The following is a 53,646-nucleotide window of genomic DNA, read 5'->3' on the forward strand; positions in this document are numbered from 1 at the left end:
ACCCCGCCCCCCGAGCCCATCCCCCATGCTGAGGGGGTGAGCAACGACGAGTTCCGCGCAGCACTCGCGCGGCTGGCCGCCGGAGTGGTGCTGGTCACCGCCCAGGAGCCGCCGCTCGACGAGGAGGGCCGCGGCGAGGACGTCGGGATGACGGCCACCGCCTTCATGTCCGTGTCCCTGGACCCGCCCCTGGTGATGGTGAGCCTGCGCAACGGCTCCCGGATGGACGACCTGCTCGACGAGCAGCCCCTGTGGGCCGTCTCCGTGCTGGCGGCGAGCCAGCGGCAGATCGCGGGGCGGTTCGCCATGAAGGGCCGGATCAGCGACCGGCTGCTCTTCCAGGACCTGGCGTACACGCGGGGCGAGGTGACGCACGCGCCGCTGATCGACGGGGCGCTGGCGACACTGGAGTGCCGTACGGAACAGCGCGTGGTGGCCGGAGACCACACCCTGGTGATCGGGCGCGTGCTGACGGCGGAACTGCCGAGCCCGGACGGGGACCCGCTGACGTACTTCAAGGGGCGCTACCGGCAGCTGGGCTGAACGGACCCCGAGGGTGCTACCGGCCGCTGGGGTGACGGGGCGTGGAGCCCGCCGTCACCAGTCCCGGCCCGAGCGGCCGCGCTTGGTGTCGCCGCGCTGCTTCTTCTCGCGCAGCCTGCGCTCGTTGATCCCGCGCGGGATCTTGCGCTTGATGCGCGGCTTGGGCGGCGGCGCCGTGGCCTCGGCCAGGAGCGCGGCGAGCCGGACGGCGGCCGTCTCGCGGTTGCGCCACTGGGAGCGGTGCTCGGAAGCCCGTACGGAGATCACCCCGCCCACCAGCCTGCCCGCCAGCCGCTCCAGCGCCCGCGCCTTCCACACCTCGGGGAACGCGTCGGTCGCCGCGAGGTCGAAGCGCAGCTCCACCTGGGAGTCGCTGGTGTTGACGTGCTGGCCTCCGGGCCCGGAGGAGCGCGAGAAACGCCACATGAGCTCGGCCTCCGGGAGGGAGACCGAGCCGCGGATGACATAGGGCCCGGACATGACACCCATGTTCCCCGTCCCGCACCCGGTTCGTCACCTTCTTTTGCGCCTGAGGCCGCTTCAGAAGGGCTCGGAGGAGGTCTCTTCAGGAGGAAGTTCGGCAAAGAAAGTAAAGAGAACAGGAACCTCATGGTCTGCTGACTGCGTTAGGACGGGTGACGGTAGCTTTCGTGATGGCACGAATGCCCGCACACGACGAGGAAAGGGACTTCCCATGGCTGTAAGCCTGTCCAAGGGCGGCAACGTCTCGCTCACCAAGGAGGCCCCGGGCCTGACCGCCGTCACGGTCGGCCTCGGCTGGGACGTCCGCACCACCACCGGCACCGACTTCGACCTCGACGCCTCGGCGATCGCGGTCAACGCGGCCGGCAAGGTCGTCTCCGACGGTCACTTCGTCTTCTTCAACAACAAGTCGACGCCGGACCAGACCATCGTGCACACCGGTGACAACGTCACCGGTGAGGGCGAGGGCGACGACGAGCAGATCAACGTCAACCTGGCGGGCCTGCCGGCCGACGTGGACAAGATCGTCTTCCCGGTCTCGATCTACGACGCCGAGACCCGCAGCCAGAACTTCGGCCAGGTCCGCAACGCGTACATCCGCATCCTCAACCAGGCAGGCGGCGCCGAGATCGCCCGCTACGACCTGAGCGAGGACGCCGCCACCGAGACCGCCATGGTCTTCGGCGAGCTCTACCGCAACGGTGCCGAGTGGAAGTTCCGCGCGGTCGGTCAGGGTTACGCCTCCGGCCTCAGCGGCATCGCCCGCGACTTCGGCGTCAACCTCTGACCCGAACGCTCGACATCTCCACGGGAGCCCCCGGCCGCGTCTGCGGCCGGGGGCTCCCGTGCGTGCGGGCGCGTGACCTGCCGTCAACTCACGTGGACGGCACCGTGTAGAGCACAGCGACGTCACGCCACTCCACCGACTACCGGGCACCCGGGGGCCCCGGTCGGACAAGGGCTGGTCAAAAACTTGTGAGGTCATCGTCGGCACGCCGTCAACTGCGCTCATTCGGTGGCACGCTCTTTGCCGTAGTCCCCCACAGGACGACCTGGAGCGGGGTCAACGTCACGTAGCCATCACCGCTGGGTACGGGAAGCCGGTCGGTCCTCCACGGGCGGCCGGCTGTCCCCGTGCAGCCAGGCGTCCCACAGCTCGGTGAGGTCCTGGCCCGTCTCCTTCTCCACGTACGCGGTGAAGTCACCGGTCGAGGCGTTCTGGTGCCGGTGCGCCTTCGTCCATCCCCTGACCAGGGCGAAGAACGCCGCGTCGTCGATCGCGAGCCGGATCCGGTGGACGACCATCGCGCCCCGCCCGTAAACCGGCGGATCGAACAGATCGGCGGCGCCCGGTGGATCGGCGGGCGGGAACGCCCAGTTGGCGTCGTCCGCGTACGCCGTCTCGAAGCTCTCCTGGACCGGTACGTCGTCGTGGTCGGCGGCCCAGAGCCACTCCGCGTAGGTGGCGAAGCCCTCGTTGAGCCACAGGTCCCGCCAGGTCGCGGGGGTGACGGAGTTCCCGAACCACTGGTGGGCCAGCTCGTGGACGAGGAGCCCGGTGTCGGGCGGGCCGGGGAAGACAGGCCGGTTCTGGGTCTCCAGCGCGTATGTGGAGTCGCCCTTCCGCTCGACGATCGCCCCCGCGGAGGTGAAGGGATAGGGGCCGAACTTCTCCGCCGACCACTTCAGTAGGGCCGGGATCTCCTCCAGTACGTCCTTGCTCGCGACGGCCGACTCCGGGTCGACGGCGGTGAACAGCCGGATGCCCTCGGGCGTGACCGACTCCCGGGTGGTGAACCGGCCCACCGCGACGGTCGCCAGATAGCTCGCCATCGGTTCGGTGGTGCGCCACCGGTAGGCGGTACGGCCGCCGGCGATGCTCCGGGACACCAGCTCCCCGTTGGAGACGGCCGCGAGTCCTTCCGGAACGGTGACCTCGATGTCGTACGCGGCCTTGTCGCTCGGGTGGTGGTTGCCGGGGAACCAGGCCATGGAACCGGACGGCTCACCGAGGGCGACCGCGCCGTCCGCCGTCCGCAGCCAGCCCTCCTTGCCGCCGTCCGCGTCGGTGAGAGCCTGCGGGGAGCCGGAGTAGCGCACGACGGTGGTGAACGTGCGCCCCTTGCGCAGCCGGTCCTCCACCGCGGCGCCCGGACGGATCGTCAGCTCCTTGCCCGCCCGGTTCACGGACGCCCGGCGCCCCTCAACGGTGACGCCCGCGACATCGAGCCCGGCCAGGTCGAGGTGGAAGGCGCTCAGGTCCTGGGTGGCGCGCGCGGTGATCGTGGCCGTGCCGCGCAGCCTGTTGGCGGCCGGGTCGACGTCGAGCTCCAGGCCGTAGTGGGTGACGTCGTAGCCGCCGTTGCCGAGCCCCGGGAAGTACGGATCGCGCAGCCCGACCGCGCCCGGGGAGCCCTCGACCCCGCCGGAGCAGCCCGCGCCGGGGAGGGCGAGGGCGAGGAGGAGGGCGACGGCGGGGGCGGTGCGTCGGCGGGGGGCCGGGGGGCGGTGGTTCACCGGTCGATCCTAGGTGGCGGGTCCGGTGCGGTGCCGTGGCAGTGGACCCTGGACCGTGGGAGGAGCCGCCCGCCCCGGGGGACGGGCGGACGGCTCCCGCCTCAGAGGACGGCGATACCGAGGGGTCGGTTGCCTGCTTCCAGCCGGACCGGCTTGTTCTTCTCGTCGTTCAGGTCGACGACGGTGATCCCGTTCCAGTGGCCGTCGCGGGTGAACCCGCCGGTGACGTAGGCGGTTCGGCCGTCCGCCGACACCGCCACGTCTTCGTGCGGCCCGTCCAGCGGGACGACCCGCTCCTTGCCGCCGGGGGTGCGGACGGTGAGCGAGGGCTCCTCGTCGTCCGCACCGATCGGGCCGGTGCCGACGACGAGGAGGGCGCCGTCGGGGGCGAGTGCCGCGCCGTGCTGGTGGGTGTTCGCGGTCATGCGTTCGACGGTCGCCTCGCCGGTGCGCGGGTCGAGGACCGCGAGCCGCTCCCCCTCGAACGGCAGCAGCAGCTTGCCGTCCTGAGGGCGTACGACGGCGTAGTGCGGCTTCAGCCAGGAGCCGAGCCCGCCCTCGGTGCCGTAGGGGGCGACCTCCATGCGCCGGGCCCGCAAGGTGTCCGCGTCCACCACCGTCACGTCGAAGGAGTCGTGTCCGGTGGCGTACACCTCGCGGCCGTCCGGTGAGACGTCCACGTCGAAGGGGCGGCGGCCGACCGGAACGGTCCCGGTGACCTCGCGGGTCGCGGTGTCGATGACCTCCACCGTGCCGTTGCCACCGGGCACGTTGACCCCGACGTAGACGTGCCGGCCGTCGGGGGCCAGGGCGATGCCCATGCCCCCGCCGCGGTACTCGCCGGTGGTGACCGGCCCGGTCTCCGTCCCGTACGGGATGAGCGCGAGCCGGGTCCGCCGCTGCGTGTCCACGACGGCGACGCCTTCGGCGGTGGCGACCCAGGCGCGCCCGTCCTCGCCGACGACGAGCCCGTAGGGGGCGGTGCCGACCTCGACGGAGGCGATGGGGGCGCCGCCCTCCCCGGACCCGTCCCGTCCTCGGTCGACGAAGGTCACGGTGTCGCTCCCGAAGTCGGCGACGAGGAGGGTGCCTTGCGGGGTGGGGCCGGCGGGGGCGCGGGAGGGGTCCGGGGCGGCGGTCGCGGCCGTTCCGGTCGTTGCGGGCGCGGTCGTTGCGGGCGCGGTCGTTCCCGTCGCGTCCGGGGAGGCCTCCGTCGTGCCGGTCGCACACCCGGCGAGGACGGCGGCCGCGGCGAGCACCAGCGTGAGGCCGCGCGCTGGGAAGGCGTTCATGGACCTCTCCGTTCCGTGCGTACGAACGCACGTGCCTGGGTGCCGCGCGCGCCTGCGCGCCTGGGTGCCTGCGTGCCTACCGGGCGAGGGCCGCGACGCCCGCCTGGGCGAACTTCTCGTCGAGGTCGCCGCTGGGCGCGCCCGCCACGCCGATGCCCGCCACGGGGGCGCCCTTGACCTGCACCGGGGCACCGCCCGCGAGGAACAGGGTGCCGGGGATGTCCTTCAGGTTCGGGGCCTGCTCCAGGCGTCCCGCCAGCTCGGAGGTGGGGGCGTTCCAGGAGACGGCGGTGTACCCCTTCTTCACGGCCGACTCGGGGGACTGGGGGCCCGCGCCGTCCCCCCGCAGCGTGACGATGGTGTTGCCGTTGCGGTCGACGACGGCGACCGAGACGCGCTGGTTCTCCTTCTTCGCCGCGTCCAGCGTGGCCTGCGCGGCCTTGGTGGCTGCGGCCACGGTGAGGTGGGTGCTCTGCTGGAGGTTGCGGTTGTGCGTGTCGGCATTGACCGCGGCGGCGGGGGCGGCGGCCGGGGCGGAGGCGCTCGCGGAGACGGCGCCGAAGGTCCCGGCCCCGAGGGCGGCGACGGCGACGGTACCGGTGAGGACGCGGGCACGCAGCGACAGCTTCTTCATGGTGGCTCCGTAGGTGTTGGGCGGCCCGGGAGGGCCGGGTGTTTCGCTCTCTGCCATCGATCCTCCCTGCGGACCCGGCCCCGTACGGTCGACGTACCGGCTGCAACGGGCGCGCGGGACGGCTGACGCCCCTGTCAGCCGATCGGTTGATGCGGGGGTGGCCGGGCCGGGCCACGATGGAGTGATCTGAGCAGGTCGACGCAGGACAACCGGGTCCGGCGACACGGAACGCGAGGTAAGTGGTGGACGGCAGCGATCCGCGGGACGCGGAAAGGGACGGGCCCACCGGCCCCGACCCCGACGCCCGCTGGCTCGCGCTCCTCATGCACGCCGCGTTCTTCCTGCTCCTGGGCGCCTCGCTGGCCCGGTTCCTGATGCGCCACCCCGGCGAGGCCCGCACGCCGTGGATCATCGCGCTGTCGGTCGCCCTGGCGGTGCTCTACCTCCTGGGGCCCGTCCTCGGCTCGCGCCCCACCCCTCGCCGGCTCACCTGGCTCGGGGTCCTCGTCCTCGTCTGGATGGTGCTGGTCGTCCTCGCGCCGAGCTTCGCGTGGTGCGCGGTGCCGCTCTTCTACACCGGACTGCGCATCCTGCCGCCGCGCGCGGCCCTCGCGCTGGTCGCCCTGCTGACCGGCTTCGTGGTGGCCGCCCAACTGCGCCTGGCCACCGGATTCGACCCGAACCTGGTGCTGGCCCCGCCCGCCGTGGCGGCCGTCGCGACGGCCGTCTTCGTCCATATGCAGCGGCAGGCCGTACGCCAACGGGAACTGGCGGCCCGCCGGCGCGAGCTGATCGACGACCTGCTGCGCACCCGGCGCGAACTGGCCGCCACCGAGCGGCGTGCGGGGACCCTCGCCGAGCGCCAGCGGCTCTCCATGGAGATCCACGACACCCTCGCGCAGGGTCTGTCCAGCCAGCAGATGCTGCTCCAGGCGGCCGACCGCACCTGGACCACCGACCCGGACGCCGCCCGCCGCCACGTCCGTACGGCCACCGGCATCGCGGAACGCAACCTCGCCGAGGCCCGCCGCTTCGTCCACGACCTGGCGCCGGCCGACCTGGCGGAGGGCGGCGGCCTGGAGGCGGCCCTGCACGCACTTGCGGCCCGCGAGACGGCCCAGGGGCAGGGAACACCCACCGTCCGCTGCCATGTGGAGGGCACCCCGCACGCCCCGCTGCCGGACCGGGTGCAGTCCGCCCTGCTGCGCATCGCCCAGGGGGCCCTCGCCAACGTACGGGAGCACTCCGGGGCCACCGGCGCGGGGCTGACGCTGACCCACCTGGACGACCGGGTGGTCCTGGACGTCGGTGACAACGGCCGCGGCTTCACGGTGGGCCAGGCCGGCCCACGTGACGAACATGCCGTACGAGGTCATGGGCTCCCAGCGATGCGGGCCCGCGTGCACCAGCTCGGCGGAACGCTGAGGATCGAGTCGGCACCGGGCGAGGGCACGGTGCTCTCGGCCGAGATCCCGCTCGCGCCCACCGCCCTCACCACCCCGGAGGACCCCACGTGAGCGGCAAAGCAACCCCGCCCCCCGCGCCCGTACGCATCCTCCTCTGCGACGACCACGCGGTCGTCCGCGCCGGCCTCCTGGCCCTCCTCGGCAGCGAACCGGACATCGAGGTCGTCGGCGAGGCGGGCAGCGGCGAGGAGGCCGTGGCGCTCGCCGCCCGCCTCACCCCGGACGTCGTCCTCATGGACCTCCAGCTCGGTGCGGGCATCGACGGCGTCGAGGCGACCCGCCGCATCGCCGCCGACGGCACGGTCCACGTCCTGGTGCTGACCACGTACGACACCGACGCCGACATCACCCGCGCCATCGAGGCCGGCGCCACCGGCTACCTGCTGAAGGCGGAACGCCCGGAGGAACTCTTCGCCGCCATCCGCTCGGCCGCCCAGGGCCGCACCACGCTCTCGGCCCCCGTCGCCAGCCGGGTCATGGCCCGGATGCGCAGCCCCCGCCCCACCCTCACCGACCGGGAGCGCGACATCCTGGCCCAGCTCTCCCAGGGCCTCGGCAACCGCGACATCGCACGCGCCCTGTTCATCAGCGAGGCCACGGTCAAGACCCACCTGGGCCGCATCTACGACAAGCTCGGCGTCGACACCCGCGCGGGAGCGGTGTCGGTGGCGAAGGAGCAACGGCTGCTGCCGTAGACGCCGGCGGGACGGGCCCACGGACCGAAGGAACATTCGTCCAGGACGGACGCGCCGAAGTCCGCGAGGTAGAAGCATGCGCAGGCAGCGGAGGGGACCCGTCCCCCTGGGCCGGGATGCCGAGAACGGCTGGGAGGTCTGCCATCTCGACGCTTTCCTCACGAGGCGGGCTGCAGGAGCCCCGCCGATGTCTCCATCTACCCGAGCGACCTCAACATGCTGGTCGACGTGGGCGGCAGGGAGCGCACCCGCGAGGACTTCGCGGAGGTGTGCCGCCGCGGCGGCCTGACCCTCACGGCGATCACCCCACTCACGGCGGCCACACCGTTCCACCTCATCGCAGCGGTGTCCGACTGACGACGCCGTGCGACTCTCCCGCCTCCGGGATCAGCGCTCGCCGAACACCGCGTCGGCGGTGGGCGCGGTGATGGCCCGCTCGAACCACACATCGAGTACCGCGAGGTCCGTGCAGGCGGTGACGCGCTGCCGTGCCTCGTCCGGGACGGACACACCGCGCACCGTGAGAATCCGCAGAATGTCCCCGGCCCGTCCTTCGACGCGGCCTTCGACGCGGCCTTCATCGCGGAAGCTCTCGGCGACGATGCCGCGGAAGTGACTGAGACCAGTGCCCATCAGGTTCCTCCAGATCTCACGGGCCCGGGTGGCTCCCAGACCCGCCTCGGTGAATTCGGCGAAGACCGCTGCGGCATCGGCGTCCATGGCCAGGAGCGCCTTGGCGAGAGCCTCCAGTATGGCAGCGATGTCGCGATCGTTACTATGAGTGATCGCGGAGAGAACGGCCATCGGGATGTCGTCCGCCGCCCTGGTGGCGTCCGTGACCATGGGCACGTTGTGCGGCCCGAGCACAAGGGGGTAGGCGACCAGGCTCGGGCGGCTCTCCAGGCCGATGCGGATGGGCTCGGCCGCCCACTCCGCCGTCCCCTTGTCCCGGCAGACGACCAGCAGCACGCACGGGTAGCGGAACTTCGCGTAGAGGTGGGCGAGGTAGTAGGCCCAGCTGCTCCGCTAGTCCGGGTCCTTCTTGCCCTGGGCCTCGATCGCCAGCAGGAGGCAGTCGCCACCGGCCAGCTCGATGCGCAGCAGGGTGTCCACGTGCCGTTCGAGCGGTCTGATCTCCGTGAGATCCGTGTCCATGAGCGACACCGCGACGGGCTCCGGGAAGGGGATGCCCAAGGTGCGGAAGGCACTCGCGAACAAGCCCGGATTCTCCTGGAAGATCCGGTGATGAGCCTCGTGAGGCGAACTGACCATATGTCGGAGGCTAGATACTGTCGGCATATGCCATATCCATATCCGGCTCGCTTCATCCGATCGTGTCAGCCCCACCCCCGGGCATGACACCATCGATCCGTGCTCGACATCGGCTACTCCCTCTCCCGCCGCTTCCCCGACCCCCCGCAGACCGACTACCGCCGCGCGGACGTCCGCGCGCTGCGGCACGATCTGTTCTCCGGCGACGTCTACCTCGCGGACACCAAGGCGGACCGCGAGGTGTCCACAGCCTGGGGATGGGTTCCGGTGCTCGACTTCGCGTGGGCGCTGTGCGACATCGTCGAGCAGATCGACCAGGACCCCCGCGGCAACCGCTCGCACCGGCGGCAGTACGCGGAGCTGGACTTCACCGAGTCCTCGGACGTCATGATCTTCGAGCGGCGCTTCGGCTGGGTCGACGTCGAGGCGGACTGGATGCCCGGCGACGAGCCCCCGCTCACCTTCAGCCACTCCCTGCTGCGCCGCGAGGCCCGTGACTTCCTGCACGACCTGATCGCCGACCTGGCCGACCTGCACGACGGCCTCGCCGACAACCCCGTGATCTGGGACCTCCAGGCCCGCTTCCCCCGTATGTGACCGCCTCCCGCGGCCCCCTCAGCCCTCCACCCGCACCCCGATCTGCGCCGCGAACGCCGGGGCCAGCTCCATCAGCTGCGCCGGGCTGATCACCGCACCCGCCAGCCGCTCCACACCCCGCGCGATGTCCAGCTCGGCCACCGTCCGCAGGTCCACGGACTCCATCCGCACCGCGCTGAAGTCGGCCCGCTTCAGCACGCAGTCCCGGAACTCCACCCGCACCAGGTGCGCCTCACCGAAGTCGGGCTCGGAAAGCACACACCCCTCGAAGACCACGTCCTTCAGCCGGGCCTTGCGCAGATTCAGGTAGTCGATCTTCCCGCCGCGCACCACCACCCGCTCCAGCACCGCCCCGTGCAGCTGCACCCCGCCCAGCCGCGCGTCCACCACCTCCACGTCCCGCAGCGACGCCCCCGCGAGATCGGTGCCCACGCCCCGTACGCCCGTCAGCATCGAGTCCATGAAACGGGCCCGCGCCAGCCCCGTACGGTCCAGGGCGCAGCCGTCCAGCGCGCAGTCCATGAACCGCGCGCCCGCCCCCGACGCGTCCGCGAGATCGACCCCGTCGAACCGCACCCCGTCGTAGTCGCCGTCCGGCTCCAGGCCCTCGCCGGCGAACGGAAGAAGCGGCGGGAGCCGCACGTCCGGGCGGCGAGCCGCCGCGACGGTGTCTTTCTTGGTCCCGGCCGACCTGGTCGTCCTGCCCGCGCTCGATGCCATGCCCCCATCGTGACGTACCCCACTGACAACGCCCCACGACCTCCGGTCACGCGGACCGATGTCAGACGGCCGGATGTCACGCGCCACCCCCTCCGATCCGTCGCGTCATCGAAAGGCGAAGGAGTTCCAGCCATGGAGCGCATTTACAGCAACACCGGCACCCGTACGCCCGGCGAACTGGCCCGTAGCGGACCGGTCGTACACCCTGGAGACCCACGCCCTCACCGAGGCGGCCGCCGGCCGGCTGCGCCCCGCCGTCCAGCGCTACCCACTCGCCGATGCGGCCGCCGCCCACCGCGCCCTGGAGACGCGAGGCACGATCGGCAAGGTGGTGCTGGAGCCGTAACGCCGTACGCCGCCGGACCTCAGGCCCCCAGACGATCGCCCGCCGTCCCCAGCCGCGCCAGCGCCCCGTCCGTCAGCCGGTACACCGTCCACTCGTCCTGCGGCCGCGCGCCCAGGGACTCGTAGAACGCGATGGACGGAGCGTTCCAGTTCAGCACCGACCACTCCAGCCGCTCGTACCCGCGCTCCACACAGATCCGCGCCAGCTCCGCAAGCAGCGCCTTGCCATGCCCGCCGCCGCGCCGGTCCGGGCGGACGTACAGGTCCTCCAGGTAGATGCCGTGCACCCCGCGCCAGGTGGAGAAGTTCAGGAACCACAGGGCGAAGCCGACCACCTCGCCGCCGCCGTCGGCCGTCGCCACATGTGCGTAGGCGGCGGGCCGCTCGCCGAACAGCGCCTCCCTCAGCTGCTCCTCGGAGGCGACCACCTCGTCGAGAGCCTTCTCGTACGCGGCGAGTTCACGCACCAGGGCGTGCAGGACAGGGACGTCGTCAGGCGTAGCGGTACGGATCATGGGGTCAGCGTAGACAGTCCTCCCCGGCGCACCCCTCACCGCATCCGCAGCAACCGCCGCGCGATCTCCGCATGGTCCGGCGCCAGTTCACGCTCCCCGTCCCCGACCGCCCACACCGCGTTCTGGAGCACCCGCCCCAGCGTCCAGGCCCGCGCCCGCCCCCGGTCCCGGTCCATGCCCAGCGCCTCCGTCAACGCGTCGAACCGCCACACCACCTCCCCGGCGTCGAACAGGTTGTCCAGCGCAGGGAACAGCTCGAACCCCGGGTCCCCCACCAGCGGCTTGGGGTCGAGCGCCACCCACTCCCCCGCACGCCCCGCGTCCGCACGCCCCGCCAGGATGTTGTCGTAGTGCAGGTCCCAGTGGAGCAACCGGTCCCCCGGCTCGCCCGCCACCTCCCGCACCGCCGCCGCGCAGTCCGCGAGCAGCCGCCGCTCCGAGGCGTCGGCCAGCCGCCCCACCGCATCCGGAGCCGCCGCCAGCATCCGCTCCACCGCACGGCCCAGCGTGCGCAGCCCCTCCGGCGCGGGCACCGCCGCCAGCCGGGCCAGCACCCCACCGAGCACCGTCACCGCGCGCCGGGCATCGGCCACCCCACCCACGAGGCGGCTCCCAGCGGGAACCCCGCCGCCCCCGGCCACCCACGACAACGGCCGCCCCTCGTCCAGCCGTTCCAGCAGCAGCGCCCCCGTCCCCGGGTCGTGGCCGAGCACCCCCACGGCCCCGGCCCCCGCCGCACCCCACGCCCGCAGCGCGACCGGCTCGCCCACCGTCTCCTCGTCCACCAACTGGAGCTTCAGCGCGGCCGGCACCCCGTCCGCCTCCCGCACCACCGGCAGGACCAGCGCGCACATGCCGTACATCGCGGACCCGTCCCGCCGCAGCCCCCACTCCTCCAGGAACCGGCCGGCGAGGCCCGGCAGCGCGGCGACGAAGGCCCGCCCGGCCGCCCCGTTGTATGCGTACTGAGTGGCGATCAGTTCGTCCGGGATGTCCATCACGCCTGGATCCTAGAGGCGTAGCGTCAGTCGGACCACGCCCCGGAAACAGCCGGGCCCCACCGCCGTACGCCACCGGGTCACCACCGCCCCCGGCACGTACACCTGGCTGACGGTCCTCTTCGTCACCGCCGTCGTCCTGCACCGGATGTCGCCCGCCGAACACCGGCTCGGCACCCTGCGCCGGCGCGCCGTCGCCGCCGCCGCGCACGTCGAGGCCGCCCTGGTCGGTGAGGAGGTCCTCGCCTGGGCCATCCGGCAGGACCAGGCCCCTCAGTCGGCCGCCAACACCCGCCGCGCAGTAACGTCACGCCACACATACGCTCGGCATCACACCGGGCACCGGACACCGGCACACCGGACAGGGACACCAGGGGCATCATGAGCACCGTCAGTACCGTCAACGGCGGCATATCGTTCTGGTACGCGCAGGAGGGCACACCGGCCCCCCGCGAACCCCTCCCCGGCGACGCGAGCGCCGACGTCTGCATCGTCGGCGGCGGCTACACGGGGCTCTGGACCGCGTACTACCTGAAGAAGGCCGTCCCCTTCCTCAACATCACCGTGCTGGAGGCCAAGTTCTGCGGTTACGGGGCCTCCGGCCGCAACGGCGGCTGGCTGTACAACGGCATCGCGGGCCGCGAGCGGTACGCCGAGCTGCACGGCCACGACGCCGCCGTACGGCTCCAGAAGGCGATGAACGAGACGGTCGGCGAGGTCGTCCGGGTGGCCGCCGAGGAGAAGATCGACGCCGACATCCACCAGGGCGGCGTCCTGGAGATCGCCCACACCCCGGCGCAGCTCGCCCGCCTCAAGGACTTCCACAGCGTCGAGATCGCCTTCGGAGAGAGTGACCGGGTCCTGCGCGGCGCCCGCGAGACCGCCGAGCGCGTCCACGTCACCGGGGCCGTCGGCTCCACCTGGACCCCGCACGGCGCCCGCCTCCACCCCGCCAAGCTGGTCAAGGGCCTCGCGGACGCCGTCGAGGCGCTCGGCGTCACCATCCACGAGTCGACACCGGTCACCGAGATCAAGCCCAAGCACGCCGTCACCCCGTACGGCACGGTCCGCGCCCCCTACATCCTGCGCTGCACCGAGGGCTTCACGGCGGGCCTCAAGGGGCTCAAGCGGACCTGGCTACCGATGAACTCCTCCATGATCGCCACCGAACCCCTCCCCGCCCGCATCTGGGACACCATCGGCTGGGAGGGCCGCGAGACCCTCGGCGACATGGCCCACGCCTACCTCTACGCCCAGCGCACCGCCGACGACCGCATCGCGATCGGCGGCCGCGGCTACCCCTACCGCTACGGCTCCGCCACCGACAACGACGGCCGCACCCAGCCCGCCACCATCACCGCCCTGCGCGACCTGCTGGTCCGCCTCTTCCCCACCACGGCGGGCGTCCGCATCGACCATGCCTGGTCCGGCGTCCTCGGCGTCCCCCGCGACTGGTGCGCCACCGTCACCCTGGACCGCTCCACGGGGCTCGGCTGGGCGGGCGGGTACGTCGGCTCCGGCGTCGCCACCGCCAACCTCGCCGCCCGCACCCTGCGCGACCTGATCCAGCAGGACTCCGGCCAGGCGGGCCCCACCGACCTGACGGCCCTCCCCTGGGTCAACCACAAGGTCCGCCGCTGGGAGCCCGAACCCTTCCGCTGGCTCGGCGTCCACGGACTGTACGCCGCCTACCGCGCCGCCGACCGCCGCGAGACGACCTCACCGCGCCCCGGCACCGACCCGATCGCGAAGGCGGCGGACCGCATCTCGGGCCGTCACTGACCTGCTAGGACTTCTCCTCCGCGACCAGCACGCCCACCTTGTCGATCCGGTGCTCGGGGTTGCCGAGGCCGTCACGCCAGAAGTTCCCGGCCGCGGTCCGGGATCTGTTCGGGAGGGGCGTGCCGGTGGGGGTAGCGGCCTGCGCGGCGGTACAGGACCTCTGCCGCCTCGCCGACGAACCGCCCGACCGCTGCCTTCCCCGTGGGAGATCGCGGAATTCACGGAGAGCGGCCGCACGACACGGGCGAAAGCCGGCCCCAGCTGATCGCCACCCCGTAGGCAGGCAGAACCAGGCAAGGCCACCCCACCCATCGCCGGAGCCCCCCATGGAACCGAACGACGCCACCTCATTCCTGGCGACCTGCAGCCACACCCACCTCTTCCCAGGAGCCCGCTGCCGCCTCCAGGGCCTGCCCGACCCCGCCGCCTCTGCAGCGACCCCGCACCCGGTCGACGTCTACCTGCGCTTCCCCGACGGAGCGGCCACGGACGCGGAACTGCGCACGGAGACCCCGGCGGGCCCGGTCCTCAAGGTCCCGGCGTACACGACCGGCGCGGGCACGGGCTGTCGACGCCCACACATGGACCGTCCGCGCATGCGCGGGAGCGGGTGAAGAGGCAGAGCTGACGATCGGCGCAAAGAGCGCGGCCCAGGCTCCTGGATCACCGCGACGAACCAACAAAAAGCCCAGGCCAGAACGGACCTGACCTGGGCTTCACGCTGGGCCCCCTGTCGGATTCGAACCGACGACCTACGCATTACAAGTGCGTTGCTCTGGCCAGCTGAGCTAAGGAGGCGTGCCGGAGCAGTGTAACCAACCGCGCACCCGCCCGTTCCCGTTTTTCCTGTGCCCCGGACTACTGACAGATCGGGAAAGGCCAGGTAGCGTCACGGCAGGTTCACTCAAGTGGACCAGACCACTCCCTACTCGGATCGTCCGGCACGTTCCTGCCGGTGGAGGAGAAGATTCAGCATGGCCAGTGTCACGTTCGACAAGGCGTCCCGCGTCTACCCCGGCTCCACGAAGCCGGCTGTGGACCAGCTCGAGATCGACATCGCGGACGGTGAGTTCCTCGTCCTCGTCGGTCCTTCCGGTTGTGGCAAGTCGACCTCCCTGCGCATGCTCGCGGGTCTCGAGGACGTCAACGGTGGTGCCATCCGCATCGGTGACCGAGACGTCACGCACCTGCCGCCGAAGGACCGGGACATCGCCATGGTGTTCCAGAACTACGCGCTCTACCCGCACATGTCCGTCGCGGACAACATGGGCTTCGCGCTGAAGATCGCCGGTGTGAACAAGACCGACATCCGGGCGAAGGTCGAAGAGGCCGCCAAGATGCTGGACCTCACCGACTACCTGGACCGCAAGCCGAAGGCGCTCTCCGGTGGTCAGCGTCAGCGTGTGGCGATGGGCCGGGCCATCGTGCGGGAGCCGCAGGTCTTCCTCATGGACGAGCCGCTGTCGAACCTCGACGCCAAGCTCCGCGTCTCCACGCGTACGCAGATCGCCTCGCTGCAGCGCCGCCTCGGCATCACCACCGTGTACGTCACCCACGACCAGGTCGAGGCCCTCACCATGGGCGACCGGGTCGCGGTGCTGAAGGACGGGCTGCTGCAGCAGGTCGACTCGCCGCGCAACATGTACGACCGCCCGGCGAACCTCTTCGTCGCCGGCTTCATCGGCTCCCCCGCGATGAACCTCGTCGAGGTCCCGATCACCGACGGTGGCGTCAAGTTCGGCAACAGCGTCGTCCCGGTCTCGCGTGAGGCGCTGTCCGCCGCGGCGGACCGCGGTGACACGACCGTCACGGTCGGCATCCGCCCCGAGCACTTCGACATCGTCGAGCACGGTGGCGCCGCCGCGAAGGCCCTGACCAAGGACTCCTCGGACCGGCCGGCCGGTCTCGCCGTCTCCGTGAACGTCGTCGAGGAGCTCGGCGCCGACGGGTTCGTCTACGGTGCCGCGCAGGTCGCCGGCGAGCACCAGGACCTGGTCGTCCGTGTCGGTGGCCGTGCCGTGCCGGAGAAGGGCACGGAGCTGCACGTCGTGCCGCGCCCGGACGAGCTGCACGTCTTCGCGACGTCGACCGGTGAGCGCCTCACCAACTGACGCCCTCACATCGCTCGGCCCCGCGTTCCCCTTCAAGGAGGGCGCGGGGCCGTTTGCGTGGCGCGGGGCGTGTTTGGGTTTCGGTGCGAGGCGGCGTCAAATACCCCGGCAGACAGGGCATTTCCCCCTGGTTCGTCAACCCGGCATTCGAAAGGACGCGTCGAACCATCCCCCGGGGGAGTGACGAAAGGTCACCAAGCCACCACCGACCGCTACGCTCGCTGCGTGACCCACACCGCTCGGCGCATCGGCCGATCCTTCGCCCTCGTCCTGCCCGTCGTCATGGTGCTCTCCGGGACCCTCGCGGTCACCAGCGTTCCGTGGGCGGCAACGGACAATGACTCCACGCTGCTGGCCGCCTCCTCGGAGACCGTGTCCAAGCCGGCGAAGCCCCGCGCAGCCCAGGACATCCTGCGCGACAAGCTGCTCGTCGAGCTCCAGGAGAAGGACCCGGGCACCGCGCTCACGGGCCTCCAGCGTGCCGTCGAGCAGCGCCCGTCGCTGGCCCGCCACTGCATGTCGATCGCGCGGGCGCTCGGCAAGGCCGCGGTCGAGCAGTACGGCCCGACGCGCGCGCAGCGCTTCTCCCGCCCCGTCTGCGACACCTCGTTCGCCTCGGGGGTCGCTCAGTTCAGCTGAGCCGAGCCGTTCGGAGCCGTGCGGAGCTGCCGTTGCCCTGCCACTGTCGGGCGGCGGCAGCCGCTGCTGCGTGCGGGCACCGCATATCGTGCGTGCCATGCATACGTATCCGACGCAGGCCGTGATCCTCGCCGGTGGCCAGGGGTCGCGGCTGCGGCCGTACACCGATGACCGCCCGAAGCCGATGGTCGAGATCCCGGGTACCGGGACTCCGATCATCGGCCATCAGCTTTCCTGGCTGGCTGCCGAGGGCGTGAGCGACGCCGTGGTCTCCTGCGGGCATCTCGCCGAGGTGCTCCAGGAGTGGCTGGAGTCCGCCGTGCTGCCGCTGCGGGTCACGACCGTGGTGGAGGAGGAGCCGTTGGGCCGTGGCGGCGGGCTGAAGTACGCGGCGCAGCGGCTGCCCGACCCGGAGCAGCCCTGGTATGCCACCAACGGGGACATCTGGACGCGATTCTCGTTGCGCGAGATGGCCGCGTTCCACGCGGAGCGTGACGCCACGGCCACGCTGGCTCTCGCCCGGCCCCGGATTCCGTGGGGTGCGGTGGAGACGGACGCGTTCGGCCACATCACGGACTTCATCGAGTCGCCGCCTTCGCCGTATCTGATCAATGCGGGCGTGTACGTGTTCTCCCCCGCCTTCACGGGGATGCTGCCGGATCAGGGCGACCATGAGCGGACGACGTTCCCGCGGCTGGCACGCGAGCGGCGGCTGGCGGGATATCCGCTGCCTCACGGGGCGTACTGGCGGGCGATCGACACGGCGAAGGACCTGACCGAGGCGGCGCGTGAGCTGGGGGCTCAGGGCGGCAGCTGACCCGTACGGCACGAGGGGCGGCCCCCACCCGAAGCCGGGTGGGGGCCGCCCCTCGCTGTTGCTTGGGGGTCAGCCGAGGAGGCCGCCGATGGGGTTGCGGCCGCCGCCGGTCGAGCCGCCGGATGTGGTGCCTTCGCCGCCGCCGCCGGTGGTGGTGGGCGGGGCTTCGGGTTCCGCGGCGCCGCCGGTGGAGCCGTCGCCGCCGGTGGAGCCGGAGGAGGTGGGGCCGGCGCTGGTGGCGGCGGGGGGCTGCTGGGGGGTGGTCTGCTGCGGGGGCTCCTGGCCGGCGCCCTGGGTCTGGCTGGGCTGGGCGCCGGTTCCGGTGGTCTGGCCGCCGCCGGAGTCGCGGGTGGCGCCGGGGGTGGTGGCCTGGCCGCCGGTGGCGGGCGTGGTGGCTTCGCCGGAGCGGGTGGGCTCGGGGCGGCGCTCCTGCTCCTGGGGGGTGCGGGAGGCCTGGCGTTCGCCGGTGGACTCCTGGGGGAGCGGCATGCCGGGGAGGCGGTTGGTGGGGTTGTCGTTGCGGCCGGGGACGGTGACGACCTCGGTGGAGCGGACGGCGCCGCCGAGGATGGAGCCGATGAGGAGGGTGAGGCCGACGACGACGCTGGCGACGACGGTTCCGCGGCGCAGGACGCGGCGGCGCAGGTCCCAGATCTCGGACCGGGGGCCTAGCCTGCGCCAGGCCTCTCCGGCGAGGCGTCCGTCGACGGAGTAGACGGGGGCGCCCGCGATGATCAGGGGACTCCAGGCGGCCAGGAGGATGATGTCGGGGGCGTCGTACACGGCGACGGTGCGCCAGCTGACGGTCACCAGAAGGGCGGCGGAGAGCAGGGCGCCGACTGAGGCGGCGACGCGCTGCCAGAGGCCGAGGACGGTGAGGACGCCGACGACGACCTGGAGGAAGGCGACGGTCAGGCCGGCGCCGACCGGGTGGGAGAGGGCGAAGTCGCGCAGCGGTTCGGCGAGTGCCCAGGGGTGCAGCGAGGTCAGCCACTTGACCATGGAGCCGCGTTCGCCGCCGTCGAAGTAGACGGGGTCGCAGAGCTTGCCCATGCCGGCGTAGATGGAGATGAAGCCGAGGAGGACCCGCATGGGCAGCAGGACGACGCCGAGGTTCATCCGGTGGCCGGGGTAGTAGGCGTGCCGGACGGGGTCGTTGCCGTGGCGTCGGGCGCGGGCCTCGGAGGTCTCCTCGTCGCCGTCGCCGTCGCCGGTACCGGGGGTGTCCGGTTCGTCGTCGACGGAGTCGTACGCGCCGACGGCCTGGCGCATGGGCGGCAGGAGGGGTCCGGTGCGGCCGGGCTGCTGCGGGGCGGTCAGTAGGGGGTTGGGCTGCGTCTCCTCCAGGAGCGGGATGACCTGGGTCGCGCCCGCCGCGTGGCTGTCCGCGGCCCCGGCGGTGAGCGCGGTGTCGAGGTGGCCTGCGGTGGAGTTGCGTACGGCCTGGAGGAGGCCGGTGGCGCCGGGGTCGCCCGGGGCCGATCTGCCGCTCCAGACGACCGGTGCCCGCCTGCGGCCGCCGCCGGCACCGCTCATGGCGGGAATGCGGGCCGTGTCCGCGAGACCGCGCAGCCGTGCGCGCTGGCCCGGGGCGAGCTGCACCCGGAAGCTGGCGTGGTTGACGATGACCTGCGCGGGGTCGCTGTCCACCTTGGTCATGCTCAGGGCGGGTTGCTCGTCGAACCGAGGCGTTCTGGTGTCCACACTCATCTAACCGAGTGATGGGTGCTTAGGACACTGCCTTGACAGGCCCGATGTGTCCGAGACCCGTCAACATCCGGCCAAACTCGGGCATCTTGGAACCCTGTTCGGCGTTCGCGCGTCAACTCGGCAGGAGGGCGAGCCCGTCGCCGAGGCTGTCACCGCGCGAACGCCGTACCTACGGCCGGTTCACCGGCGGCCGGTCCCGGAACGCCGTACCGGCGGCCGGTCCCGGAACGTCGTACCGGCGGCCGGTCCCGAGACGTCGTACCCGGCCGGTCCCGAGACGTCGTACCCGGCCGGTTCCGCTATGCGCGGCGGCGCGCCACCTCGTACAGGACGATGCCCGCCGCGACACCGGCGTTGAGCGATTCGGCGCCGCCCGGCATGGAGATCCGGACGCGGTAGTCGCAGGTCTCGCCGACGAGGCGGCCGAGTCCCTTGCCCTCGCTGCCGATGACGATGACGACCGGGCCGGCCAGCTGCTCCAGGTCCTCGACCGTGTGCTCGCCGTCGGCGGCGAGGCCGACGACGGTGAGGCCGGCCTTCTGGTAGCCCTCCAGGGCGCGGGTCAGGTTGGTGACCCGGGAGACCGGGGTGCGGGCCGCCGTACCGGCGGAGGACTTCCACGCTCCGGCGGTCATGCCGGCCGCGCGGCGCTCGGGGACGACCACGCCGTGGCCGCCGAACGCGGAGACCGAGCGGACGATCGCGCCGAGGTTGCGGGGGTCCGTGACGCCGTCGAGGGCGACGATCAGCGGGTCCTCGTTGTTGTCGTACGCGGCGGCGGTGAGGTCCTCCGGGTGCGCGTACTCGTACGGCGGGACCTGGAGGACGAGGCCCTGGTGGTTCAGGCCGTTCGTCATCCGGTCCAGCTCGGGGCGCGGGGCCTCCATCAGGTTGATGTTGCCGCGCTCGCCCGCGAGCTTGAGGGCGTCGCGGACGCGCTCGTCGTTGTCGATGTACTGCTGGACGTAGAGGGTGGTGGCGGGCACACCGTCGCGCAGGGCCTCGTAGACCGGGTTGCGGCCCACGACCATCTCGGAGGTGCCCTTGACGCCGCCGCGCCGGGGCGCGGGGCGGCGGGCTGCGGCCTGCTTGGCCTGGGCGCCGGCGATGCGGTTCTTCTTGTGTCCCTTGCGGGCGGAGGCGGGCGGCGTGGGTCCCTTGCCTTCGAGACCACGGCGTCGCTGACCACCGCTGCCGACCTGCATGCCCTTCTTGTTGGACGTGCGGCGGTTCCTGCGCTGGCTGTTCCCGGCCATGACCTACCTGTTTCGTTGCTTTCAGACGTGCATACGTATAAGTGCAGTGTGCCGCCCGGAGCGCCGGGCGGCACATTCGCGCCGGTCGGACCGGTGCCGAAAGGTGCTCAGCGGGCGCCGAGCGTCCACCGGGGACCGTTGGCGCTGTCCTCGATGACGAGTCCGGACTGGTTGAGCTGGTCGCGGATGGCGTCGGCGGCGGTCCAGTCCTTACGGGCCCGGGCAGACTGCCGCTGGTCGAGGACCAGGCGTACGAGGGTGTCGACGACGCCGTGGAGGTCCTCACCCCGGTCCCCCTCGCCCGCCCAGTGCTCGTCGAGCGGATCGAGTCCGAGGACGCCGAGCATGGCCCGGACCTCGGCGAGGCGGGCGACGGCGGCTTCCTTGTCGTCGGCGGCGAGCGCGCTGTTGCCCTGGCGGACGGTGGTGTGGACGATCGCGAGGGCCTGCGGCACGCCCAGGTCCTCGTCCATCGCCTCGGCGAAGGCGGGCGGCACCTCGGCGGCGGGGGCGACGACCTCCCCCGCCTTCTCGGTGACGCGCTGCACGAAGCCCTCGATCCGCGCGAACGCGGACTCGGCCTCGCGCAGGGCCTCCTCGCTGAACTCGATCATCGACCGGTAGTGCGGGGTGCCCAGGTAGTAGCGCAGGACGATGGGGCGCCAGTGCTTGACCATCTCGCTCACGAGGACGGAGTTGCCGAGCGACTTGGACATCTTCTCGCCGGCCATGGTGACCCAGGCGTTGTGCACCCAGTAGTTGGCGAAGGCGTCGCCGTACGCCTTGGCCTGGGCGATCTCGTTCTCGTGGTGCGGGAAGATCAGGTCCAGCCCGCCGCCGTGGATGTCGAAGGCGGAGCCCAGGTACTTGTGGGCCATCGCGGAGCACTCCAGGTGCCAGCCGGGCCGGCCGCGGCCCCAGGGGGTCTCCCAGCTGGGCTCGCCCGGCTTGGCCGCCTTCCACATGGCGAAGTCCCGCTGGTCGCGCTTGCCGGTCTCGCCCTCGCCGGAGGGCTGGCGCAGGTCGTCCAGCTCCTGGTTGGAAAGCTCCAGATAGCCGGGGAGGGACCGGACGTCGAAGTAGACGTTGCCGTCCGCCTCGTAGGCGTGGCCGCGCTCGATGAGGCCGCGCATCATCTCGATCATCTCGGTGATGTGACCGGTGGCACGGGGCTCGTAGGTGGGCGGCAGGCAGCCCAGCGCGTCGTAGCCGTCGTTGAACGCGCGCTCGTTCTCGTAACCGATCGACCACCAGGGGCGGTCCTGTTCGGCGGACTTCTTGATGATCTTGTCGTCGATGTCGGTGACGTTCCGGATGAACGTCACGTCGTAGCCGCGGTAGGTGAACCAGCGGCGCATGATGTCGAAGTTCAGCCCGGAACGGATGTGCCCGATGTGCGGTGCGGCCTGGACGGTAGCGCCACAGAGGTAGATCGAGACACAGCCCGCTGTGAGCGGGACGAAGTCACGGATCTGCCGGGCGCTGGTGTCGTGCAGGCGAATAGTCACGTCTCAAGGGTAGTAGGCCGACACCAGTGCCCCGCGACCCTTGGGCGATCGCGGGGGCAACTTTCTGATACCGGCCTGGTCCGAGGGGCCCCGACGGGGGCCGGGGCGGCTCTTTCGGGGCTCTTTGCGGCTCTTCGGGGCTCTTGCCGAGCCGTCGAACGGCGGTCGCGTCCTCTCAGATGCGGCCGACGACCTTGCGCGGGGTGATCCGGACCACGACCCGGGGGGCGTCCTGGGCGGAGTCCGGGTTGAACTCCGCGTACGGCTTGCCGGTGTACTTCAGCGACAGTTCGTCGATCAGCTCCTGGCCGCCCTCCGGGGTCAGCTCCGCCCGGCCGCGGATCTCGGCGTAGGCGTACGGGTTGTCGGCCGGCTGGACGACGACGGTGACGCGCGGGTCGCGGCGGAGGTTCGTCTCCTTGCGGCGGCCGACCGTGGTGGAGATCAGGACGTCGTCGCCGTCGCGCTTCACCCACACCGGGGAGACCTGCGGGCTGCCGTCCGGCTGGATGGTGGCGATGTTGACGAAGACCGGGGTGTCGAGAAGGTTCCTGAGCTCGGTGGAGAGTGCGGCGGTCATGGCGTACGTCCTCCTGGGTGGCAGGTTGGTCCGGTGTCGGTTGCCCTGTGCTCCTACCCCCAACCTCGCCCGCCCTCTGCTAGTTCCCGCGTCGCCCGTACTTCTCGCCATGTCCCGGAAGCGAGGGCATCCGGCCGAGGGTGAGCAAGGCCGCCGGGGCGCGCGTGGTGGCGGAGCAGGCGGGCGGCCGGCCGCGCCGAGGGCGACGTCGGCCACGGGGTCCGCCGCAACCCAGGCGCCGGGCCCGGTGAGGCGGGGCGGCGGTGTCGACGTGGAGGGGACGCGCAGGAGGCACATCGCTTCGGTGACAGCGCATGTGCAAGTGATGTGCAGCGAGGTGTACGAGAGGGGCCCCGCGGCCCCGCCCAGGTCAGCGCTCCGGCGTAAGCCGACGCACCCGACGCGCAGGTCAGCGTGCCCGGTAGACCAGCGCCGTCGCGATCCCCGCCAGGCCCTCGCCCCGCCCGGTGAAGCCGAGGCCGTCCGAGGTGGCGGCGGAGAGCGAGACCGGGGCGCCCACGGCGGCGGACAGCACCTTCTGCGCCTCTTCGCGCCGCTTGCCGATCTTAGGGCGTACGCCGACGACCTGGACGGCGACGTTCCCGATCTCGTACCCCTCGGCGCGCACGATCCGGGCGGCCTCGGTGAGCAGGGTCACGCCGGCGGCGCCGGACCACTCGGGGCGGCCGGTACCGAAGTGCCGGCCGAGGTCGCCTAGGCCGGCGGCGGAGAAGAGGGCGTTGCAGGCGGCGTGCGCGACGACGTCGGCGTCCGAGTGACCGGCCAGGCCGGGGCCCTCGCCCTCCCACCTCAGGCCCGCGCACCACAGCTCGCGTCCCTCCTCGAAGGCGTGGATGTCGGTGCCGATCCCGACCATTGGGATGACGGGGGCGCCGGGCGCTCCCGCGGCGTTCTCAGAAGCCATCGTGGGCCCTCCTGCGGGCGAGTACCGCTTCGGCCAGCGCCAGGTCGAGCGGCCGGGTCACCTTGAACGCCTCTTCGTGGCCGGGGACGACGACGACCGGCTCGCCGAGGCGTTCGACCATGCCCGCGTCGTCCGTGGAGCCTTCGCCGTCGAGTGCGACCTCGGCGTGGGCCCGCACCAGCGTGTCCCGGTCGAAGCCCTGCGGGGTCTGCACCGCGCGCAGTCGGGCCCGTACGGGGGTGGAGACCACCGGCTCCGGCTCCCCGGCCACCTCGGCGGGCTCGACCTCCTTGACGGTGTCGGCGAGCGGCAGGGCGGGAACGACGGCGGCCGCCCCGTTCCGTACGGCTTCGACGACCGCGTCCACCGTGTCGACCGGCACCAGCGGACGGGCGGCGTCGTGGACCAGGACGACGGCGACGTCCTCGGGCAGCGCGTCGAGGCCGAGGCCCACCGACTCCTGCCGGGTGTCGCCGCCGGGCACGACCAGGTAGTCGGTGCGCTCGGGCAGGGCGTGCTCGTCGAGGAGGTGCTTCACTTCGGGCGCGCCGTCGGGCGGGGCGACGACCACGACGAGGGAGACGGCCCGGGAGGCCGCCATGGCGCGTACCGCGTGGATGAGCATGGGCGTACCGCCGAGCGCCCGGAGGGCCTTGGGCGCGCCCGGTCCGAGCCGTATGCCCCGCCCGGCCGCGGGGATCACCGCAGCGGTACGCGGGTGGCGCGGCCGATCGGGCGGGGGTGGCGTCGAGGTCATCGATTGCACTCCGAAGGTCCGAGGGTTCGGCAGGTTTGTTTCCACGGGCGACGTGGGTAGGGGCCCAGCAAGCCGGGCGTGACGCCCTGACTTGGACCGGGCCCCTTCCGTGACCCCCGGTCGAGCGGAGTCGCATCGGCGATCAACGGTACGGCGGGGGCGGTGGATTCGACGCATCGCCGTCGCCGGGTATGGGAATGACCGGGAGTCGGGCTCGCGATCGGGATCCGGACATGCCGCAGCGCCCGACGACACACCGTACAAACGGCTGGTCAGCGGGCACCGCGGCATATTCCTACGACCGGTGCGATCCGGTTCAGGACGCGAGGACCTCGTCGAGAAGGGCCTCGGCCTTGTCCTCGTTCGTGTTCTCCGCGAGAGCGAGCTCGCTCACCAGGATCTGGCGGGCCTTGGCGAGCATGCGCTTCTCTCCGGCGGAGAGACCGCGCTCGCGCTCACGACGCCACAGGTCACGCACGACTTCAGCGACCTTGATGACATCGCCCGAGGCGAGCTTTTCCAGATTTGCCTTGTAACGCCGGGACCAGTTGGTCGGCTCTTCGGCATACGGTGCGCGAAGCACCTCGAAGACCCGGTCCAGTCCCTCCTGCCCGACCACGTCGCGCACACCGACGAACTCCGCATTGTCCGCCGGCACACGAACCGTCAAGTCGCCCTGGGCGACCTTGAGCACCAAGTAGGTCTTGTCCACGCCTTTGATCTGGCGAGTTTCGATAGCCTCGATCAGCGCGGCCCCGTGATGGGGATAGACCACGGTGTCGCCAACCTTGAACGTCATGTGACAGGTACCCCTTCCGTGGCTATCCAGAGTAACACGAGAATCGCCTCTCCTGAATGGTGTTTTCGCAGGTCAGGGCATATCTCAGGGCTTGACAACAGCGACACGCACGTGCTGCGGAAGGCTCTTGGAAGACGGTATTCGCAGGTCGGAGCGGCTGTACGACCGGAGGGAAACACTCACGTCACACGGCCTGGAAGCCTCACAGAAGAGGGCGAAAGTCCCGTTTTGTCGGGTTCTGGATGGTGAACTTTACGTACTCCGTTCGGTCATCGATCACCCGTACGGATGTAAGTGCACGTGTCCAATGAATTTGATCAAGGCCCGCACCTCGTGACGTCTCTCAGGGCGTCTCTCATCACGCCTCTCACGACGCCTTTCGCGGGGAATGCGCTGCGGCCGGAGGAATTGATCACCGCTGATTATGTGAACGGCACGCGACACGCCGGCCCCCCGGTGCGGCCATCGCGCCCGCCCCGTCTCACGCCGGGTCGTCAGGAAGCGCTCCCCGGGAAGAGCCGCGCCCCCTAGAGGCGGGTCGGGTGCGAGGCGGGAGTGGCGGCTCGGTAGCCTAAGGCCGCTGACACACCCTTAGGACGGCTTTACGTCACCCCTTCCCGTCCGTCCGCGGGGCGCTCAGCCCAACGCCCGACGTCCGAAGTCCGCAGTCCGATCGTTCAAGGAGTTGCCGCCGCCGTGAGCCGCAGCCTTCGACACGGCGCCCTCGCCGCCACTGCCATCGCGTTCTCGATCGTCTCCCTGTCCGCCTGCGCGGCGGGCAACAACGCCGAGACGCTCCAGGTCAGGCCGGACAACGCGGCCACCTCGGTGGGTTCCATCAAGGTCCAGAACGCGAACGTGATCACGCAGGCCGAGCCCGAGGCCGAGGGCCCCGCCGTGGTCGTCGCGACGCTGTTCAACGACGGCACAGAGACCGAGGTCCTGGAGGGAATCACACTTCCCGGCACCGACGTCCAGGTGAAGCTCCAAGCCGCGAAGGGCACGGGCCCCGTCGAGATCCCGGCCGGCGGCCGGGTCATCCTCGGGGGCAAGGGCAACGCCTCCGCCGTGATCGACGAAGGCCGTGAGGCCGCCCAGGACGGCAACGTCCAGCAGGTCGTCTTCAAGCTGAGCCGCACCGGCGACGTCGGCCTCGGCGCGAACGTCGTCCCGGCGGCCGGCTACTACAAGGGCTTCGGCCCCAGCGCGCTGCCCGAGGCCCCGGCAGCCACGCCGAACGGGACCCCGGAGGCGGGCGGCTCCGAGACGCCGGGCACGCCGTCCGGCGAGGCCCCGGAGTCCCCCGCCGGCACCCCGGAGGCCGGGACGCACGGCTGACGCCATCGGCCTACGTGCGCGTACGTACGAAAGACGCGTAGGCACGCGAAGGGGCGCTTCCCAGCTGGGAAGCGCCCCTTCGCGTGGTCACCGCCGTCTCGCGGGTCCCGCGGTCTACGGCTCGAACTTGTACCCGAGGCCCCGCACCGTGACGAGGTAGCGCGGCGCTCCGGGGTCGGGCTCGATCTTGGCGCGCAGGCGCTTGACGTGAACGTCGAGGGTCTTGGTGTCGCCGACGTAGTCCGCACCCCACACCCGGTCGATGAGCTGCATACGGGTCAGCACACGGCCCGCATTGCGCAGGAGCATCTCCAGGAGGTCGAACTCCTTGAGCGGGAGGTCGACCTTGCCGCCGGAGACCGTCACCACGTGCCGGTCCACGTCCATCCGGACCGGGCCCGCCTCCAGGGCGGCCGGGGTGACCTCCTCCGGCTCCCCCCGGCGGCGCAGGACGGCGCGGATGCGGGCGACGAGCTCACGCGAGGAGAACGGCTTGGTGACGTAGTCGTCGGCTCCTATTTCGAGACCGACGACCTTGTCGATCTCGCTGTCCTTGGCGGTGACCATGATCACCGGAACGTTGGACCGGCTGCGGAGCTGACGGCACACCTCGGTGCCAGGCAGGCCGGGCAGCATCAGGTCGAGCAGGACCAGGTCGGCGCCGTTGCGCTCGAACTCGTCCAGGCCGTCGGGGCCGGTCGCGGCGATCGCGACCTCGAAACCTTCCTTGCGCAGCATGTAGGACAGGGCGTCGCTGAAGGATTCCTCATCCTCGACGACAAGCACTCGGGTCACGGAAGAGCCTCCGGGGCAGGGAAGGGGTCATAGGAGTCGGTCTCGAACGGTGCTTCGTCGTCGTCGTTGACGCCGCTGACGATAAGCGGTCCGCTGGTGGTGCGCTCCCTCACGGCGCCCGATTCGGGCAGCCGGAGGGTGAAGGTGGAGCCCTGTCCCTCGGAGCTCCAGACGGTGACCTCCCCGCCGTGCGAGGCGGCCACGTGTTTGACGATGGCGAGGCCGAGACCGGTGCCACCGGTGGCCCGTGAGCGGGCCGGGTCGACGCGGTAGAACCGCTCGAAGACCCGCTCGCGGTCCGTCTCCGAGATGCCGATGCCCTGGTCGGTCACGGCGATCTCGATCAGGTCCCCGCCCGGTCCGGCGGTGCGGCGGGCCGCGATACCGACCCGGGTGCGGGCGGGACTGTAGTTGACGGCGTTCTCGACGAGGTTGCCGAGCGCTCCGACGAGCTGGCCCCGGTTGCCCCAGACGGTGAGGCCCTCGGTGCCGCCGGAGGCCATGGTGATCTGCTTGGAGCCGGCCTGCTGGCGGCAGCGGTCGATCGCCTCGGCGACGAGCACCTCCACCCTGACCGGCTCGGCGTCCTCCAGCGGGTCGTCGTTCTGCACCCGGGAGAGGTCGATGAGCTCCTGGACGAGGTTGGTCAGCCGGGTCGCCTCGATCTGCATGCGTCCGGCGAACCGCTCCACCGCCTCCGGGTCGTCGGAGGCGTCCATGACCGCTTCGGAGAGCAGGGAGAGCGCTCCCGTGGGGGTCTTGAGCTCATGGCTCACGTTGGCGACGAAGTCCCGCCGTACCGCTTCGATCCGGCGGGCCTCGGTGAGGTCCTCGACCAGCAGCAGCACCAGCCGCGAGCCCAGCGGGGCGACCCGGGCGGAGACCGCGAGGGCGTCCCCCCGGCCGGTGCCGCGCCGGGGGAGGTCCAGCTCGCCCTGGCGTATCTCGCCGTCGCGGCGGGTGTCGCGGGCCATGTTGAGCATCGGCTCGACGGCCAGGCGGCCGCCCCTGACCAGGCCCAGCGCATACGCGGCGGAGCTGGCCTTGACCACGCTGTCGCTCTCGTCGAGCACGACGGCGGAGGAGCTGAGCACGGAGAGGACGGTGTCCACTCCCGGCGGGAGGGCCGCGTTGCCGTCCGGCCGCAGGGACGTACGCGTGGGCCGTTTCAGGTCGCGCTCGCTCCAGCGGAACGCCAGCATGGCGATCACACCGGTACAGAGCCCGGCGATCGCTGCAGCTGCGGCGACCGCCGCGTTCACGTCCATGCCTCAAGGTTATGCGGGTGCGACGGCACTCTCCCAGCCGTCCGAGTGCCATCTCGAACACTCGTCGCCCAGAGTTCACCGAGGGGATGGAGCCGGTTCACTTAGGGGGCCGGATACGGACGCGTTGCGGCCGCACCGTGTAACCGTGGAGGTCGGTCCGAGACCCCGGCCTCAGTCTGGAACTGGAGAGGGACTTCCATGCGCGACGCTTACCACGAGGAACTCGACTCGATCGGAGAAGGCCTGGTCGAGATGGCCCGGCTGGTCGGATCAGCGATCGGACGGGCGACCACGTCCATGCTCGACGCCGACCTGAAGCTCGCGGAGAGCGTGATCGCCGGCGACCAGAAGGTCGACGACCTCCAGCACGACCTGGAGGCGCGCGCGATCGCCCTCCTCGCCCGTCAGCAGCCGGTGGCGACCGATCTGCGGATCGTGGTGACCTCGCTGCGGATGAGCGCCGACCTGGAGCGCTCCGGCGACCTCGCCCAGCATGTGGCGAAGCTGGCCCGGCTGCGTTTCCCGCAGTCGGCGGTCCCGCACGACCTGCACGCCACCATCCTGGAGATGGGCCAGCTCGCCCAGCGGCTGATGGCCAAGGCCGCCGAGGTCATCATCACCAAGGACGTCGATCTGGCGCTCCAGCTGGAGCAGGACGACGACGAGATGGACCTGCTGCACCGCGCGCTCTTCCAGCACCTGATGGACGACCGCTGGAAGCACGGCATCGAGACGGCCGTCGACGTGACGCTGCTGGGCCGCTACTACGAGCGTTTCGCGGACCACGCGGTGTCGGTGGCCAAGCGCGTCGTCTACCTGGTGACGGGCGAGCACGCGGACGAGCTCCAGGCGGCGACGCCGGTGGAGGGCTCGTAACGCCCTTCACGGGAAGCGTGCGGGGCGCCCGTACGCTCCCGGCGCACGCGGGTCGCACGTGTGTTCCTGCACGTATGCGCCGTTGATGCGCCGGGCGGGATGGGCATGCAATGGGGCGGGGACGGCGGCATGGCCGTACGCGGTACGTACGTCCATGCCGCCACGTCCCCGGCGGCGGCGCAGCGGCGTCCGCCGCCCAGCAGTACGCCCCTGAGGAGGGACCATGGCCGATTCCCCCACGACCGAACCCCAGCTGGAGACCCCGACCGAAGTGGTGCACCTGACCGTGCTCGGCGCCTGCGGCTGCGGCTCGGGCTGCGGGTGCGGCTGCCAGTCCGGTGCTCCGTGCCAGTGCGGCGGCTGCTCGGGCTGACGCGCCCCGCGCGTCTCGTACAGCGTCTCCGGACGGCGCCCGCCCGGAGAGTGGTCCGGGCGGGCGCCGTCGTCGTTCTCACAGGGCCGGGGTCAGACCGCGCGCTCGATCGCCGACGCCGGGTCGGGCTCGGCCTGGTCCGGCCGGGCCTGGGCGGGCACGGGGGCGGGCTCGGGGACCGCCTCCTCCGCGAAGATCTCCTCGCGGGGCAGGTTGCGCATCAGCAGCCAGTAGCCGAGGCCGGCGACCGTACCGATCACCGCGCAGGCGCCCCAGAGCCAGGCGGCGCCGTAGTGGTCGATCACGAAACCGGACATCAGGGGCGCGACGAGGGCCGCCACCGACCAGGACATCGTGTACATGCCCTGGTAGCGGCCCCGGCCCTGCGCCGGCGACAGCTGCACGACCAGACCCGTCTGGGTGGGCGCGTTGACGATCTCGGCGAGGGTCCAGACGCAGACCGTCATGGCGTACACGGCGACGGACCCGGCGAAGGCGGTCAGCCCGAAACCGTACCCGGCGAGCAGCGAGGAGATGATCAGCAGCCGGCGCGGGTCGCGGTGCTGGATGAAGCGGGTGACGGGGATCTGGAGGGCCACGATCAGGACGCCGTTGACGGCGATCGCGGTACCGAAGTCGGAGCTGGAGAGCCCGTCCGCCCCCATCGCCACCGGCAGCCCCACGTACCCCTGCTGGAAGATCAGTGACACCAGGAACGACAGCCCCACGACCCCCATGAAGCGCCCGTCGCGCAGGACGGTGGTGATCCGGACCTCGTCCTTGGCCCGCTTGCCGCCGACGGCCTTCACCGGGGCAGCCTGCGCGGGCCGCGACTCCGGCACCTTCAGGAAGACGACGACGGCGCACGCGAGCATCATCAGGGCCTCGCCGAGGAAGCCGGCGAGATAGCTGTACTCGGCGATGAACCCGGCCCCGGCGGAGGAGATGGCGAACCCGAGGTTGATGGCCCAGTAGTTCAAGGAGAAGGCCCGCACCCGGTCCTTCGGGGGCACGATGTCGGCCATCATCGCCTGGACGGCGGGACGCGAGGCGCTGCTCGCCATGCCGACGAAGAACGCCACGGACGCGATGGCGACCGGATGCTCCATGAACCCGAGCACCGCCACGGAGACCGCCATCGACAGCTGCGCGATCAGCATGGTGGGCCGCCGCCCGAGCCGGTCGGTCATCACGCCGGCGCCGAGCGAGGAGATGACCCCGCCGAGCCCGTGGAGGGCGGCGACGAGACCCGCGTACGAGGCCGAGTAGCCCCGGTCCAGGGTCAGATACAGCGCCATGAAGGTGGCGACGAAGCCGCCGAGCCGGTTGACCAGCGTGCTGAGCCAGAGCCACCAGAACTCCCGGGGCAGCCCGGAGACGGTCTCTCGGGCGGCGGTTCTGAGACCGGCGACGGACATGCGGTTCCCCCCACGGGACGTACGGACGAGGCGCACCGGGTAAGAGCCCCGATGGCAGTCCGAACATTACGAAGCGGGGCTTCCCGTCCGCCACCCGATTGACGCCGACCGTCAATCGTCAACGCGTCGGGCTGTCCCGCGGGCGCCCTGTCCGCTACGCGGGCGGGCGCGCGGAGGCCGTGCGGGTTCGATTACGCTCGGACTCATGGCCGACGCACCGTACAAGCTGATCCTCCTCCGCCACGGCGAGAGCGAATGGAACGCGAAGAACCTGTTCACCGGTTGGGTGGACGTCAACCTCACCGAAAAGGGCGAGAAGGAAGCAGTCCGCGGCGGTGAGCTGCTCAAGGACGCCGGTCTGCTCCCCGACGTCCTGCACACCTCCCTCCAGCGCCGCGCGATCCGCACCGCGCAGCTGGCCCTGGAGTCCGCCGACCGCCTCTGGATCCCGGTCCGCCGCTCATGGCGCCTGAACGAGCGCCATTACGGCGCCCTCCAGGGCAAGGACAAGGCGCAGACGCTGGCCGAGTTCGGCGAGGAGCAGTTCATGCTCTGGCGCCGCTCGTACGACACCCCGCCGCCGCCGCTGGACCGCGACTCCGAGTACAGCCAGTTCGACGACCCGCGCTACGCGACCCTCCCCCCGGAGCTGCGCCCGGACACGGAGTGCCTGAAGGACGTCGTCGTCCGGATGCTCCCGTACTGGTTCGACAGCATCGTCCCCGACCTCCTCACCGGCCGCACGGTCCTGGTGGCCGCCCACGGCAACAGCCTCCGTGGCCTGGTGAAGCACCTGGACGGAATCTCGGACGAGGACATCTCGGGCCTCAACATCCCGACGGGCATCCCGCTCTCCTACGAGCTCGACGCCGACTTCAAGCCGCTGAAGCCGGGCGGCACGTACCTCGACCCGGATGCGGCGAAGGCGGCCATCGAGGCCGTGAAGAACCAGGGCAAGAAGAAGTAGCTTTCGCGATCATGCCCCCGACCTGCGCATACGGCGCGGGGCGGGGGCATTGTCACGGCCTGGGCCCACCTTGGTCCGGGTGCGTGGCCGGCTCTGGCAGGTCGTTCGCTGGCCATCGGCAAAGCCCGACCGTCGGTCAGGTCCCGGACGATTCTCCGGGCCACCCCCAGACAGGCCAGGGATGCACCATTCCTTTTCAGAGCGTGAGTGGAACGACGAGGAGGGGTGGGGCGTGCTCGACTCCGCCGAGACTCCCGGCGGTTGCTTCGGGCACTACTCCGACATCCGGGCGCGACCGGCTTCCGTACGTTGTCGGCCGGGCGGCGGGCCGACCTCGCGTGGGAGGCCCCCGGGTCCAAGCAGGACGGGTACGACCACCGGGCCCTGAGCGTCGTACCGCGGACCATGTGACTTCCCACGGTGTCCGGGAAGCAGGTGGGGCGCTCGGGCAGACGGGCCCTGGTCAGCCCGGCACCTTGGCGGCCACGAACCCCTCGCCGTCCTGGAACTCGATCAGCAAGCGGCTGTCGGTGAAGTAGAGCCAGCACTCGTAGCAGCTGCCCACCACCATCTCGGCGTGAGCCGCCACGACTCCGGCTTCCAGCGCGACCGAGGGCACCGCGTGGTTGCCCCAGAAGACGACGACGAGCTCCGCCTCGCCCCCGTATCGACGCACCAAGTCGCGCAGACCGTCCTCGTCGAAGTCGTCCGACCGTTCCAGGACTTCGACACCCTGCCAGTCCAGACGGGTCGAGTTCACCGAGGCGAAGCGGTTGAGGCTGACATCGGCAAAAGCCCGGTCCTCCGCGTACGTCAGCACGATGGCGGCCTCCCCCGCGGCAGCCAGCAACGCGGCGATGTGCTCGGGGTGCGTCCCGTAGCCCGTCGTCTTCACCGGACCCCTTCCTCCAGACCGGGCACGAGGTTCGGTACGAAGAGGCTCAGGCGGTAGGTGGTCGGCTGCTTCAGTCGGCCGCAGAACGTGTCCATCCGCACGGCGCTCCAGTCGATCCGGGAACCCTCCGCCCGCAACCGCCGGACGCAGGCACGGCGTTGCGACTCGTCCTGTGTCTCGAAGGGCACGCTCCAGTGGCCCACCTCGGGTGCGAAGCGCTCGGTGGACGGCCATGGCCCGCCCGGCGGTTGGCGTCTTCTCCTTCGCTGACCTGGCATCGGACAAGCATCGTCACTTCGGGCCGAAGAGCCAAGCTCGGCCGGTACAGCGAGTCGGCCCTACCGCGATCCGGTTGTGCACCCCCGGGCCGAACTCCGCGCCTCACGCACTACGGTGGCCCCAAGCTGCCCGGCAGCACCGGCACCAAGGGCAAGGAGATCGGGGAGATCGATCATGGGCGAGTCTCTGAAAACCTTCGTCGGCGGCACCGAGGTGGAGGTGCCCAACAGCATCCCGGACATCCGCGCCGCCCTGCCCGAGGAGAGACGCGAGGAGTTCGACCTCGCCATCAACGAGGCCGGAGTCCACGAGATCCAGGCCGTCATGCGGCACTGGATGCTGGAGGCCGTTCCCGATCCCGAGGCCGAACGGATCCTGGACCGGCTGGCGCAGGACGAGGCCGAGAGGCGGAGCGTCGCTTGAGCTTCCGCATCTCCTACGCGCCGCCCGCCGACGACACCCTGGCCAAGATGCGCGACGGGCAGTCCTTCCGGGACGAGATGGCCCGCACCCTGGGCAGGGAGCCGTACGGGCACGCCTCGTCCGCCGTCAAGAGTGAGCGGGACCGGCGGGAGGCCACGGTCTCGGGGGCCATCGTCCTCTACTACGTCTCCCGGTCCGTGCTGACCGTCACCGTCGTCCGGCTCGTTCCCCTGCCCTGATCCCGGGGCGCCGGAGCAGGGGCACATCCGTCCCTGACCCGGAGCGCCCGGGGCAGGGCGCGCACCAGAGGCGGATCAGCCGAGCTTCCTCGCCTGCGCCGCCACGGCTTCCGTCGGCCCGGGGAACTGCACGTCACGGCCCGCCACCGCCGCCACGTTGCGCAGCGCCACCAGACTGGTCGGGACCTGGTCGTCGTCGCCCACGGCGGTGAGCGTCCTCGCAGCGGACTCGTCGCCGCCGGTGGCCTTGTCCTCGGTGACCGAGACGAGGCATTGGGGGCTGAGCCGCTCCCGCTCGTGGCACCGGCCTTGCCCTTCTTCCCGCCCTCGGCCTCCGTGTCGGGCGAGCCGCCGCCGGCCGTGGCCAGCAGGACTGACAGGGAGACCGCGCAGGCGGCGAGGGCGGTACGGCGTACGGCAGTGGCGCGCATGGTTCTTCTCTCCGGTTGGGGCGAGCAACCGTCCGTCCACAGTGCGGCACGTCGGGGCCGTCTGGGACGGACCGTCGCAGTGATCCACACGTGGGGCGGCCCGGTGGCGGACTTCGTCTCGCTCGCGCCGAATCTGCGGGCTTCGCGTGGAGTTCAGTGAAGCCGTACGAGAAGACGCCGCCACGGAGACGCGGCAGTTGGTGGTGCCCCACCTCGTCGCGGCTGGGGACTCCGTCAGCCGTCGGACGAGCGCTCGATCAGGTGGCTGAACGCGTCGAGGTTGCGCGTGGACTCGCCGCGCGAGACCCGCCACGCGTACTCCTTGCGGATCGAGCTCGCGAAGCCCAGTTCGAGGAGGGTGTTGAACGAGTCGTCGGCCGCCTCCAGGACCGTGCCGAGCAGCCGGTCCAGCTCCTCGGGGGTGACCACGGCGAGCGGCAGCTTGCCGGCCAGGTAGACGTCACCGAGGGAGTCGATCGCGTAACTCACCCCGAAGAGGCGGAGGTTGCGCTCCAGGAGCCAGCGGTGCACCGCGGCGTCGTTCTCGTCCGGGTGGCGGACGACGAAGGCGTTGAGGGAGAGGGAGTGCTTGCCGACGATGAGTGAACAGGTCGTCGACAGCTTGCGGGTGCCGGGCAGAGTCACCACGTAGTTGCCGGGTGCGGGGTTCTCCCATGCGAGCCCGGCCTCGTTCAGCGTCGCCTCGATCACCTGGGCCGCTGCTGTTTCGTCGGGTACGTCAGCCATGCAGCGAGCGTACGACAGGGGCACCGCGAGGCAGGGGACGGGCTCAGCCGTGGTGTGTACGCGCACGGCGACGGTGGTCGGCCAGCGCCGCCGTGTACACGTCGGCCGTGCCCGAGGCAGCCGTGTCCCAGCCGAAGGACTGCGCGTGCGCCGCGGCAGCCGCCCCCATCCGCTCGACCAGCTCCGGCGCGTCGGCGAACCGCTCCAGTGCGCGGGCGTACGCCTCCGGTTCGTGGCCGGGTATCAGGAAGCCGCTGACCTCGTCGCGCACCGCCACCGGCAGCCCGCCCACCGCCGCCGCGACCACCGGCGTACCGGCCGCCTGGGCCTCGATGGCGACCAGGCCGAAGGACTCGCTGTACGACGGCATGACCAACACGGACGCGGCCCGGAACCAGTCCGCCAGCCGGTCCTGGCCCACCGGCGGGTGGAACCGTACGACGTCGGCGATGCCGAGGCGCGCGGCCAGCTTCTGCAGACCCTCGGGCTTCGCCAGGCCGCTGCCGCTCGGCCCGCCGACGACGGGGACCACGATGCGGGAGCGCAAGGAGGGGTCCCGGTCCAGGAGCACGGCGACCGCGCGCAGCAGCACGTCCGGGGCCTTCAGCGGCTGGATGCGGCCCGCGAAGAGCGGGATGAGCGCGTCCGGCGGCAGGCCGAGCCGGGTCCGCGCGGCGGCGCGCCCGTCGGCAGGGCGGAAGCGCTCCAGGTTGACGCCGGGGTGCACGACGGCGACGGCCGAGGGGTCGGCGTCGTAGAAGCGGACCAGCTCGTCGGCCTCCTCGGCGGTGTTGGCGATCAGCCGGTCGGAGGCGTGGACGATCTGGGTCTCGCCGATGACACGGGCGGCCGGCTCGGGGGTGTCGCCCTCGGCGAGCGCGGCGTTCTTGACCTTGGCCATGGTGTGCATGGCGTGCACGAGCGGGACGCCCCAGCGCTGGGCGGCGAGCCAGCCGACCTGGCCGGAGAGCCAGTAGTGGGAGTGCACGAGGTCGTAGTAGCCGGGGCGCTGACCGGCCCAGGCCTGCATCACGCCGTGCGTGAAGGCGCAGAGCTGGGCGGGCAGGTCCTCCTTGGCGAGCCCCTCGTACGGTCCGGCGTCGACGTGCCGGACCAGGACGCCCGGGGCCAGCTCGACCTCGGGCGGCAGCGAGCCGGTGGTGGCCCGGGTGAAGATCTCGACCTCGATGTTGATCGCGGCGAGGCGCTTGGCCAGCTCGACGATGTAGACGTTCATCCCGCCCGCGTCGCCCGTGCCGGGCTGGTGCAGGGGTGAGGTGTGTACGGAGAGCATCGCTATGCGGCGCGGCTTGCGGGGGGAGCCGGGGAAGCCGCCGGGGAATCTGATGCGGGGGCCGGTCCGGGTTGAGCCGAGCCGGGAGACGTACTGGCTCACGTCGTCGGTCCTCCTCACTCAGGGCGCGCCACACAGGGGCGCGGGGCCCTCCGAAGGACGAGAACAGCGGAATACTGCCTTTCATTTCCGCTTTGCCAAATCATTACGGACGCGGGCGCGGGCGGGGGTGGCATCTTCACGTGGGGCCAGGCCCGCCCGTGGACACCCGGAGCCCACGCCCGCCCGTGGACACCCGGGCACCCGCCACTCCCCGTCGCATACGCTCACCGCATGCGCCAGCGCCCCATCGGCACCGCCACCCGCGGGACCACCAACCCGAACCGGCTGCGCCGCATGGACCGCTGGATCGCCGCCGGGCACGGCCCGGCCCTGCGGCGCGCGGAGGCCCCCGTGGCCGTCGATCTGGGGTACGGGGCGGCGCCGTGGACCGCCGTGGAGCTCCTGGCCCGGCTGCGTACCGCCGAGCCCCGCACCGCCGTCGCGGGCGTCGAGATCGACCCGGAGCGGGTCGCCGCGGCGAAGCCGTACGAGCGCGAGGGGCTCACCTTCGTCCACGGCGGCTTCGAGATCCCGCTGGAGGCGCGGCCCACGCTCATCCGGGCGGCGAACGTGCTGCGCCAGTACGACGAGGACCAGGTGGCCGAGGTCTGGGCACGGCTCTGCTCCCGGCTCGCCCCCGGCGGGCTCCTGGTGGAAGGGACCTGCGACGAGATCGGGCGCCGGCACGTGTGGGTGGCGCTGGGGCGTGAGGGCCCGCGGACGGTCACCTTCGCGACCCGGCTCGGTTCGCTGGAGCGCCCTTCCGACCTCGCCGAACGCCTGCCGAAGGCGCTGATCCACCGCAACGTGCCGGGCGAGCCGGTCCACGCGTTCCTGCGCGACTTCGACCGGGCCTGGGCGGCGGCCTCCCCGTACGCGTCGCTCGGCGCCCGGCAGCGCTGGATCGCGGCGGTGCGGGCGCTGTCGGCCGACTGGCCGGTGGCGGACGGCGTACGGCGGTGGCGGCAGGGCGAGGTCACGGTGGCATGGGACGCCCTGCGGCCCGGGGGCGGCTGAACGATCACCCGACCGGGCGAAAGTATGCTCTTCCGGGGAACGCCGGGAACGCCGCGGGCGTGTCGTTCGTCCTGGGGGTGGGGATCACGGGGCGCCGGGCGCCGACTGCCTCTGTTGCTTTACGGGACGACATGGCACGATCGCGACGTCGCCTGAACGTTACTGATGGTAAGTCAGATGCACGCTATGCGGCTTCTGTTGCTTTGGTCTTGATTTCGTTCTTGCTGGGGGAGCTCGTGAACCGACGCCACTGCGCCGCCGCGGCCATCACGCTGGTCTGCGCGCTGGGCCTGCTGACCGTTCCGGTCCAGGCGACGGCCGCGCCGACGCCGGACTCGTCGCCGCCCCCTTCCGCCTCGGCCCCCGCCTCTGCCGAGAAGGACCTGGAAAAGATCCGTGAGCAGATCGAGACGCTCTACCGGCAAGCCGGAGCGGCGACGGACGCGTACAACCTCGCCGAGGAACAGACCAAGAAGCAGTCCGGCGAGATAGTGAAGCTGGCCAAGGCGATCGTCGACGGCCAGGCCCGCATAAGCGAGCTGAAGGACCGCGCCGGCGCCCAGGCGCGCGAGCAGTACCGAAACGGCGGCCTGCCGCCCGGCGCCCAACTGGTCCTCAGCAACGACCCGCAGCTCTTCCTGGACGGGGTCAACAAGGTCCGCACCAGCCAGCAGGCGAACAAGACGGTCCTGGCCGAGCTGAACCGGACCCAGGAGGACCTGGAGACGTACACCCAGGACGCGAGCAGCAACTGGCACAAGCTCGAGACGAACCGGATCAAGCAGGCCGAGGCCAAGAAGAAGATCAACGCCCGGATAGCCGCGGCGGAGAAGCTCGAATCGCAGCTGGAGAAGAAGGAGCGGGCCCGGCTCCGCCAGCTGGAGCAGGACGCCGCGAACCGGGCGCAGTCGGCCTGGCTCGCCACCCGGCCCGCGCCGAACGTCGCCGTCAGCGGCGCGACGACCGCGGCCGGCAAGGCGGCGGTGGCTTTCGCGACCGCGCAGATCGGCAAGCCGTACGTATGGGGGGCCACGGGCCCCGGTTCGTACGACTGCTCGGGGCTGACCTCGAAGGCCTGGGCCGCGGCGGGCCGGCCGATCCCGCGCACCTCGCAGGAGCAGTGGCGGCTGCTCCCGCGCATCGACATCCAGGACATGCGCCCCGGCGACCTGATCATCTACCACGCCGACGCCAGCCACGTCGGGATGTACGTCGGTGACGGCGCGATCGTCCACTCCCCGCGCCCCGGCCGCCACGTCACTCTGGCGGGCGCGGGCTCGATGAAGATCCTCGGCGTGGTCCGGCCGGACAGGTAGGCGCCTGTCCCCGCCCGCCGCCCTGGCGTTACCGGACGCCGGAGGCGTGCGTGAGCGGCGCCACGCGTACGGGCGTGGGCACCGGCGTGCGCGGGTGATGTTTGTCATGGGCTCCCGACCGGCTCCTCGCGCCCCATCCCGCCGGATCCGTGCCGGGAAGCGGCTTATGACGGCGCATATGACAGGGGCCGAACCCCGTGCGCCATTCCGTTCCCCCGCCCGAGACCGCTATCGTCCCCGACTGGCGGGACGTCGATCGTCGTCCCGCCGCGCCCTCGGGGGGAGGGAGGACCCGAACCGATGCCCGTACCCGTACCGCAGCAACGTGACGTTTCCGCTGCGGAGACCCACCATGGCGCCGACCTCACCGTCCTGGTGATCGAGGACGACCCGGCGGGCAGCATCACGGGGCCCGAGCTTTCGGCAGCCGCCGGCACCCGGGTCCGTATCCGTACCGCCCGCAACCTCACCGAGGCCGGGCGGCTGCTCACCGACGACGTCGACTGCATCCTGCTGGACCTCGCGCTGCCCGTGCCGACCACCACAGCGACCACCGCCGCCCCCGACCACCGGCCCGAGCCCGCCCCCGCCCGGGCCGACGAGTTGGCGGTCCTCATCCACGTACTGCGGATCGCCCCGCTCCACGCGGTCCTGGTGCTGACCGCGCAGGACGACACGGAGCTTGCGGCCGAGGCGGTACGCGTCGGGGCGCAGGACTACCTCTTCCGGGGCGAGCTGGACGCCCGGGTGCTGAGCCGCGCGATCCGGTACGCCGTCGAGCGCAAGCGGGCCGACATCGCCCAGCACCAGCTGACGGAGTCCGGGCTGCGCGCCCAGGAGAACGCCCGCCTGGAGCGCGGCCTGCTGCCCACCCCGCTCCTGGAGGGCTCCGACCTGAGCTTCGCGGCCCGCTACCGGCCGGGCCGCAGCCGCGCCCTACTCGGCGGGGACTTCTACGACACCGTGCGCACCCCGGACGGCACGGTCCACGCGATGATCGGTGACGTCTGCGGGCACGGCCCGGACGAGGCGGCGCTCGGCGTCGAGCTACGGATCGCCTGGCGGGCGCTGACGCTGGCCGGGCTCTGCGGCGACCAGCTGCTCTCCACCCTCCAGCAGGTGCTGGAGCACGAGCGGCAGAGCGAGGAGATCTTCGCGACGCTCTGCACCGTCGACATCGCCCCCGACGGCCGCCGCGCCGGACTCTGCCTGGCCGGCCACCCCGCACCGCTGCTGGCCCGCCACGGCCGGCCGGCACGGCTGCTCCCGTACGAGGACGGCGGCCCGGCGCTCGGACTGCTGCCACGCGCCCGGTGGCCGCGCCGCCAGGTGGAGCTGGGCGGGGAGTGGAGCCTGATGATGTACACGGACGGGCTGATCGAGGGCCGTGTCGGGGCGGGCAGCAGTCAGCGGCTCGGCCAGGACGGCATGGTCGCGATGGTCAACAGCCGGCTGGAGCAGGGACTGGCGGGCGAGGAGCTGCTGGAGGCCGCGGTCGCCGAGGTGCGGGAGCTGAACGGCGGCGAGCTGACGGACGACGTGGCGGTGCTGCTGCTGGGCCGTGACCCGGAGCGGGTACGCCGACGGGGCCGGAGCGCCTCACGCCCCGGCCCCGCGTCGACCGCTCCTGCGGCCGCGAGCGCTCAGCGGCCGCCGTTGTACGGCCCGTAGGGTCCGTCGCTGCTGGAGCCGCCCCGGCGGCCACCGCCGCCGCCGCCCGAGACCTCCTTGAGCGCGGGCCGTACGTCGACCATGAACACGATCGACGCGACCACACCCGCGAGCTGGAGGAAGAGGAAGGGGATGAGCAGATTCACGGCGACGGCGACGCCGAGAATGATCAGCCAGAAGGACTTCTTCTTCTTGTCGGCGGCCCGGTAGGCGTCCTCCCGGGCGGTCGCCGCGAAGACGAACGCGACCACGGCCAGCACCAGCATGCCCAGGTAGAGCAGCTGGAGGAGTGTGCCGAATCCTGAGAGCAACATGGTGTGTACCGCCTAGTGAGTGGATGAGCGCCCTGCGGCCAAGGTACCGGGACAACGATCCGGCCACCGGTAAAGGTGCCCGCCCCGCGCCCCGGTCACTCTTCGTACGTACGGGAGGGAGCCGTCGGGGTCACTTCCCGGCGGGCGGCGTGGTCTTCCGGGCCGCGGGCTTGCGCGGGGCGGGAGCCTTCTTGGACGTGGCCTTGGCCTCGGCGGGCGCGGCCTCGGCCGGGGTAGCGGGCTTCGCGACGGGCGCGGGCTTCACCGCCGCCGGCTTCACGGCGGTGGGCTTGGGCGCGCTCTTGGTCGCGGCCTTCGGCTCGCTCTTGGCCGCGGGCGTCGGGGCCGGTGCGGCCTTCGGCTCGGCCTCCACGACGGCGGCGATCTCGACGATCTCGTCGGCCGTCTCGCCGCGCCAGGTCCGCACGGCCTGCTCGCCGTGGACGGCGACCTTCTCGTACGTCTCCCGGGCCCGCACCGCGTACTCGGCGGCGATGCCCACGCTGCGCAGCGCCAGGTCCTGAGCGCTCTCGCCGAGCTTCTTCAGGTCGGCAGCGTCGAGCGCCCCGAACACCTCGGTGACCTTCGCCTGCACGGTGGCCTGGGCCTCCTTGGCCTGCGTGGTCACCTTCTCCTGCACGGCCTTGGGGTCGGTGTTGCGTACGGCCTCGAACCGCTCGGGCGCCTCGGCCCGCAGCTGCTCGATCAGCGCCGGGACCTTGAGCGCCTGCTGCACGGCCAGGTCGGCCGTACCGGCGGCGAAGTAGAGGGGGGTGCGGTCGGTGAGGGTCTTACGCAGGTCATCGGTGATGGCCATGACTGTGGTCCTCCCGGATCATCAGAAGCAGCTGGTGACTAGCTGTGAGGGTTGTCGTCTTTCGCGGCATCTGCCTTGAGCGCGTCGTCCACCCCGGGCGACTCCGCCACCCCGGGCGACTCGGCCACCCCGGGCGTCTTGTCCGCCTCAGGCGTCTCGTCCGTCTCGGGCACGAACCCGTTCTCGCGGCGGAAGGAGTCGTAGATCTGCAGCAGGACGTTCTTCTGCCGCTCGTTGATCGACGGATCGGCCAGAATGACCGCCCGCGTCTCCAGCTCCTCCCTCTCCCGCTCGTCGAGGATTCCCGCCCGTACGTAGAGGGTCTCGGCCGAGATCCGCAGCGCCTTGGCGACCTGCTGCAGCACTTCCGCACTGGGCTTGCGCAGGCCACGCTCGATCTGGCTGAGATACGGGTTCGACACCCCGGCGGCATCCGCGAGCTGCCGCAACGAGAGCTGCGCGGCACGGCGCTGCTCCCGGAGGTACTCACCGAGATTGCCGACGTTGAGTGATGCCATGACTCGATACTGCAACACCGATGCTAACTTTTGCAAGCAGACGCTTGCAAAAGTGTCGCGCGCCACGTGTGGCTGCTGTTAAGACTGAGCACGGTGCGTGTCCGTTCCCGGTCTATCTGCGCATTCCCACCGGGGCTGCAGTGCGAAGTGAACGGGTCCCGGACGACCTGCGCAGCAGCCAGCCCACCAGAGCCACCTGCCCGCGAGGGCAGTGCCCACCGCTCCTGCTGCCGGACGACCTGGGAGATCACAGCGGCCAACGGACGTACGCCCCACCTTGCCCGAATTGCCAGGAAGGTGGGACGCCAGGCGCGCCCAATGGTTCGTCGTTTCAGCAGGCGTATCCGCCCGTAGCTACCGAGGCTGGTAGGAGGTGGCCAGCACGGAGACGGTCACCCGACTGGGCAGGGAGCCGTGGCCGCTCAGGTCCGCGGGGGTCAGGTGGCGTGCGCTCGGTGTCATTCCCACGAGGTCGACGGCTTCTTGCCTGCTCAGGGGCGTGGTGTATTCGACGTGCTGGGTACCGGCGGCCAGGAAGTGGGGTTCCAACGCCCGTTGCAGGCGCTGTTCCTTGTCCGGGTCGATCGTGACCATCGCGGGGACCTGGCCCCGTAGCTCGGCCAGGTGCCGCTCGATGGGCCGCACCACGATCAACCGGCCGGTCGGACGGAGCACTCGGTGGAACTCGGACGGGTTGCGCGGGGCGAACACGTCCAGCACGACGTCGACCCCCTGGTCAACCAAGGGGAAGGGACGGAAGACGTCCCAGCTTGCCGCAGCAGCTCGCGGATGGGCTCGAGCTGCTGAGCGCAGGGCGCGTGCTGACGTGTCCAGCCCAAGGCCGCGGATGCCGGGCAGTTGATCGAGTACGCCGGCCAGGTAGTAGCCGGTGCCGCATCCGACATCTACGACCGTGCCTTGACCAGGCAGGGCGTCGGCTGTCATACGAGTCAGGGCCTGGTGGACAGGGGCGTACCTACCAGTGGACAGGAACCGGTTTCGGGCCTGAACCATGGCTGCGATGTCACCGCTGGTGGCGCGGATACCCGTCAGCAGGCTGACGTAGCCCTGACGGGCGATGTCGAAGGCGTGGCCCTCCGGGCAGCGCAGTGAGCCACGGGCAGGTCGGAGACAGGCGCGGCACACCGGGCAGCGCAACAAGTCGAGAAATGGTTCGAGGGCAGGGGGAAGCAACGCAGGCACGAGGTACTCCAGGCGACGGTGAAGGGAAGGGACCGTGCCTGCACGCGCTCTCACAAGCCGCCGTCTCAAGAAAGACGAGGCCCGGCATCTCGCCGCCTCGGTGTGGGCGGCACAAGGGATGGACCACGTAAACAGGCACGCCAAGGAGGGCGACGCCCTACGGCATCGCCCTCAACGCCTCGTGACTACAGAGCCTGGATGTGCTGGGTCCACATGCCTACACGTTACGAGCCTTACCAAAAGCCCGTCCCCTCGCCTCAGCAGTCAAGAGATGCGGCCCGGCGATGAGGGATCGCGCCGGACTGCGTAATCACCCGGACGAGGGGTTTGGCTCCGTTTGAGCTGCACAGTCCCTACGGGTCTGCGAAGTGGCATACATGGGGCTGGGTGTGCTGGAGGGGATGAAGCCGTTACAAGTAGACGGCTTCGAGGTCGGCTGGCGGGACGACCAGGGTGAACATCGCCTGCCGTTGGCGGATGCGGTCTCGGTGCCGTTCGAGGACGGGCGGCCGGTCCGCAGCTTCCCGTCATATCGCGGGCAACGGCATTTCGCCGGGTTGTATCGGTCGTCGACGACCTGCGGGCACGTGGGGTTCGAGTCCTGGATGGAGCGAGACCACCCTTGCCGACGCCGAGGGCCGCATCGACTGGTCGATGGTGAGCGTGGACTCCACCTCCTGCCGGGCCCACCGGCACGCCGCCGAAGCCCGCAAGAGACGCCCGCGGGTGCCGGGAAAGGACAACGCCCCGGCAGCACCTCCCCGCGAGGGGCTCGGACGCTCCCGGGGCGGCTGACCTCGACAAGGCATATGCCTCCCGTCGCAACCGCCGCTACCAGCGGGCCAACCGTCAACGAAGAGACGACAAGCGCGGCTACATCTTCCACGGCACCGTCACGGTCGCGGCACCGTCACGGTCGCCTCGAACCGACTCCGGCTCCACCCGTGATCTCCGCCGTATCTAGCCGCCGGTCGTACCGTCGAGCATCTCGCGCAGGATGTCCAGGTGGCCGTTGTGGCGGGCTGTCTCCTCTGTGAGGTGGAGGAGGATCCAGCGCAGATCGACGTGGAGGCCGTTGCGGATGGTTCCCTCGGCCCGCTTGTCCAGGTCGTTCCGGGCGACCAGTTCGCGGTAGCGAGCGCTTTGATCGGCGTACTCGTCGAGCAACTGCGTGAGCGGGAAGTCGACGGCGATACGCATCTCGCGGTCGGGGTCCTCCTCCGTCATGGGGGCCCGGTCTTCCTCGCCGAGGAAGACCACTTGGAACCAGTAGTACTCGACCCAGCGCAGGTGGTTGATCACTCCGCTCATGGTCATCAGCGGCGAGCCAGGCAGGAGCGCTCTGCGGGCGTTCTCCGCAGAGACGCCGGCGCATTTGGCGCGGGCGGTCTCACGTGCGTAGTCGAGGAACGTGGTGAGCTGGGTGCGCTCGTCCCATGCGGGCGGCGTGTCGTTGATTCTGGTCATCGCGCGAAGTGTCCCCCGTCACCAGCCCGCTGTCGTGGCATTTATCGACGGACCCCACCCGCTCCACCCAGCGCCTTCTCCAGCCGAGCTACATCGATTCAGCGCCGGCGGCCGCCCGGCATGATCCGCCGGACGAGCTCTAGCGAAAACCTGACACCATGCCAAAAGGCGCACGTTCGGCGTTTCCAGGCGCCGCCGAGTGGCCCGCTGGCTTCGGGCTCCCGTCGCCGGCGAGACAGGCCGGGCAGTAGCGCGTCCGCCGTCCGGCCTGTCAGCCTTCGCGTACAGTGCGCAGGCGGCAGCCGGTGGCACTCGCGTGCATGCAAGTGATCGACGGCTGGACGAGCTCGTTGACGCCGCCCGACCCCATGGCTCCGGTATCGGCGGACGGTCTGCGCTACTGAAGGTTGGTGGGAAGCCGGTCTTCGTGAAACGGGTGCCGCTCACGGATATGGAGCGGCTGCCGGAACACGCACGCTCCACGGCCAACCTGTTCGGAATGCCCACCTTCTGCCAGTACGGCGTCGGTGGGGGGCCTGGTTTCGGGGCGTGGCGGGAGCTCGCCGTGCACACCATGACGACGAACTGGGTGCTCGGAGGGCAGTACCAAGGGTTCCCGATGATGTACGACTGGCGCGTGCTGCCGGGCACGGCGGCGCTTCCCGAGGAACTCGCGGACGTCGATCGGGTTGTGGCCTATTGGGGAGGCAGCCCGGAGGTGCGCCGTCGTATCGAGGCCCTTGAGCAGTCCTCTGCGAGCCTCGCGCTGTTCCTGGAGTACATCCCCTCAGACGCTCGACGAGTGGCTCACCGAGCAGGTACAGGCTGGCGAAGAGTCTGCCGACCGGGCTTGTTCCCTGGTGGAGGGCGAGTTGGAGGCCGGCACGTCCTTCATGAACGCTCGCGGGCTTCTGCACTTCGACGCCCATTCTCAGAACATCCCGGTCAGCGGCCGACGCCTTTACTTCACCGACTACGGCCTCGCCATCTCGTCCCGATTCGATCTGTCCCCGTCCGAGGCCCGCTTTCTTCGCACTGCACAGGACCTACGACCGCTGCTATACACGCAGCTGGCTGGTGAACTGGCTCATCACGAAGCTCTACGGATACGAGCGGAACGAACGCGAGGCGCTCATCCGCGCATGCGCGGAAGGAGAGGACCCGCCGGACGGGCCGCAGGAGGCCCGGGCGATCCTCTCCCGCCATGCACCGCTCGCCGCGGTGACGACGGACTTCTACGTCAAGGTCCAGGATGAGAACAGGGAGGCCCCGTACCCGTTGGAGGCGCTGCGCCGGGCCCTCCACGCAGACCGGTCACGTCACGGCTGAGCAGCTCTCAGTTTGTCCGTCTGCCCGGTGGTTCCTACGGCGGGAACGTGCCAGCAGGCCAGCGGGACCGCGAGGAGGACGGGGGCCAGACTCCTCATCCCAGGTGACCGACCGGAGAGCCCCACGTGGAGCTCGCGGACATGCCCCAGGCCTCAGTTGAACCCGTGGCCTTGTTCCGAAGATCGTTCTGTTGGAGGCTGAGGCATGCTGAGTCTGCCCACCTTCGTTCTTGTCCATGGAGCCTTCGCCAATTCGTTCTCGTTCGCGCCGCTGCAGGCCGAACTCGCCCTGCTCGGTCACCGATCGGTCGCGGTCGACCTTCCGGGGCACGGGTTCGAGGCGACCTTCCCCGCCGCCTACCAGGCTCCCCAGGACCTGGCCGCCCTCGCCGCGGAACCGGGGAGCATCAAAGGAGTCACGCTCGCCGACAACGTCGCCCGCGTGACCGAGGTCCTCGAGCGGGCCAAGCGGAACGGGCCCACCGTCCTCGTCGCCCACAGCAGGGGCGGTGCCACGGCCACCGCCGTCGCCAACGCCCGGCCCGAGCTGATCGACCGGATCGTCTACGTCTCCGCCTGGTGCCCCGTCGATCTGGACGTGGGCGACTACTACGCCGAGCCGGAGATGGCGGACGTCGACCCGGGAGCCTTCGCCGCCACGCTCGTCGGGAACCCGGCCGAACTCGGTCTGCTGCGGACGAACTTCCGCACCGCCGACCCGGCAGCGCTCGACGCGTTCAAGCAGGCGTTCGCCGCCGACCTCACCGACGACGAGTTCCGGACCTTCCTGAACACCTTCCAGCCCGATGAGAACCTGGACGTCGGTACGTCCGCCGACCGGGCACAGGCCGCGACCTGGGGCCGGGTACCCAGGACGTACGTGCGCCTGGCGGCAGATGCCGGCCTTCCGCTCGCGATGCAGGACCGCATGATCCGCGAAGGAGACGCGCTCACACCCGACAACCCCTTCGACATCCGAACCCTTGAGGGAAGCCACCTGCGCTGGCTCGTCCATCCGAAGCCCGCCGCCCAGGTGCTCGCAAGCCTCGCCGGAAGCTGACACCCCCAGACCATCGGCGGTGCCGCAGGGGCAGCGCCGCCGCGAGCGGTCGTCGACGGCTCCTCGCAGTACCCTGCACTCCTGCACGCGGCTTCGACGTCAGCACCTGTCCGGCCACTCCACGAGCGCAGCGAAGCCCGCGTCCGTGAGGCCGTGGCGGGGATCGACACGGTGGAGAAGCGCTCGCCCTCTGTGGTGCCTCGCCACCCAGGCCCGGTCGGTATCGGTGATCTCATCGTCCACCCAGGCGAAGGCACGGCCGCCCGCCCGGTCGACGAGGCCGCGGGTCTTCCAGTGGAGGCCGTCCTGGTCGACCTCATGAGACTCCTTCGGCCAGGACACCACGGGCCAGGACGGCAGCCCCAGCCAGGGCGCGATGCACTTGATGAGGGGGCCGTCGACGTCGAGAAAGAGAAGCGGACGTTGCCCGGTGCTGGTCACGGCCGCACGATAGCGGCCGAGGAGCGGACAGCCCTTCCCGTAGCCACCTTTTTGTGGGTACTGGGCAACGGTCGACGGCCGGACGATCCTGGTGGGGAGCGGTCGGAGGGCCGCCTGAACCCGGGCGGGGAGGGAACCTGATGCGTCAAGAGGCCGGCTGGAGATCCGTGATTCTCGCCAAGCGGCGCCGGCCCCAGTCGGAGAGGGTGTCGAGGAGTTCGGCGAGTTCCCTGCCGTCCTCGGTCAGCGAGTACGTCGTCTTCAACGGCCGGACATCGTGCACTTCCCGGCGCACCAGCCCGTCGGACTCCATCTCGCGGAGCGCCTGAGTCAGCACCTTCTCGCTGAGCCCGGGCAGTTGGCGGCGTAGCTCGCCTGGCCGGCGCGGGCCGGATTCCAGGAGCCAGATCAGGCCTGACTTCCACTTTCCGTCGACCACGGCGATCGCGGCGGTCACCCCGCAGACGTTCGGGTCCTGGGCACGGCTGCGCGTCATCATCGCTCCGTTCGTCAAGGGAACGTCCATTATTTCAGGGAGTTGAGCCATGTATCCACAGAGTCAGCAACGCGGCCAGTCCGCCGTCACCGTGATCGGGCTGGGGCCGATGGGACGGGCCCTCGCGGGTGCGTTCCTCGATGCCGGACTGCGGACCACGGTCTGGAACCGGACTTCAGGGCGGGACCGGGAGCTGGTCGAGCGAGGTGCGGTCAGCGCCCCTTCGGCCGAGGAGGCCGTCGCCGCGGGCGCGTTGACCGTGGTCTGCGTCGTGAACTACGACGCGGTGGACGCGGTCCTGCGGCGCGACGCGGTCGCCGGCGCGCTGAAGGGGCGTACCGTGGTCAATCTCACGGCCGACACCCCGGGCCGGGCCCGGGACGCGGCGGCGTGGGCGGTCGAGCACGGCGTCCGGTACCTGGACGGGGCGATCATGACGCCCACCGTGACCATCGGGACCGCCGACGCCGTTCTCCTCTACAGCGGTCCGGAGGATCTCTACCGCGAACACCGTCCCGTCCTGGCTGCGTTGGGCGGCACCCACACCCATCTCGGCGAGAAGATCTGCCGGGCGGCGGCCTACGACATCGCGTTGCTCGACATCTTCTGGACCGCGATGGCCGGCTACAACCACGCCCTCGCCGTGGCGCGGGCGGAAGGCATCACCGCCCGGGAGCTGGCTCCCTTCGCCGCGGGAATCGGCGCCATCCTCCCGGCCATCTTCACGGAGGTCGCGGAGGAGATCGGCCGGGGGACGTTCTCCGACGAGGGCACCCCGCTCACCTCGACCGCCTCGACCATGGCCCACGTCATCCACACCTCCGAGGCCCACGGCATCGACGCGGGCGTCATGCGCGCCGCCGAGGGCCTCGCCCGGCAGGCCATCGGGCTCGGCCACGGGGAGGAGGGGTTCCACCGGGTAGCCGAGCTGCTGGGGCGGAGGAGTTGACCAACTCCGGCCATGGGTAGCTGGGCTGGCGCTCGCACGAGGCCGTGGATCTGTTCATGCGAAGGACGAGCAGACTTGACACCCGTACGGAATGCGGTCCGCCCGCCGCCTGTCGGTATCCGTACGGCTAGGGGAATCAGAGGTTCGGTGTCCCGGGCGTGCTCGCTGCGGCATCGGCGTACCGTGCCGCCAACTGTGCGAAGGCCGACCTGAGTTCGGGCGGGCCGATCACATCGATGTCCGCGTCGAACCTGCCGATCGCAGCGGCCAGGCCGCGCCACGACCAAGACCCCAGGACGAGGCGGCAGCGGTCCGGGCCGAGCGCCTCGACGATCCCCTCGCGGGTGTGGCGGAGGACCTCGGCGGCGGGGAGGGCGAGGGTCACCTCTCCCCGGCAGGGCCATCCGCCGATGCCGTCCCCGGTGGGGGTGGTGGTGCCCCGGAACCGGCCGGTGACGAAGGCCGCCACGCTTCCGCCGGGCAGCTCACGCGAGGCGAAGCGGGGACCGGTCGGAGTGCGCGGGGCGATCCGGTCGGCCCGGAAGGTCCGCCAGTCCCCGCGATCGAGGTCCCAGGCCACGAGGTACCAACGCCGGCCCCAGGTGACGAGGTGGTGGGGCTCCACCCGGCGGGGCGGGGGCGGCAGCACACCACGGCCGCCCTCCCCCTCGGCCCCCGTCCGTACGGGCACGGGTACGGACACCGGCCGGTAGTCGAAGCGCACCACCTCGCGCGCGTGCACCGCGGCCCCGAGCGCCATCAGCACACCGCTGTCCACCTGAGGTTCCGGCCGGCTCTCCGGGCGGTCCACAGCGGTGACCCGCAGCGTGTCGACGCGGTGGCGCAGCCGGGCGGGCAGGACCTGGCGGACCGTGTTCAGCGCGCGGGCCGCCGCCTCCTCGATGCCCGCACCGGAGGCGGTCGCGATCTGCAGGGCGACCGCCAGGGCCACGGCCTGCTCGTCGTCGAAGAGGAGCGGCGGCAGCTCCGCGCCCGCGTCGAGGCGGTAGCCGCCGTCCGGGCCCTTCACGGCTGCGACCGGGTAGCCGAGCTCCCGCAGCCGGTCCACATCACGGCGTACGGTACGCGGGCTGACGTCCAGCCGTTCGGCCAGCAGCGCCCCGGGCCAGTCCCGGCGCGCCTGGAGCAGGGAGAGCAGCGACAGCAGCCGCGCTGAGGTTTTCGGCATGACATCCATGGTGCACGGAGTAGAGGACACAACCTGTCCTCTTCTCTTGGGATGGTGGATCCGTGCCCGAAACGCGGGAACGCGTACGAAGCGATACGAAGCGAAAGGTCCGATGACCATGACCTCCTCCCCCGCCCTCGACGGCGAGCGCGCCGACCTCATCGCCGAGCTGGCCTGCGCCCGCGCCGCCCTGATCGGTACCGTGCGCGGGCTCAGCGACGAGCAGATCGCGGCGCGGCCGACCGTCAGCGCGCTCTGCCTGGGCGGACTGATCAAGCACGTCGCCTCCACCGAGGAGAGCTGGCTGCGCTTCGCGGTCGAGGGCCCCTCAGCGATGTCCTTCGGTCTGCCCGAGGGCGTGACCTGGGAGGACTTCGCGGCCGGGACCGCGCACACCTACCCGCAGTGGGCCATCGACCGGCAGAACGATTTCCAGGTGCGGCCCGGTGAGACCGTGGCCGGCATCCTCGCGCGGTACGAGGCGGTCGCCGCCCGCACCGAGAAGGTCGTCGCCGACCTCCCCGACCTGTCCGTCACGCACCCGCTGCCCGACGTCCCGTGGAACGAACCGGGAGCCGTACGCAGCATCCGCCGCGTGCTGATCCACGTCATCGCCGAGACGACCCAGCACGCCGGGCACGCGGACATCCTGCGCGAGGCGATCGACGGGCAGACCTCGACGTGACCCGAACGCCCTCCAGCGGTGCGCCCGTCGGCGGCCGTAAGCCCGTCAGTCGTGCGCCCGTTCTCGATGTCCGCGCGCTCAACCGGGCCACGCTCGCACGGCAACTGCTGCTCGACCGGGCCGACGTGCCGCCGCTCGACGCCGTCGCGCACCTCTGCGGACTGCAGGCGCAGGAGCCGCAGGAGCCGTTCACCGGGCTCTGGTCGCGGCTGCGCGGGTTCCAACCGGGAGCGCTCTCCGCCCTGTTGACCGGGCGACACGTCGTACGCACCCATCTCATGCGCCGCACCGTGCACCTCGTCACCGCGGAAGACGTCCTCGCCTGGCGGGCCCGGCACAACGCCATGCTGCGGCAGCGCGTGCTCGGCGTCTACCGCCGCGAGCTCGCCGGGGTCGACCTCGGCGAACTCGCGGCGGCGGGGCGGGGGGTGCTGGCCGACGGCGAACCCCGCTCCATGGCCCAGCTCGCCCGCGCGGTCGCCGAGCGCTGGCCGGAGCCGGGGACGCGGCCCCTGGGCGAAATGCTCGTCGCCGGCGTCCTGCCGATGGTGCAGCTGCCGCCGCGCGGGGTCTGGCGGACGAGGGCAGGGGTGCGCAACGCGCTGGTCTCGTCCTGGCTGGGGCGCGAGGTCGACCCGCTGCCCACGGACGACGGCTCGGACCCGGTGGGGCAGGAGCTCGTACGTCGCTATCTCGCCGCGTACGGGCCCGCCGCCACCGCCGACGTACGCGCCTGGTCCGGCCTCGCCGGGCTGCCGGGCGCGGTCGCCGCCCTCCGCGGGGAGCTGGTCACCTTCCGCGACGAGCGCGGCCGGGAGCTGCTGGACCTCCCCGACGCGCCGCGCCCGGACCCGGAAACCCCTGCGCCCGTAAGGTTCCTGCCGGCGTTCGACAAGGCAAAAATCCCTAGAACACAGTTTCTAGGAGGCGCACCATGGAGAACGTGGAAACTCCCGCAACGACACCGTATGACGGCTGCGGCCGCTGCCTGGTAGGGGTCCGCCGACTCAGCCGGAAGAATGAAGCAAGCCAGAGCCCAGAGAAGCAGCTAGATCAGGTTCTTGCCGTAGCCAAGGCTAACGACGCCCACATCATCGCATGGGCCGATGACTGGGAAGTGTCCGGCGCAATGGACCCGTTGAAGCGCCCGAAACTGGGCCCGTGGCTTACCGATCGAATGGGGCCGTACGACGGCATTGCGGGCGCAGCCGTAGACCGCATTGGCCGCAATGTGCGTGACGTGCTGAACACGGCGTACGCCATTCACGAGCGCGGTCAGATCCTTCTGACTGCCGATCACGTCGGCATATGGGACCTTGACGATGAAAGCCAGGAGACCGACCTACTGGTAAAGGCTCTCGGTGCCCAGCTCGAACACCGCGCGACACGGCGACGGTCTAATGAATCTAAGACCAGCTCACGCAGTCAAGGCCCGCACGGCGTGCGGGCGGTGGGCCCAACGGCCGGGCTGCGGCTGACGCCGGTCCCGGCCGAGACCCACCGCCCGCACGCAACCGAGCCCATGATCCCTGAAGTTGTTTACTGACTAGCCGTCAGGCGGCGCAGTCTCGCGCGTGCTTCCGCGCCGCCGCCCTTGCCGGGCCGACGCCAGGGGCGTACCGGTCCAGTCGGCACCCCGTGCACTGGACCCACTGATGCCTGTCCGCGTCCTCCAAGACGTAGACCATGCCGCGCCCCTTCGTGCGGATGCCTGTCCCAACCTTCCTACGCCGTACCACAGTTGACCTTCCCTTCACCTAGGCCCATTCAGGATGGCCGGGGGTGGAGGGCGGCGACAGGCTTTAGGCAGCCACGATGGGGCGAGCCTCTAAGATCGCGGGCCAATCGGACGCAAACACGGGCAGGTTCACCACCCGCCCGATTCGCCTGGCGAGCGTAAGGCCCGCGATCTCTCGCCCCATCGCAGCTCCCGCCCAAAGCCTGCCGCCGCCCTCCACTTGCCCACGCCCGGCACTCGACAGCCCCCGTCACCCCACCAAGACAAGATCATCTGCGGCGTGCCGGGCCAGCCGGCCAAGAGCAGGCAGGCCGCCCCTACGCCCCCGGACAAGACGAAGGCGCGGCCCCCTCGCAGATGAGGAGACCGCGCCCGATGACGCCAGGTTCAGCGCCGGAGGTAGGAGCGGTGCACCCACCCCCGCGTCTCATGCGGGATGCCTGACTGACTCCGGCCGACCACGACCACCTTGACCCAGGGAGAGCCGACGTACGACTCCCGGATGAAGACACGGTCACCCCGGTACAGCAGGCCCTTGACCCACCCCGCCGGGGCCGCACGGAAACGCAGGGCGGAAGCCGAGACGCGGTGCGTCTTCAGCCCCTTCGGGACCTTGTACTCAGCTTCGGACGAGGAGGGAGCAGCCGAGGCCGACCCCGAGACCACCACGCCCCCCAGCGCCACCGTCAGAACAGCCAGCACCGCAGCCACACCGACACCGAAACGCGAACGGATGAACTTCATGTGCAAACCCTCTCGATGCATCATGGGTCACCATGCTGGTGAACCCCGAACGAGACCGAGTTTGCTCCTTAGCGTTTGCAAATGTCAATGACGTTGCCGCGGCGGCTTTCAAGATCGTTTTCGTCAGTCGGGGCAGCCGGCCAAAGGCAGGCAGGCCGCCCCTCAGCCGCGATGCTCAACCGGACCAGGGCAGCAAGAAGCCCCACCGCCCGCAGGGGTGATGGGGCAGAACGGGAGCACTCTATGGGCCTAGCGGGTCGAGCCGTACCAGGTCCACCAGACCCGCC

General features: G+C 71.1%; 57 protein-coding genes, 1 tRNA gene and 7 pseudogenes. 30 read left to right on the forward strand and 35 right to left on the reverse strand.

Features of this window, described 5'->3' with window-relative positions; all coding sequences use genetic code 11:
• Window positions 1-36 precede the first annotated feature (36 nt).
• A complete protein-coding gene (locus ABZ154_RS10800) occupies window positions 37-543 on the forward strand; it encodes a flavin reductase family protein (protein WP_356831090.1) in 507 nt (168 codons plus the stop codon).
• 54 nt (window positions 544-597) lie between these two features.
• On the opposite strand, the gene arfB is transcribed toward ABZ154_RS10800, so the two are convergent.
• Window positions 598-1,032 (reverse strand): alternative ribosome rescue aminoacyl-tRNA hydrolase ArfB, encoded by a 435-nt coding sequence (gene arfB / locus ABZ154_RS10805; RefSeq protein ID WP_073877027.1) that lies wholly within the window; start codon window positions 1,030-1,032, stop codon window positions 598-600.
• A gap of 205 nt (window positions 1,033-1,237) precedes the next feature.
• Here arfB and ABZ154_RS10810 point away from each other — a divergent pair, with 205 nt between their 5' ends.
• Window positions 1,238-1,813, forward strand: coding sequence for a TerD family protein (locus ABZ154_RS10810; protein ID WP_073877025.1), 576 nt, complete (start codon window positions 1,238-1,240; stop codon window positions 1,811-1,813).
• Between the two features lie 293 nt (window positions 1,814-2,106).
• Here the strand turns inward: ABZ154_RS10810 and ABZ154_RS10815 are convergent, their stop codons facing one another.
• The 3 genes from ABZ154_RS10815 to ABZ154_RS10825 all read right to left on the reverse strand — a co-directional run bounded on the left by ABZ154_RS10815 (window position 2,107) and on the right by ABZ154_RS10825 (window position 5,469).
• The gene (locus ABZ154_RS10815) at window positions 2,107-3,543 is read right to left on the reverse strand and encodes a M1 family metallopeptidase (RefSeq protein WP_356831093.1); all 1,437 of its coding nucleotides are present in this window, start codon (window positions 3,541-3,543) and stop codon (window positions 2,107-2,109) included.
• 101 nt (window positions 3,544-3,644) lie between these two features.
• Window positions 3,645-4,835, reverse strand: coding sequence for a YncE family protein (locus ABZ154_RS10820; RefSeq protein WP_356831095.1), 1,191 nt, complete (start codon window positions 4,833-4,835; stop codon window positions 3,645-3,647).
• 76 nt (window positions 4,836-4,911) lie between these two features.
• Window positions 4,912-5,469, reverse strand: coding sequence for a heme-binding protein (locus ABZ154_RS10825; RefSeq protein ID WP_356831269.1), 558 nt, complete (start codon window positions 5,467-5,469; stop codon window positions 4,912-4,914).
• A gap of 242 nt (window positions 5,470-5,711) precedes the next feature.
• On the opposite strand from ABZ154_RS10825, the gene ABZ154_RS10830 reads away from it, so the two are divergent.
• The 3 genes and pseudogenes from ABZ154_RS10830 to ABZ154_RS10840 form a co-directional block, all read left to right on the forward strand.
• Window positions 5,712-6,986, forward strand: a complete 1,275-nt coding sequence (locus ABZ154_RS10830; RefSeq protein WP_356831097.1) for a sensor histidine kinase — start codon at window positions 5,712-5,714, stop codon at window positions 6,984-6,986.
• The gene (locus ABZ154_RS10835; protein WP_356831099.1) at window positions 6,983-7,630 is read left to right on the forward strand and encodes a response regulator transcription factor; all 648 of its coding nucleotides are present in this window, start codon (window positions 6,983-6,985) and stop codon (window positions 7,628-7,630) included. The genes ABZ154_RS10830 and ABZ154_RS10835 overlap by 4 nt, the downstream gene beginning before the upstream one ends.
• A gap of 198 nt (window positions 7,631-7,828) precedes the next feature.
• A pseudogene (locus tag ABZ154_RS10840) lies at window positions 7,829-7,987 on the forward strand (methyltransferase); the annotation flags it as partial.
• A gap of 30 nt (window positions 7,988-8,017) precedes the next feature.
• On the opposite strand, the gene ABZ154_RS10845 reads toward ABZ154_RS10840, so the two are convergent.
• Window positions 8,018-8,599, reverse strand: coding sequence for a hypothetical protein (locus tag ABZ154_RS10845; protein ID WP_356831101.1), 582 nt, complete (start codon window positions 8,597-8,599; stop codon window positions 8,018-8,020).
• A 57-nt stretch (window positions 8,600-8,656) separates the two neighbouring features.
• Window positions 8,657-8,902 carry a hypothetical protein gene (locus tag ABZ154_RS10850; RefSeq protein ID WP_356831103.1) on the reverse strand — a complete coding sequence of 82 codons (246 nt, stop codon included), beginning with the start codon at window positions 8,900-8,902 and terminating at the stop codon, window positions 8,657-8,659.
• Window positions 8,903-9,001: 99 nt separating this feature from the next.
• Here ABZ154_RS10850 and ABZ154_RS10855 point away from each other — a divergent pair, with 99 nt between their 5' ends.
• On the forward strand, window positions 9,002-9,499 hold the full coding sequence (locus ABZ154_RS10855; RefSeq protein WP_356831105.1) for a hypothetical protein: 498 nt from the start codon (window positions 9,002-9,004) through the stop codon (window positions 9,497-9,499).
• 18 nt (window positions 9,500-9,517) lie between these two features.
• On the opposite strand, the gene ABZ154_RS10860 is transcribed toward ABZ154_RS10855, so the two are convergent.
• On the reverse strand, window positions 9,518-10,219 hold the full coding sequence (locus ABZ154_RS10860) for a pentapeptide repeat-containing protein (protein WP_356831107.1): 702 nt from the start codon (window positions 10,217-10,219) through the stop codon (window positions 9,518-9,520).
• 73 nt (window positions 10,220-10,292) lie between these two features.
• Here ABZ154_RS10860 and ABZ154_RS10865 point away from each other — a divergent pair, with 73 nt between their 5' ends.
• A complete protein-coding gene (locus ABZ154_RS10865) occupies window positions 10,293-10,565 on the forward strand; it encodes a zinc-binding dehydrogenase (RefSeq protein ID WP_356831111.1) in 273 nt (90 codons plus the stop codon).
• Between the two features lie 19 nt (window positions 10,566-10,584).
• Here the strand turns inward: ABZ154_RS10865 and ABZ154_RS10870 are convergent, their stop codons facing one another.
• Window positions 10,585-11,079: a GNAT family N-acetyltransferase gene (locus ABZ154_RS10870; RefSeq protein WP_356831113.1), complete on the reverse strand. Its 495-nt coding sequence runs from the start codon at window positions 11,077-11,079 to the stop codon at window positions 10,585-10,587.
• Window positions 11,080-11,114: 35 nt separating this feature from the next.
• Window positions 11,115-12,080, reverse strand: a complete 966-nt coding sequence (locus tag ABZ154_RS10875) for an aminoglycoside phosphotransferase family protein (protein WP_356831115.1) — start codon at window positions 12,078-12,080, stop codon at window positions 11,115-11,117.
• Between the two features lie 76 nt (window positions 12,081-12,156).
• On the opposite strand from ABZ154_RS10875, the pseudogene ABZ154_RS10880 reads away from it, so the two are divergent.
• Window positions 12,157-12,369, forward strand: a pseudogene (locus ABZ154_RS10880) (rhomboid-like protein); the annotation flags it as partial.
• An 89-nt stretch (window positions 12,370-12,458) separates the two neighbouring features.
• Window positions 12,459-13,859 carry an FAD-dependent oxidoreductase gene (locus ABZ154_RS10885; RefSeq protein WP_356831117.1) on the forward strand — a complete coding sequence of 467 codons (1,401 nt, stop codon included), beginning with the start codon at window positions 12,459-12,461 and terminating at the stop codon, window positions 13,857-13,859.
• Window positions 13,860-13,863: 4 nt separating this feature from the next.
• Here the strand turns inward: ABZ154_RS10885 and ABZ154_RS10890 are convergent.
• Window positions 13,864-13,953, reverse strand: a pseudogene (locus ABZ154_RS10890) (sortase); the annotation flags it as partial.
• A 232-nt stretch (window positions 13,954-14,185) separates the two neighbouring features.
• Between ABZ154_RS10890 and ABZ154_RS10895 the strand changes: the two are divergent.
• A pseudogene (locus ABZ154_RS10895) lies at window positions 14,186-14,567 on the forward strand (hypothetical protein).
• A 16-nt stretch (window positions 14,568-14,583) separates the two neighbouring features.
• Here ABZ154_RS10895 and ABZ154_RS10900 read toward each other — a convergent pair.
• Window positions 14,584-14,657 (reverse strand) — tRNA-Thr (locus ABZ154_RS10900).
• Between the two features lie 176 nt (window positions 14,658-14,833).
• Here ABZ154_RS10900 and ugpC point away from each other — a divergent pair.
• The 3 genes from ugpC to ABZ154_RS10915 all read left to right on the forward strand — a co-directional run bounded on the left by ugpC (window position 14,834) and on the right by ABZ154_RS10915 (window position 17,426).
• On the forward strand, window positions 14,834-15,970 hold the full coding sequence (gene ugpC, locus ABZ154_RS10905; protein ID WP_356831119.1) for a sn-glycerol-3-phosphate ABC transporter ATP-binding protein UgpC: 1,137 nt from the start codon (window positions 14,834-14,836) through the stop codon (window positions 15,968-15,970).
• 225 nt (window positions 15,971-16,195) lie between these two features.
• Window positions 16,196-16,609, forward strand: coding sequence for a hypothetical protein (locus ABZ154_RS10910; RefSeq protein ID WP_015610303.1), 414 nt, complete (start codon window positions 16,196-16,198; stop codon window positions 16,607-16,609).
• A 97-nt stretch (window positions 16,610-16,706) separates the two neighbouring features.
• A complete protein-coding gene (locus ABZ154_RS10915; RefSeq protein ID WP_356831121.1) occupies window positions 16,707-17,426 on the forward strand; it encodes a nucleotidyltransferase family protein in 720 nt (239 codons plus the stop codon).
• A gap of 69 nt (window positions 17,427-17,495) precedes the next feature.
• On the opposite strand, the gene ABZ154_RS10920 is transcribed toward ABZ154_RS10915, so the two are convergent.
• From ABZ154_RS10920 to ABZ154_RS10950, 7 genes are all read right to left on the reverse strand, one after another.
• Window positions 17,496-19,085 carry a DoxX family membrane protein gene (locus ABZ154_RS10920; RefSeq protein ID WP_356831271.1) on the reverse strand — a complete coding sequence of 530 codons (1,590 nt, stop codon included), beginning with the start codon at window positions 19,083-19,085 and terminating at the stop codon, window positions 17,496-17,498.
• 350 nt (window positions 19,086-19,435) lie between these two features.
• On the reverse strand, window positions 19,436-20,392 hold the full coding sequence (gene rlmB, locus ABZ154_RS10925) for a 23S rRNA (guanosine(2251)-2'-O)-methyltransferase RlmB (RefSeq protein ID WP_073877001.1): 957 nt from the start codon (window positions 20,390-20,392) through the stop codon (window positions 19,436-19,438).
• A 107-nt stretch (window positions 20,393-20,499) separates the two neighbouring features.
• The gene (gene cysS, locus ABZ154_RS10930) at window positions 20,500-21,900 is read right to left on the reverse strand and encodes a cysteine--tRNA ligase (RefSeq protein WP_356831123.1); all 1,401 of its coding nucleotides are present in this window, start codon (window positions 21,898-21,900) and stop codon (window positions 20,500-20,502) included.
• Window positions 21,901-22,075: 175 nt separating this feature from the next.
• The gene (locus tag ABZ154_RS10935) at window positions 22,076-22,480 is read right to left on the reverse strand and encodes a PPOX class F420-dependent oxidoreductase (protein WP_356831125.1); all 405 of its coding nucleotides are present in this window, start codon (window positions 22,478-22,480) and stop codon (window positions 22,076-22,078) included.
• A gap of 409 nt (window positions 22,481-22,889) precedes the next feature.
• On the reverse strand, window positions 22,890-23,405 hold the full coding sequence (gene ispF / locus ABZ154_RS10940; protein ID WP_356831127.1) for a 2-C-methyl-D-erythritol 2,4-cyclodiphosphate synthase: 516 nt from the start codon (window positions 23,403-23,405) through the stop codon (window positions 22,890-22,892).
• Window positions 23,395-24,162 (reverse strand): 2-C-methyl-D-erythritol 4-phosphate cytidylyltransferase, encoded by a 768-nt coding sequence (gene ispD / locus ABZ154_RS10945; protein ID WP_356831129.1) that lies wholly within the window; start codon window positions 24,160-24,162, stop codon window positions 23,395-23,397. The genes ispF and ispD overlap by 11 nt, the downstream gene beginning before the upstream one ends.
• A 316-nt stretch (window positions 24,163-24,478) precedes the next feature.
• Window positions 24,479-24,961 carry a CarD family transcriptional regulator gene (locus ABZ154_RS10950; RefSeq protein ID WP_006380568.1) on the reverse strand — a complete coding sequence of 161 codons (483 nt, stop codon included), beginning with the start codon at window positions 24,959-24,961 and terminating at the stop codon, window positions 24,479-24,481.
• 696 nt (window positions 24,962-25,657) lie between these two features.
• Between ABZ154_RS10950 and ABZ154_RS10955 the strand changes: the two genes are divergently transcribed.
• A complete protein-coding gene (locus tag ABZ154_RS10955) occupies window positions 25,658-26,299 on the forward strand; it encodes a DUF461 domain-containing protein (protein WP_356831131.1) in 642 nt (213 codons plus the stop codon).
• 114 nt (window positions 26,300-26,413) lie between these two features.
• On the opposite strand, the gene ABZ154_RS10960 is transcribed toward ABZ154_RS10955, so the two are convergent.
• Together ABZ154_RS10960 and ABZ154_RS10965 are read right to left on the reverse strand one after the other, a co-directional pair.
• On the reverse strand, window positions 26,414-27,094 hold the full coding sequence (locus ABZ154_RS10960) for a response regulator transcription factor (RefSeq protein ID WP_003968183.1): 681 nt from the start codon (window positions 27,092-27,094) through the stop codon (window positions 26,414-26,416).
• Window positions 27,091-28,362, reverse strand: coding sequence for an ATP-binding protein (locus ABZ154_RS10965; RefSeq protein ID WP_356831133.1), 1,272 nt, complete (start codon window positions 28,360-28,362; stop codon window positions 27,091-27,093). Before ABZ154_RS10965 ends, ABZ154_RS10960 begins: the two co-directional genes overlap by 4 nt.
• Window positions 28,363-28,560: 198 nt before the next feature.
• Here ABZ154_RS10965 and phoU point away from each other — a divergent pair, with 198 nt between their 5' ends.
• On the forward strand, window positions 28,561-29,238 hold the full coding sequence (phoU, locus tag ABZ154_RS10970; protein ID WP_356831135.1) for a phosphate signaling complex protein PhoU: 678 nt from the start codon (window positions 28,561-28,563) through the stop codon (window positions 29,236-29,238).
• Window positions 29,239-29,461: 223 nt separating this feature from the next.
• Complete coding sequence (locus ABZ154_RS10975) at window positions 29,462-29,611, forward strand: hypothetical protein (protein WP_179222504.1); 150 nt, start codon at window positions 29,462-29,464, stop codon at window positions 29,609-29,611.
• 92 nt (window positions 29,612-29,703) lie between these two features.
• Here the strand turns inward: ABZ154_RS10975 and ABZ154_RS10980 are convergent, their stop codons facing one another.
• Complete coding sequence (locus ABZ154_RS10980) at window positions 29,704-31,029, reverse strand: MFS transporter (RefSeq protein WP_356831137.1); 1,326 nt, start codon at window positions 31,027-31,029, stop codon at window positions 29,704-29,706.
• Between the two features lie 205 nt (window positions 31,030-31,234).
• On the opposite strand from ABZ154_RS10980, the gene ABZ154_RS10985 reads away from it, so the two are divergent.
• Both ABZ154_RS10985 and ABZ154_RS10990 read left to right on the forward strand, forming a co-directional pair.
• Window positions 31,235-31,996, forward strand: coding sequence for a phosphoglyceromutase (locus tag ABZ154_RS10985; protein WP_073876975.1), 762 nt, complete (start codon window positions 31,235-31,237; stop codon window positions 31,994-31,996).
• Window positions 31,997-32,177: 181 nt separating this feature from the next.
• Window positions 32,178-32,407, forward strand: a pseudogene (locus tag ABZ154_RS10990) (cold shock domain-containing protein).
• 52 nt (window positions 32,408-32,459) lie between these two features.
• On the opposite strand, the gene ABZ154_RS10995 reads toward ABZ154_RS10990, so the two are convergent.
• Window positions 32,460-32,891: a hypothetical protein gene (locus tag ABZ154_RS10995; RefSeq protein ID WP_356831139.1), complete on the reverse strand. Its 432-nt coding sequence runs from the start codon at window positions 32,889-32,891 to the stop codon at window positions 32,460-32,462.
• Window positions 32,888-33,079 carry a hypothetical protein gene (locus ABZ154_RS11000; RefSeq protein WP_356831141.1) on the reverse strand — a complete coding sequence of 64 codons (192 nt, stop codon included), beginning with the start codon at window positions 33,077-33,079 and terminating at the stop codon, window positions 32,888-32,890. The genes ABZ154_RS10995 and ABZ154_RS11000 overlap by 4 nt, the downstream gene beginning before the upstream one ends.
• 265 nt (window positions 33,080-33,344) lie before the next feature.
• On the opposite strand from ABZ154_RS11000, the gene ABZ154_RS11005 reads away from it, so the two are divergent.
• Both ABZ154_RS11005 and ABZ154_RS11010 read left to right on the forward strand, forming a co-directional pair.
• On the forward strand, window positions 33,345-33,593 hold the full coding sequence (locus tag ABZ154_RS11005) for a hypothetical protein (protein WP_019762208.1): 249 nt from the start codon (window positions 33,345-33,347) through the stop codon (window positions 33,591-33,593).
• Window positions 33,590-33,832, forward strand: coding sequence for a hypothetical protein (locus tag ABZ154_RS11010; RefSeq protein ID WP_018511077.1), 243 nt, complete (start codon window positions 33,590-33,592; stop codon window positions 33,830-33,832). Before ABZ154_RS11005 ends, ABZ154_RS11010 begins: the two co-directional genes overlap by 4 nt.
• A gap of 75 nt (window positions 33,833-33,907) precedes the next feature.
• On the opposite strand, the gene ABZ154_RS11015 is transcribed toward ABZ154_RS11010, so the two are convergent.
• The 3 genes from ABZ154_RS11015 to mshA form a co-directional block, all read right to left on the reverse strand.
• Window positions 33,908-34,036, reverse strand: a complete 129-nt coding sequence (locus ABZ154_RS11015; RefSeq protein WP_356831143.1) for a hypothetical protein — start codon at window positions 34,034-34,036, stop codon at window positions 33,908-33,910.
• 461 nt (window positions 34,037-34,497) lie between these two features.
• Window positions 34,498-35,010 (reverse strand): YbjN domain-containing protein, encoded by a 513-nt coding sequence (locus ABZ154_RS11020; protein WP_356831145.1) that lies wholly within the window; start codon window positions 35,008-35,010, stop codon window positions 34,498-34,500.
• Between the two features lie 43 nt (window positions 35,011-35,053).
• The gene (gene mshA, locus ABZ154_RS11025) at window positions 35,054-36,406 is read right to left on the reverse strand and encodes a D-inositol-3-phosphate glycosyltransferase (RefSeq protein WP_356831147.1); all 1,353 of its coding nucleotides are present in this window, start codon (window positions 36,404-36,406) and stop codon (window positions 35,054-35,056) included.
• A gap of 231 nt (window positions 36,407-36,637) precedes the next feature.
• On the opposite strand from mshA, the gene ABZ154_RS11030 reads away from it, so the two are divergent.
• From ABZ154_RS11030 to ABZ154_RS11040, 3 genes are all read left to right on the forward strand, one after another.
• On the forward strand, window positions 36,638-37,423 hold the full coding sequence (locus ABZ154_RS11030; protein ID WP_356831148.1) for a class I SAM-dependent methyltransferase: 786 nt from the start codon (window positions 36,638-36,640) through the stop codon (window positions 37,421-37,423).
• 236 nt (window positions 37,424-37,659) lie between these two features.
• Window positions 37,660-38,739 carry an NlpC/P60 family protein gene (locus ABZ154_RS11035; RefSeq protein WP_356831150.1) on the forward strand — a complete coding sequence of 360 codons (1,080 nt, stop codon included), beginning with the start codon at window positions 37,660-37,662 and terminating at the stop codon, window positions 38,737-38,739.
• A 300-nt stretch (window positions 38,740-39,039) separates the two neighbouring features.
• The gene (locus tag ABZ154_RS11040) at window positions 39,040-40,410 is read left to right on the forward strand and encodes a SpoIIE family protein phosphatase (RefSeq protein WP_356831152.1); all 1,371 of its coding nucleotides are present in this window, start codon (window positions 39,040-39,042) and stop codon (window positions 40,408-40,410) included.
• Here ABZ154_RS11040 and ABZ154_RS11045 read toward each other — a convergent pair.
• From ABZ154_RS11045 to ABZ154_RS11060, 4 genes are all read right to left on the reverse strand, one after another.
• A complete protein-coding gene (locus tag ABZ154_RS11045) occupies window positions 40,383-40,724 on the reverse strand; it encodes a DUF2516 family protein (RefSeq protein ID WP_356831154.1) in 342 nt (113 codons plus the stop codon). The two genes, ABZ154_RS11040 and ABZ154_RS11045, sit on opposite strands and share 28 nt — an antisense overlap.
• A 130-nt stretch (window positions 40,725-40,854) precedes the next feature.
• Window positions 40,855-41,541, reverse strand: a complete 687-nt coding sequence (locus ABZ154_RS11050) for a hypothetical protein (protein ID WP_356831156.1) — start codon at window positions 41,539-41,541, stop codon at window positions 40,855-40,857.
• Between the two features lie 38 nt (window positions 41,542-41,579).
• A complete protein-coding gene (locus tag ABZ154_RS11055; protein WP_356831158.1) occupies window positions 41,580-42,059 on the reverse strand; it encodes a helix-turn-helix transcriptional regulator in 480 nt (159 codons plus the stop codon).
• Between the two features lie 354 nt (window positions 42,060-42,413).
• Window positions 42,414-43,262 carry a putative RNA methyltransferase gene (locus ABZ154_RS11060; protein WP_356831160.1) on the reverse strand — a complete coding sequence of 283 codons (849 nt, stop codon included), beginning with the start codon at window positions 43,260-43,262 and terminating at the stop codon, window positions 42,414-42,416.
• Between the two features lie 624 nt (window positions 43,263-43,886).
• On the opposite strand from ABZ154_RS11060, the pseudogene ABZ154_RS11065 reads away from it, so the two are divergent.
• Window positions 43,887-43,970 (forward strand): annotated as a pseudogene (locus ABZ154_RS11065) (transposase); the annotation flags it as partial.
• Window positions 43,971-44,222: 252 nt separating this feature from the next.
• Here the strand turns inward: ABZ154_RS11065 and ABZ154_RS11070 are convergent.
• Window positions 44,223-44,729, reverse strand: coding sequence for a DinB family protein (locus ABZ154_RS11070; RefSeq protein WP_356831162.1), 507 nt, complete (start codon window positions 44,727-44,729; stop codon window positions 44,223-44,225).
• Between the two features lie 268 nt (window positions 44,730-44,997).
• Between ABZ154_RS11070 and ABZ154_RS11075 the strand changes: the two are divergent.
• Together ABZ154_RS11075 and ABZ154_RS11080 are read left to right on the forward strand one after the other, a co-directional pair.
• A pseudogene (locus ABZ154_RS11075) lies at window positions 44,998-46,058 on the forward strand (protein kinase family protein).
• 204 nt (window positions 46,059-46,262) lie between these two features.
• Window positions 46,263-47,117 carry an alpha/beta fold hydrolase gene (locus ABZ154_RS11080; RefSeq protein ID WP_356831164.1) on the forward strand — a complete coding sequence of 285 codons (855 nt, stop codon included), beginning with the start codon at window positions 46,263-46,265 and terminating at the stop codon, window positions 47,115-47,117.
• 99 nt (window positions 47,118-47,216) lie between these two features.
• Here ABZ154_RS11080 and ABZ154_RS11085 read toward each other — a convergent pair whose 3' ends face one another.
• Together ABZ154_RS11085 and ABZ154_RS11090 are read right to left on the reverse strand one after the other, a co-directional pair.
• Window positions 47,217-47,558, reverse strand: a complete 342-nt coding sequence (locus tag ABZ154_RS11085; protein WP_356831166.1) for a hypothetical protein — start codon at window positions 47,556-47,558, stop codon at window positions 47,217-47,219.
• A gap of 145 nt (window positions 47,559-47,703) precedes the next feature.
• Window positions 47,704-48,054, reverse strand: coding sequence for a helix-turn-helix domain-containing protein (locus ABZ154_RS11090; RefSeq protein ID WP_356831273.1), 351 nt, complete (start codon window positions 48,052-48,054; stop codon window positions 47,704-47,706).
• Window positions 48,055-48,103: 49 nt separating this feature from the next.
• Here ABZ154_RS11090 and ABZ154_RS11095 point away from each other — a divergent pair, with 49 nt between their 5' ends.
• Window positions 48,104-49,003, forward strand: coding sequence for an NAD(P)-binding domain-containing protein (locus tag ABZ154_RS11095; RefSeq protein ID WP_356831168.1), 900 nt, complete (start codon window positions 48,104-48,106; stop codon window positions 49,001-49,003).
• Window positions 49,004-49,139: 136 nt separating this feature from the next.
• Here the strand turns inward: ABZ154_RS11095 and ABZ154_RS11100 are convergent, their stop codons facing one another.
• Window positions 49,140-50,192, reverse strand: a complete 1,053-nt coding sequence (locus ABZ154_RS11100; protein ID WP_356831170.1) for a WYL domain-containing protein — start codon at window positions 50,190-50,192, stop codon at window positions 49,140-49,142.
• A gap of 112 nt (window positions 50,193-50,304) precedes the next feature.
• On the opposite strand from ABZ154_RS11100, the gene ABZ154_RS11105 reads away from it, so the two are divergent.
• The 3 genes from ABZ154_RS11105 (at window position 50,305) to ABZ154_RS11115 (ending at window position 52,423) form a co-directional block, all read left to right on the forward strand.
• Complete coding sequence (locus ABZ154_RS11105) at window positions 50,305-50,877, forward strand: DinB family protein (RefSeq protein WP_356831172.1); 573 nt, start codon at window positions 50,305-50,307, stop codon at window positions 50,875-50,877.
• 104 nt (window positions 50,878-50,981) lie between these two features.
• Entirely contained in the window at window positions 50,982-51,872 is an 891-nt protein-coding gene (locus ABZ154_RS11110; RefSeq protein ID WP_356831275.1) for a winged helix DNA-binding domain-containing protein, read from the forward strand.
• Window positions 51,812-52,423, forward strand: coding sequence for a recombinase family protein (locus ABZ154_RS11115; protein ID WP_356831174.1), 612 nt, complete (start codon window positions 51,812-51,814; stop codon window positions 52,421-52,423). Before ABZ154_RS11110 ends, ABZ154_RS11115 begins: the two co-directional genes overlap by 61 nt.
• A 579-nt stretch (window positions 52,424-53,002) precedes the next feature.
• On the opposite strand, the gene ABZ154_RS11120 is transcribed toward ABZ154_RS11115, so the two are convergent.
• Window positions 53,003-53,359, reverse strand: coding sequence for a hypothetical protein (locus tag ABZ154_RS11120; RefSeq protein ID WP_356831176.1), 357 nt, complete (start codon window positions 53,357-53,359; stop codon window positions 53,003-53,005).
• Window positions 53,360-53,646 lie beyond the last annotated feature (287 nt).

This window comes from Streptomyces sp. NPDC006261 (genome assembly GCF_040613515.1).
Classification (GTDB): Bacteria; Actinomycetota; Actinomycetes; order Streptomycetales; family Streptomycetaceae; genus Streptomyces.

Excerpts from the sequence above, each read along its gene's own strand:
- arfB (WP_073877027.1), bottom strand. The coding sequence starts at position 1,032 with ATGGGTGTCATGTCCGGGCCCTATGTCATCCGCGGCTCGGTCTCCCTC.
- ABZ154_RS10950 (WP_006380568.1), bottom strand. The coding sequence starts at position 24,961 with ATGACGTTCAAGGTTGGCGACACCGTGGTCTATCCCCATCACGGGGCC.
- ABZ154_RS10860 (WP_356831107.1), bottom strand. The coding sequence starts at position 10,219 with ATGGCATCGAGCGCGGGCAGGACGACCAGGTCGGCCGGGACCAAGAAA.
- rlmB (WP_073877001.1), bottom strand. The coding sequence starts at position 20,392 with ATGGCCGGGAACAGCCAGCGCAGGAACCGCCGCACGTCCAACAAGAAG.
- ABZ154_RS11080 (WP_356831164.1), top strand. The coding sequence starts at position 46,263 with ATGCTGAGTCTGCCCACCTTCGTTCTTGTCCATGGAGCCTTCGCCAAT.
- ABZ154_RS11050 (WP_356831156.1), bottom strand. The coding sequence starts at position 41,541 with ATGGCCATCACCGATGACCTGCGTAAGACCCTCACCGACCGCACCCCC.
- ABZ154_RS10920 (WP_356831271.1), bottom strand. The coding sequence starts at position 19,085 with ATGACCAAGGTGGACAGCGACCCCGCGCAGGTCATCGTCAACCACGCC.
- ABZ154_RS10870 (WP_356831113.1), bottom strand. The coding sequence starts at position 11,079 with ATGATCCGTACCGCTACGCCTGACGACGTCCCTGTCCTGCACGCCCTG.
- ABZ154_RS11055 (WP_356831158.1), bottom strand. The coding sequence starts at position 42,059 with ATGGCATCACTCAACGTCGGCAATCTCGGTGAGTACCTCCGGGAGCAG.
- ugpC (WP_356831119.1), top strand. The coding sequence starts at position 14,834 with ATGGCCAGTGTCACGTTCGACAAGGCGTCCCGCGTCTACCCCGGCTCC.
- ABZ154_RS11045 (WP_356831154.1), bottom strand. The coding sequence starts at position 40,724 with ATGTTGCTCTCAGGATTCGGCACACTCCTCCAGCTGCTCTACCTGGGC.
- ABZ154_RS11040 (WP_356831152.1), top strand. The coding sequence starts at position 39,040 with ATGCCCGTACCCGTACCGCAGCAACGTGACGTTTCCGCTGCGGAGACC.
- ABZ154_RS11100 (WP_356831170.1), bottom strand. The coding sequence starts at position 50,192 with ATGCCGAAAACCTCAGCGCGGCTGCTGTCGCTGCTCTCCCTGCTCCAG.
- ABZ154_RS11070 (WP_356831162.1), bottom strand. The coding sequence starts at position 44,729 with ATGACCAGAATCAACGACACGCCGCCCGCATGGGACGAGCGCACCCAG.
- ABZ154_RS10975 (WP_179222504.1), top strand. The coding sequence starts at position 29,462 with ATGGCCGATTCCCCCACGACCGAACCCCAGCTGGAGACCCCGACCGAA.
- ABZ154_RS11090 (WP_356831273.1), bottom strand. The coding sequence starts at position 48,054 with ATGACGCGCAGCCGTGCCCAGGACCCGAACGTCTGCGGGGTGACCGCC.
- ABZ154_RS11030 (WP_356831148.1), top strand. The coding sequence starts at position 36,638 with ATGCGCCAGCGCCCCATCGGCACCGCCACCCGCGGGACCACCAACCCG.
- ABZ154_RS10965 (WP_356831133.1), bottom strand. The coding sequence starts at position 28,362 with ATGGACGTGAACGCGGCGGTCGCCGCAGCTGCAGCGATCGCCGGGCTC.
- ABZ154_RS10915 (WP_356831121.1), top strand. The coding sequence starts at position 16,707 with ATGCATACGTATCCGACGCAGGCCGTGATCCTCGCCGGTGGCCAGGGG.
- ABZ154_RS10935 (WP_356831125.1), bottom strand. The coding sequence starts at position 22,480 with ATGACCGCCGCACTCTCCACCGAGCTCAGGAACCTTCTCGACACCCCG.
- ABZ154_RS10820 (WP_356831095.1), bottom strand. The coding sequence starts at position 4,835 with ATGAACGCCTTCCCAGCGCGCGGCCTCACGCTGGTGCTCGCCGCGGCC.
- ABZ154_RS11120 (WP_356831176.1), bottom strand. The coding sequence starts at position 53,359 with ATGAAGTTCATCCGTTCGCGTTTCGGTGTCGGTGTGGCTGCGGTGCTG.
- ABZ154_RS11115 (WP_356831174.1), top strand. The coding sequence starts at position 51,812 with ATGGAGAACGTGGAAACTCCCGCAACGACACCGTATGACGGCTGCGGC.
- ABZ154_RS10980 (WP_356831137.1), bottom strand. The coding sequence starts at position 31,029 with ATGTCCGTCGCCGGTCTCAGAACCGCCGCCCGAGAGACCGTCTCCGGG.
- ABZ154_RS11020 (WP_356831145.1), bottom strand. The coding sequence starts at position 35,010 with ATGGCTGACGTACCCGACGAAACAGCAGCGGCCCAGGTGATCGAGGCG.
- ABZ154_RS10885 (WP_356831117.1), top strand. The coding sequence starts at position 12,459 with ATGAGCACCGTCAGTACCGTCAACGGCGGCATATCGTTCTGGTACGCG.
- ispD (WP_356831129.1), bottom strand. The coding sequence starts at position 24,162 with ATGACCTCGACGCCACCCCCGCCCGATCGGCCGCGCCACCCGCGTACC.
- ispF (WP_356831127.1), bottom strand. The coding sequence starts at position 23,405 with ATGGCTTCTGAGAACGCCGCGGGAGCGCCCGGCGCCCCCGTCATCCCA.
- ABZ154_RS11105 (WP_356831172.1), top strand. The coding sequence starts at position 50,305 with ATGACCATGACCTCCTCCCCCGCCCTCGACGGCGAGCGCGCCGACCTC.
- phoU (WP_356831135.1), top strand. The coding sequence starts at position 28,561 with ATGCGCGACGCTTACCACGAGGAACTCGACTCGATCGGAGAAGGCCTG.
- ABZ154_RS10850 (WP_356831103.1), bottom strand. The coding sequence starts at position 8,902 with ATGGTCAGTTCGCCTCACGAGGCTCATCACCGGATCTTCCAGGAGAAT.
- ABZ154_RS10865 (WP_356831111.1), top strand. The coding sequence starts at position 10,293 with ATGTCACGCGCCACCCCCTCCGATCCGTCGCGTCATCGAAAGGCGAAG.
- ABZ154_RS11095 (WP_356831168.1), top strand. The coding sequence starts at position 48,104 with ATGTATCCACAGAGTCAGCAACGCGGCCAGTCCGCCGTCACCGTGATC.
- ABZ154_RS10825 (WP_356831269.1), bottom strand. The coding sequence starts at position 5,469 with ATGAAGAAGCTGTCGCTGCGTGCCCGCGTCCTCACCGGTACCGTCGCC.
- ABZ154_RS10810 (WP_073877025.1), top strand. The coding sequence starts at position 1,238 with ATGGCTGTAAGCCTGTCCAAGGGCGGCAACGTCTCGCTCACCAAGGAG.
- ABZ154_RS10985 (WP_073876975.1), top strand. The coding sequence starts at position 31,235 with ATGGCCGACGCACCGTACAAGCTGATCCTCCTCCGCCACGGCGAGAGC.
- ABZ154_RS11005 (WP_019762208.1), top strand. The coding sequence starts at position 33,345 with ATGGGCGAGTCTCTGAAAACCTTCGTCGGCGGCACCGAGGTGGAGGTG.